56 protein-coding genes, 1 tRNA gene and 2 pseudogenes (1 of these 59 only partly in view) are annotated in these 56,067 nt (G+C 71.0%); 24 read left to right on the forward strand and 35 right to left on the reverse strand.

The features are described 5' to 3' along the window. Together B0I33_RS22570 and B0I33_RS22575 are read right to left on the reverse strand one after the other, a co-directional pair. Positions 1-600: DUF222 domain-containing protein (locus B0I33_RS22570; protein WP_181193419.1), on the reverse strand; the 600-nt coding region annotated here is incomplete at its 3' end. A gap of 285 nt (positions 601-885) precedes the next feature. Continuing rightward, positions 886-1,761, reverse strand: a complete 876-nt coding sequence (locus tag B0I33_RS22575; protein ID WP_106181138.1) for a polysaccharide deacetylase family protein — start codon at positions 1,759-1,761, stop codon at positions 886-888. A gap of 65 nt (positions 1,762-1,826) precedes the next feature. Here B0I33_RS22575 and B0I33_RS22580 point away from each other — a divergent pair, with 65 nt between their 5' ends. From B0I33_RS22580 to B0I33_RS22595, 4 genes are all read left to right on the forward strand, one after another. Next, entirely contained in the window at positions 1,827-2,195 is a 369-nt protein-coding gene (locus B0I33_RS22580) for a MerR family transcriptional regulator (RefSeq protein WP_106180873.1), read from the forward strand. A 131-nt stretch (positions 2,196-2,326) separates the two neighbouring features. Beyond that, on the forward strand, positions 2,327-3,646 hold the full coding sequence (locus B0I33_RS22585; protein ID WP_106180874.1) for an SGNH/GDSL hydrolase family protein: 1,320 nt from the start codon (positions 2,327-2,329) through the stop codon (positions 3,644-3,646). A 231-nt stretch (positions 3,647-3,877) separates the two neighbouring features. Continuing rightward, on the forward strand, positions 3,878-4,174 hold the full coding sequence (locus tag B0I33_RS22590) for a hypothetical protein (protein WP_106180875.1): 297 nt from the start codon (positions 3,878-3,880) through the stop codon (positions 4,172-4,174). Between the two features lie 56 nt (positions 4,175-4,230). After that, positions 4,231-4,797 (forward strand): hypothetical protein, encoded by a 567-nt coding sequence (locus tag B0I33_RS22595; protein ID WP_106180876.1) that lies wholly within the window; start codon positions 4,231-4,233, stop codon positions 4,795-4,797. Between the two features lie 62 nt (positions 4,798-4,859). Here B0I33_RS22595 and B0I33_RS22600 read toward each other — a convergent pair whose 3' ends face one another. Genes B0I33_RS22600 through B0I33_RS22610 form a run of 3 tightly spaced genes read right to left on the reverse strand, consistent with a single transcriptional unit; the run spans position 4,860 to position 6,510 of the window. Further along, positions 4,860-5,273, reverse strand: a complete 414-nt coding sequence (locus B0I33_RS22600; RefSeq protein ID WP_106180877.1) for a hypothetical protein — start codon at positions 5,271-5,273, stop codon at positions 4,860-4,862. Then, complete coding sequence (locus B0I33_RS22605) at positions 5,270-6,160, reverse strand: WXG100 family type VII secretion target (protein WP_106180878.1); 891 nt, start codon at positions 6,158-6,160, stop codon at positions 5,270-5,272. The genes B0I33_RS22600 and B0I33_RS22605 overlap by 4 nt, the downstream gene beginning before the upstream one ends. Further along, entirely contained in the window at positions 6,157-6,510 is a 354-nt protein-coding gene (locus B0I33_RS22610) for a hypothetical protein (RefSeq protein ID WP_106180879.1), read from the reverse strand. The genes B0I33_RS22605 and B0I33_RS22610 overlap by 4 nt, the downstream gene beginning before the upstream one ends. A 122-nt stretch (positions 6,511-6,632) precedes the next feature. On the opposite strand from B0I33_RS22610, the gene B0I33_RS22615 reads away from it, so the two are divergent. Beyond that, positions 6,633-7,562, forward strand: coding sequence for an intradiol ring-cleavage dioxygenase (locus B0I33_RS22615; RefSeq protein WP_106180880.1), 930 nt, complete (start codon positions 6,633-6,635; stop codon positions 7,560-7,562). Positions 7,563-7,735: 173 nt separating this feature from the next. Next, on the forward strand, positions 7,736-8,023 hold the full coding sequence (locus B0I33_RS22620) for a hypothetical protein (RefSeq protein WP_106180881.1): 288 nt from the start codon (positions 7,736-7,738) through the stop codon (positions 8,021-8,023). Positions 8,024-8,028: 5 nt separating this feature from the next. Here B0I33_RS22620 and B0I33_RS22625 read toward each other — a convergent pair whose 3' ends face one another. The 4 genes from B0I33_RS22625 to B0I33_RS22640 all read right to left on the reverse strand — a co-directional run bounded on the left by B0I33_RS22625 (position 8,029) and on the right by B0I33_RS22640 (position 11,737). Beyond that, positions 8,029-9,057, reverse strand: a complete 1,029-nt coding sequence (locus tag B0I33_RS22625) for a terpene synthase family protein (RefSeq protein WP_106180882.1) — start codon at positions 9,055-9,057, stop codon at positions 8,029-8,031. Positions 9,058-9,089: 32 nt separating this feature from the next. Then, on the reverse strand, positions 9,090-10,127 hold the full coding sequence (locus B0I33_RS22630) for a family 2 encapsulin nanocompartment cargo protein polyprenyl transferase (protein ID WP_106180883.1): 1,038 nt from the start codon (positions 10,125-10,127) through the stop codon (positions 9,090-9,092). A gap of 574 nt (positions 10,128-10,701) precedes the next feature. Continuing rightward, the gene (locus tag B0I33_RS22635) at positions 10,702-11,139 is read right to left on the reverse strand and encodes a VOC family protein (protein ID WP_106180884.1); all 438 of its coding nucleotides are present in this window, start codon (positions 11,137-11,139) and stop codon (positions 10,702-10,704) included. 1 nt (position 11,140) lies between these two features. Further along, the gene (locus B0I33_RS22640) at positions 11,141-11,737 is read right to left on the reverse strand and encodes a DinB family protein (protein WP_106180885.1); all 597 of its coding nucleotides are present in this window, start codon (positions 11,735-11,737) and stop codon (positions 11,141-11,143) included. A 61-nt stretch (positions 11,738-11,798) separates the two neighbouring features. Here B0I33_RS22640 and B0I33_RS22645 point away from each other — a divergent pair, with 61 nt between their 5' ends. The 3 genes from B0I33_RS22645 to B0I33_RS22655 are packed head-to-tail and all read left to right on the forward strand — an operon-like array spanning position 11,799 to position 13,646. Then, complete coding sequence (locus tag B0I33_RS22645; RefSeq protein WP_106180886.1) at positions 11,799-12,758, forward strand: helix-turn-helix transcriptional regulator; 960 nt, start codon at positions 11,799-11,801, stop codon at positions 12,756-12,758. Between the two features lie 31 nt (positions 12,759-12,789). After that, a complete protein-coding gene (locus B0I33_RS22650) occupies positions 12,790-13,170 on the forward strand; it encodes a hypothetical protein (RefSeq protein WP_106180887.1) in 381 nt (126 codons plus the stop codon). Beyond that, positions 13,167-13,646 (forward strand): MarR family winged helix-turn-helix transcriptional regulator, encoded by a 480-nt coding sequence (locus tag B0I33_RS22655; protein ID WP_106180888.1) that lies wholly within the window; start codon positions 13,167-13,169, stop codon positions 13,644-13,646. Before B0I33_RS22650 ends, B0I33_RS22655 begins: the two co-directional genes overlap by 4 nt. A 39-nt stretch (positions 13,647-13,685) precedes the next feature. Here the strand turns inward: B0I33_RS22655 and B0I33_RS22660 are convergent, their stop codons facing one another. The 4 genes and pseudogenes from B0I33_RS22660 to B0I33_RS22675 all read right to left on the reverse strand — a co-directional run bounded on the left by B0I33_RS22660 (position 13,686) and on the right by B0I33_RS22675 (position 16,116). Further along, a complete protein-coding gene (locus B0I33_RS22660) occupies positions 13,686-14,183 on the reverse strand; it encodes a DinB family protein (protein ID WP_106180889.1) in 498 nt (165 codons plus the stop codon). A 41-nt stretch (positions 14,184-14,224) separates the two neighbouring features. Then, positions 14,225-14,850 (reverse strand): annotated as a pseudogene (locus tag B0I33_RS22665) (class I SAM-dependent methyltransferase). 159 nt (positions 14,851-15,009) lie between these two features. Then, positions 15,010-15,687: a DNA alkylation repair protein gene (locus tag B0I33_RS22670; RefSeq protein ID WP_106180890.1), complete on the reverse strand. Its 678-nt coding sequence runs from the start codon at positions 15,685-15,687 to the stop codon at positions 15,010-15,012. A gap of 33 nt (positions 15,688-15,720) precedes the next feature. Beyond that, positions 15,721-16,116 (reverse strand): helix-turn-helix domain-containing protein, encoded by a 396-nt coding sequence (locus B0I33_RS22675; protein ID WP_219927243.1) that lies wholly within the window; start codon positions 16,114-16,116, stop codon positions 15,721-15,723. 536 nt (positions 16,117-16,652) lie between these two features. Here B0I33_RS22675 and B0I33_RS22680 point away from each other — a divergent pair. Continuing rightward, a complete protein-coding gene (locus tag B0I33_RS22680; RefSeq protein WP_106180891.1) occupies positions 16,653-16,892 on the forward strand; it encodes a hypothetical protein in 240 nt (79 codons plus the stop codon). 69 nt (positions 16,893-16,961) lie between these two features. On the opposite strand, the gene B0I33_RS22685 is transcribed toward B0I33_RS22680, so the two are convergent. The 3 genes from B0I33_RS22685 to B0I33_RS30745 form a co-directional block, all read right to left on the reverse strand. Further along, a complete protein-coding gene (locus tag B0I33_RS22685; RefSeq protein ID WP_245900946.1) occupies positions 16,962-19,355 on the reverse strand; it encodes a penicillin acylase family protein in 2,394 nt (797 codons plus the stop codon). Between the two features lie 229 nt (positions 19,356-19,584). After that, on the reverse strand, positions 19,585-19,971 hold the full coding sequence (locus B0I33_RS22690) for a VOC family protein (protein WP_106180893.1): 387 nt from the start codon (positions 19,969-19,971) through the stop codon (positions 19,585-19,587). Positions 19,972-19,975: 4 nt separating this feature from the next. Continuing rightward, positions 19,976-20,728, reverse strand: coding sequence for an arsenate reductase/protein-tyrosine-phosphatase family protein (locus tag B0I33_RS30745; protein ID WP_106180894.1), 753 nt, complete (start codon positions 20,726-20,728; stop codon positions 19,976-19,978). Between the two features lie 623 nt (positions 20,729-21,351). Between B0I33_RS30745 and B0I33_RS22700 the strand changes: the two genes are divergently transcribed. Continuing rightward, complete coding sequence (locus tag B0I33_RS22700) at positions 21,352-22,014, forward strand: lytic polysaccharide monooxygenase auxiliary activity family 9 protein (RefSeq protein ID WP_106180895.1); 663 nt, start codon at positions 21,352-21,354, stop codon at positions 22,012-22,014. 579 nt (positions 22,015-22,593) lie between these two features. Here B0I33_RS22700 and B0I33_RS22705 read toward each other — a convergent pair. The 8 genes from B0I33_RS22705 to B0I33_RS22740 form a co-directional block, all read right to left on the reverse strand. Then, a complete protein-coding gene (locus B0I33_RS22705; protein ID WP_106180896.1) occupies positions 22,594-22,983 on the reverse strand; it encodes a cytochrome P450 in 390 nt (129 codons plus the stop codon). Beyond that, on the reverse strand, positions 22,980-25,070 hold the full coding sequence (locus B0I33_RS22710; RefSeq protein ID WP_106180897.1) for a terpene synthase family protein: 2,091 nt from the start codon (positions 25,068-25,070) through the stop codon (positions 22,980-22,982). Before B0I33_RS22710 ends, B0I33_RS22705 begins: the two co-directional genes overlap by 4 nt. 534 nt (positions 25,071-25,604) lie before the next feature. Continuing rightward, positions 25,605-26,594 (reverse strand): twin-arginine translocation signal domain-containing protein, encoded by a 990-nt coding sequence (locus B0I33_RS22715; RefSeq protein WP_106180898.1) that lies wholly within the window; start codon positions 26,592-26,594, stop codon positions 25,605-25,607. A 36-nt stretch (positions 26,595-26,630) separates the two neighbouring features. Then, complete coding sequence (locus B0I33_RS22720) at positions 26,631-27,926, reverse strand: TRAP transporter large permease subunit (protein WP_106180899.1); 1,296 nt, start codon at positions 27,924-27,926, stop codon at positions 26,631-26,633. Between the two features lie 9 nt (positions 27,927-27,935). Further along, entirely contained in the window at positions 27,936-28,577 is a 642-nt protein-coding gene (locus tag B0I33_RS22725; protein WP_245900948.1) for a hypothetical protein, read from the reverse strand. Further along, on the reverse strand, positions 28,574-30,712 hold the full coding sequence (locus B0I33_RS22730; protein WP_245900950.1) for a hydantoinase/oxoprolinase family protein: 2,139 nt from the start codon (positions 30,710-30,712) through the stop codon (positions 28,574-28,576). Before B0I33_RS22730 ends, B0I33_RS22725 begins: the two co-directional genes overlap by 4 nt. A 25-nt stretch (positions 30,713-30,737) precedes the next feature. Continuing rightward, complete coding sequence (locus B0I33_RS22735) at positions 30,738-32,366, reverse strand: FAD-dependent oxidoreductase (RefSeq protein ID WP_106180901.1); 1,629 nt, start codon at positions 32,364-32,366, stop codon at positions 30,738-30,740. Positions 32,367-32,416: 50 nt separating this feature from the next. Then, complete coding sequence (locus B0I33_RS22740) at positions 32,417-33,484, reverse strand: LacI family DNA-binding transcriptional regulator (protein WP_245900952.1); 1,068 nt, start codon at positions 33,482-33,484, stop codon at positions 32,417-32,419. A gap of 758 nt (positions 33,485-34,242) precedes the next feature. On the opposite strand from B0I33_RS22740, the gene B0I33_RS22745 reads away from it, so the two are divergent. Next, entirely contained in the window at positions 34,243-34,806 is a 564-nt protein-coding gene (locus tag B0I33_RS22745) for an LppA family lipoprotein (protein WP_106181141.1), read from the forward strand. Between the two features lie 73 nt (positions 34,807-34,879). Here B0I33_RS22745 and B0I33_RS29760 read toward each other — a convergent pair whose 3' ends face one another. The 5 genes and pseudogenes from B0I33_RS29760 to B0I33_RS30535 form a co-directional block, all read right to left on the reverse strand. Beyond that, entirely contained in the window at positions 34,880-35,947 is a 1,068-nt protein-coding gene (locus tag B0I33_RS29760) for a terpene synthase family protein (RefSeq protein WP_146147548.1), read from the reverse strand. Positions 35,948-36,158: 211 nt separating this feature from the next. Beyond that, on the reverse strand, positions 36,159-36,911 hold the full coding sequence (locus B0I33_RS22750; protein WP_146147549.1) for a hypothetical protein: 753 nt from the start codon (positions 36,909-36,911) through the stop codon (positions 36,159-36,161). A 1,021-nt stretch (positions 36,912-37,932) separates the two neighbouring features. After that, a complete protein-coding gene (locus tag B0I33_RS30235) occupies positions 37,933-38,613 on the reverse strand; it encodes a VOC family protein (RefSeq protein WP_219927244.1) in 681 nt (226 codons plus the stop codon). A gap of 379 nt (positions 38,614-38,992) precedes the next feature. Continuing rightward, entirely contained in the window at positions 38,993-39,721 is a 729-nt protein-coding gene (locus B0I33_RS30530; RefSeq protein WP_245901002.1) for an amidohydrolase family protein, read from the reverse strand. A gap of 30 nt (positions 39,722-39,751) precedes the next feature. After that, positions 39,752-39,850: pseudogene (locus tag B0I33_RS30535) on the reverse strand (twin-arginine translocation signal domain-containing protein); the annotation flags it as partial. Positions 39,851-39,932: 82 nt separating this feature from the next. Here B0I33_RS30535 and B0I33_RS22765 point away from each other — a divergent pair. After that, positions 39,933-42,701 (forward strand): ATP-binding protein, encoded by a 2,769-nt coding sequence (locus B0I33_RS22765; protein ID WP_106180904.1) that lies wholly within the window; start codon positions 39,933-39,935, stop codon positions 42,699-42,701. Positions 42,702-42,913: 212 nt separating this feature from the next. Next, on the forward strand, positions 42,914-43,114 hold the full coding sequence (locus B0I33_RS22770; protein WP_106180905.1) for a hypothetical protein: 201 nt from the start codon (positions 42,914-42,916) through the stop codon (positions 43,112-43,114). Positions 43,115-43,322: 208 nt separating this feature from the next. On the opposite strand, the gene B0I33_RS22775 is transcribed toward B0I33_RS22770, so the two are convergent. Then, a complete protein-coding gene (locus tag B0I33_RS22775; RefSeq protein WP_181193420.1) occupies positions 43,323-43,931 on the reverse strand; it encodes a TetR/AcrR family transcriptional regulator in 609 nt (202 codons plus the stop codon). 199 nt (positions 43,932-44,130) lie between these two features. Between B0I33_RS22775 and B0I33_RS22780 the strand changes: the two genes are divergently transcribed. Then, positions 44,131-45,099 (forward strand): alpha/beta hydrolase family protein, encoded by a 969-nt coding sequence (locus B0I33_RS22780; RefSeq protein WP_106180907.1) that lies wholly within the window; start codon positions 44,131-44,133, stop codon positions 45,097-45,099. Positions 45,100-45,306: 207 nt separating this feature from the next. Here the strand turns inward: B0I33_RS22780 and B0I33_RS30060 are convergent, their stop codons facing one another. Further along, on the reverse strand, positions 45,307-45,765 hold the full coding sequence (locus B0I33_RS30060; protein WP_181193421.1) for a hypothetical protein: 459 nt from the start codon (positions 45,763-45,765) through the stop codon (positions 45,307-45,309). Between the two features lie 514 nt (positions 45,766-46,279). On the opposite strand from B0I33_RS30060, the gene B0I33_RS22790 reads away from it, so the two are divergent. The 3 genes from B0I33_RS22790 (at position 46,280) to B0I33_RS30545 (ending at position 48,156) form a co-directional block, all read left to right on the forward strand. Beyond that, positions 46,280-47,299, forward strand: coding sequence for an alcohol dehydrogenase catalytic domain-containing protein (locus B0I33_RS22790; RefSeq protein ID WP_219927245.1), 1,020 nt, complete (start codon positions 46,280-46,282; stop codon positions 47,297-47,299). Positions 47,300-47,502: 203 nt separating this feature from the next. Continuing rightward, the gene (locus B0I33_RS30540) at positions 47,503-47,664 is read left to right on the forward strand and encodes a hypothetical protein (protein WP_245900954.1); all 162 of its coding nucleotides are present in this window, start codon (positions 47,503-47,505) and stop codon (positions 47,662-47,664) included. 378 nt (positions 47,665-48,042) lie between these two features. Beyond that, positions 48,043-48,156: an Atu4866 domain-containing protein gene (locus B0I33_RS30545; RefSeq protein WP_245900986.1), complete on the forward strand. Its 114-nt coding sequence runs from the start codon at positions 48,043-48,045 to the stop codon at positions 48,154-48,156. 220 nt (positions 48,157-48,376) lie between these two features. Here B0I33_RS30545 and B0I33_RS22800 read toward each other — a convergent pair. Beyond that, positions 48,377-48,460: transfer RNA gene (locus tag B0I33_RS22800), tRNA-Leu, on the reverse strand. Positions 48,461-48,561: 101 nt separating this feature from the next. Here B0I33_RS22800 and B0I33_RS22805 point away from each other — a divergent pair. Then, the gene (locus tag B0I33_RS22805; RefSeq protein ID WP_106180909.1) at positions 48,562-49,884 is read left to right on the forward strand and encodes a M20/M25/M40 family metallo-hydrolase; all 1,323 of its coding nucleotides are present in this window, start codon (positions 48,562-48,564) and stop codon (positions 49,882-49,884) included. Between the two features lie 122 nt (positions 49,885-50,006). Then, on the forward strand, positions 50,007-50,969 hold the full coding sequence (locus tag B0I33_RS22810; RefSeq protein WP_219927246.1) for a helix-turn-helix transcriptional regulator: 963 nt from the start codon (positions 50,007-50,009) through the stop codon (positions 50,967-50,969). On the opposite strand, the gene B0I33_RS22815 is transcribed toward B0I33_RS22810, so the two are convergent. The 3 genes from B0I33_RS22815 to B0I33_RS22825 form a co-directional block, all read right to left on the reverse strand. Continuing rightward, positions 50,966-51,193, reverse strand: a complete 228-nt coding sequence (locus B0I33_RS22815) for a DUF5703 family protein (RefSeq protein ID WP_106180911.1) — start codon at positions 51,191-51,193, stop codon at positions 50,966-50,968. The genes B0I33_RS22810 and B0I33_RS22815 overlap by 4 nt on opposite strands. Then, complete coding sequence (locus B0I33_RS22820; protein ID WP_106180912.1) at positions 51,190-52,209, reverse strand: hypothetical protein; 1,020 nt, start codon at positions 52,207-52,209, stop codon at positions 51,190-51,192. Before B0I33_RS22820 ends, B0I33_RS22815 begins: the two co-directional genes overlap by 4 nt. Before the next feature lie 97 nt (positions 52,210-52,306). After that, entirely contained in the window at positions 52,307-53,272 is a 966-nt protein-coding gene (locus B0I33_RS22825) for an aldo/keto reductase (protein ID WP_106180913.1), read from the reverse strand. A gap of 85 nt (positions 53,273-53,357) precedes the next feature. On the opposite strand from B0I33_RS22825, the gene B0I33_RS22830 reads away from it, so the two are divergent. The 4 genes in view from B0I33_RS22830 to B0I33_RS22845 are tightly spaced (at most 11 nt apart) and all read left to right on the forward strand, a layout consistent with a single transcriptional unit that may run on beyond the window. Next, entirely contained in the window at positions 53,358-54,404 is a 1,047-nt protein-coding gene (locus B0I33_RS22830; RefSeq protein WP_106181143.1) for an LLM class F420-dependent oxidoreductase, read from the forward strand. 1 nt (position 54,405) lies between these two features. Then, complete coding sequence (locus B0I33_RS22835) at positions 54,406-55,245, forward strand: undecaprenyl-diphosphate phosphatase (protein ID WP_106180914.1); 840 nt, start codon at positions 54,406-54,408, stop codon at positions 55,243-55,245. Between the two features lie 11 nt (positions 55,246-55,256). Then, positions 55,257-55,982, forward strand: a complete 726-nt coding sequence (locus B0I33_RS22840) for a histidine phosphatase family protein (RefSeq protein ID WP_106180915.1) — start codon at positions 55,257-55,259, stop codon at positions 55,980-55,982. Next, positions 55,979-56,067, forward strand: partial view of a M3 family metallopeptidase gene (locus tag B0I33_RS22845; protein ID WP_106180916.1) — the beginning only. 1,963 nt of this gene lie beyond the right edge of the window; 89 of the gene's 2,052 nt are visible here — the first part of the coding sequence; its start codon is at positions 55,979-55,981; its stop codon lies off the right edge, out of view. The genes B0I33_RS22840 and B0I33_RS22845 overlap by 4 nt, the downstream gene beginning before the upstream one ends.

Raw genomic sequence — 56,067 nt, forward strand, 5'->3', positions numbered from 1 at the left:
GTCGAGTTCGAAGCTGCCGCGCACACCCCCGTCCCGGCGGGCGGCCAGGTGGAGTGCCCGCCGGGGCTGGGCGAGGTCTGCCTCGCGGGGCGCGGCGCCGTCGGGGTCGAGCCGGTCCCGGATCTCCCGCCCCAGTTTGGTCAGCAGCCGGGGCTCGGTCGACCGCGCCGCCTCGCACAGGATCTCCTCGGCCACCGCACGGTCCTCGCCAGTGGCCGTCCGGGGCAGCTCGGTCACCGCGGTACGGACCGCTTCCACATGCTCGGGCCCGATCTCGCCCTCCGCCAGCGCCGCGGCGACCCGCGGCAGCTCGGCGGCCACCACCGCACCGGACGGCGTCACCGACGGATGCAGCACCCGCGCCTGCGCGGCAATCCGCCGCGCCTGCCCGGACCCGATCCCGAACAGGTCCCGGACCAGCCCCGCCAGCGACCCGTAGCCCGCCGCGACCTCCAGCCCCCGCTGTTCCACCTCCGCCAGCAACGCCAGCTCCCGCGCGTAGTCCGCCCGCCGCCGCGCCTCCACCTCCCGCACCGCGGCCAGCAACTCCGCATCCCCCAGCGAGGTGGGTGCGACATCGGGCGGCACGGTCTCGATCACCAGTTCAGTGTAGCATGATACTCGAACACCTGTTCGACTCGTCATCCGGACGAGTGTCACCGACCAGGAGGGTGTGCCAATCGACCGACCTCACCGCGGCGCGGCCACGCGTACGGACGGACCGGACACGTGGAACTGCCCAGGTGTCCGCCCCGCTCGCGGGAGGCCTCGTACCCGACACTCTGGCCGCGCTGACTCGCCGCGCCCAGCCGCCGACCCCGGCCCCGGTCGCGAGCACGGCGAGCGGCAGTATCGCACCGCGACCGCCGGGCCCACCGCTCGCCGTCACCGCTGCCGGACGGTGCGCAGGTAGTGCTCGGCGATGTCGTCACTGGTGGTCACCCAGGCATCCGGCTGTGCGGCGAGGTACTCGAGTGCCTGATCGAGGTACTTGGCCCGGAAGGCCTGGCCGATGACGAACGGATGCAGGGCCAGTGCCATGACGCGGCCGCCGTGCGCGGAGTCGGCCCGCAGCTGCTCGTACTGGTCGCGCACCATCCGGACGAACTCGGGCCCGGTGATGCCCCTGCTGAACAGCAGCAGGTCGTTGAGCTCCACCGTGTACGGGACGCTGAGCATGCCGGGCACGGTGAGCCGGTAGGGTTGGTCGTCGTTGGTCCAGTCCAGGACGTAGTCAAGCCCGAGTTCGGCGAGCAGGGCCGGGGTGTCGAAGGTCTCCGTCAGGCCCGGTCCCATCCAGCCGCGCGGCGGCCTGCCGGTGGCCGCGGCGATGGTGTCGACGATGTCGGTGAGTTCGCGGCGTTCCTCGTCCCGGGTCAGGCCGGTGTGCAGGACCGAGTTGGTCCGCCCGTGCGCGAGCCAGGCCCAGTTCCGGTCGAGGCCGGCCTTGACGATCTGCGGGTAGTGTTCGGCGGCGGCCGAGTTCACCAGCGCGCTCGCGCGGAAGCCGTGCCGGTCCAGGCTCTCGATGGTGCGCCAGATGCCCACCCGCACCCCGTAGTCGCGCCAGCCGAAGTTGAGCGCGTCGGGGACGAGGTCGGCCGTCCCCGGCCAGATGCTCGTGGAGGGGCGGTCGGGGAGAAAGTACTCGATGTTGAGACCGAGGTAGACGGCCACCCTGGCGTCGCCGGGCCAGTGCAGCGCGGGCCGTTCGGTGATGGGGCTGTAGTCGAAGAGCGGGTTCTCCGCGGTGTTCGTCATGCCGTCCACGATAGAATCTGACATTGATGTCAGGTTCAACCTCGCGACGGGACCGGAGGCATGCCATGCGGATCGGCGAGCTTGCCCTGCGCACGGGCGTCAGTGAGCGGTCGCTGCGCTACTACGAGCAGCAGGGGCTGCTCGCAGCCGAGCGCACGGCCGGTGGGCACCGCGAATACCCCGAGGCGGCTGTCGACCGGGTGATCCGTATCCAGGAACTGTTCGCGGCGGGTTTGCGCAGCAAGACCATCGCGCGGCTGCTGCCCTGCCTGCGCGACACCGACGGCGGTCCTTCCGAGATCGCCACGCCGAAGCTGGTCGACGACCTGGTCGCCGAACGCGACCGGATCGACCGCATGATCATCGAGCTCACCAGCTCCCGCGAGGTGCTCGACGAGGTGATCGACGCGGCCTCGCGGCGCACCGGGTCCTGACCCGGGAAATCGTTCGAAACAATTTCGGCTGAATGCCCGGGAAATCGGATAATTGACCGGCAAAACCATTCCGCAGTACGGTCGGAAAACCAACCTGGTTTCGAAAACTTTCGAATTCTTGGGGGTCGTTGATGTCGACCGGAAGACGATTTCCCGGGCTGCTCGCCCTGGGTGCGCTCGTCGCGGCGGCGGTGCTGGGCGCGCAGGCGACCGCGCTGTCCGTCCGTGACTCGGGCACGGCAGGGCAGGAGACCGCCGCCGCCCCGGAGCGCGGACACTGGGTGCACACCTGGGTCGCGATGCCGCAGCTGACCGAGCCGCACAACATGCCGCCCGATCCGTTCACGGGGGACGACGTCGTCCTGGCGGACACGACGCTGCGGCAGACCGTCCGGGTCACGGTCGGCGCGCGGCAGCTGCGGCTGCGGTTCTCCAACGCCTTCGGCGGCGCCGCGCTGCCGATCACGGCGGTCAGTGTGGCCCTCCCGGCGGGCGGCGAGGCCGGGGCCGGCGCGATCCAGCCGGGAACCGCGCGCCCGGTGACGTTCAACGGCAAGGCCGGTGCGGAGATCCCCGTCGGGGCGCAGCTGGTCTCCGACCCGTTGCCGTTCCCGGTCGCGGCGGGCACGAACCTCTCGGTCACCACCTACCTGGCGGACGGGCAGGCCTCCACCGACATCACGTCCCACCCCGGCTCCAGGACGACCTCGCACCTGCTGGCGGGCAACCACGTCACCGACGCCGACCTGCCCGGCGCCACGCCCACGAACCACTGGTACTTCCTCAGCGGCGTCGAGGTGTGGACGGGCCGCGACGTGACCGGGACCGTGATCGTGGGCGACTCGCTGACCGACGGCCGGGGCTCCACGACCAACGGCAACGACCGCTGGCCCGACCAGCTCTTCGACCGCCTGCAAGCCGACCGCCGGACGAGCGACGCCGCGATCCTCAACCAGGCCGCCGGGGGCAACCGGGTGCTGCGGGACGGGCTCGGCCCGAACGTCCTCGCCCGGCTCGACCGCGACGTGCTCGCCGTCAGCGGCGCGCGGTCGCTGATCGTGTTCGAGGGGGTCAACGACATCGGCACGGCCGAGCCCACCGAGGCGGCACAGAAGGAGATCGCCGACGACCTGATCGCCGCCTACGAGCAGATCATCGACCGCGCCCACGCGCAGGGCATCCGGGTCTACGGCGCGACACTCCTGCCGTTCGGGGGCAATGCCTCCTACGACGACCCGGACGGTCACCGGAAGTTCGCCCGGCAGGCCGTCAACCGCTGGATCCGGACGAGCCACCGGTTCGACGCCGTGCTCGACTTCGACGCCGCCGTGCGCGACCCGGCCCGCCCCGAACGACTGCTGCCCGCCGCCGACGAGGGCGACCATCTGCACCTCAACCCCACGGGATACCGGATGCTCGCCGACGCGGTGCCCGCCCGGCTGTTCCGCTGACCCGGTCTCCTGGTCCGGTCCCGGACCAGGAGACCGACGACGGTGCCGTGCCGGGCAGTTCCCCACCCGGCGCGGCACCGTGTCCGACCGGACGAGACGGGACGTGTGGCCGATCCGGTGTGGACACTCGGAAGGCACGGTCGCCGCCGTCGCCCGATCGGGTCCGCCCGCCTGCGCCGGTCCGCCGCCGGAACTAGGGTGATGGTGCCTGGGGGTGGAAGGGAACCGAGCATGACCACCGCACACGTCCAGCACACCGGCCACACGCACGTCCACGGTGACGGCTGCGGGCACGTCGCCATCCCGCACGGCGACCACGTCGACTACGTGCACGACGGCCACCTGCACGTCAGCCATGACGGCCACTACGACGAATGCGAGCCGTCCGGCCACTCCGCGCACGACGGGCACGATCACGCGCACGGCGACGGCTGCGGGCACGTCGCGGTGCCGCACGGCGACCACGTGGACTACCTGCACGACGGTCACCGGCACGCGGTCCACGGCGACCACTACGACGAACACTGACGGCGCCGCGCCCGGTCGTGCCCGTACCGGAGCCGAGCGGTCGCTAGGCTGCCCCCGTGGACCTGTTCAGCGCGGCGACCCTGCACATCGAGCACCCCGGCGGTTTCCGGAACGCGCTGTGGCGCACGGAGTACCGGGTGGACGTGTACGACGAGCACGGCACCCCGCTGGCCGTGGTGCGGGAGCGGGAAGGGCCCGGCGCGCTGAAGCTGGTCCGCGCCACCGGGTTCTCCGGGCACACCCCGTTCGACCTGCGGGTCACCCTGCCGGACGGCCGGGACACGCTCGGCATCGAGAAGGGGTTCTCCGCACGTTCCACGCGAGTGGCCGTCACCGACGGGGCCGGGAAGCCGCTGGGATCGTTGCACGCGCGCGGCCCCCGGGACATCGCGGTCTCCGATGTGGACGGCCGGGAACTGGGCACCCTGAGCGAGCTCGCCGCGTTCCAGGCCGGGGCGCTTTCCAGGCGCGACGGCCGCAGGGTTCGCCGGGACCTGCTCCGGCTGCATCGCGAGCTCGCCGCACCCGCGCGGCAGTTGGCGATCGCGGCGGCCGTGGCGTTCGACATCGTGCACAACAAGGGAACGACCAAGCCGTCCGGGTGGTCCTGGCCAGCCGGGTGACCGCTCGTGAGTGTTCTCCGTGGTTCTAACCACGTTCTTCACTCACGAGCCGCAGTCGGCCCTCACCATCCCCGGCGCAGGATCGAGCCGCCTTCCTCGTCGTCGTCCGGCCGATCGGCGCCGATGATCTCCTCGGGATCGTGCCCTTCGCGGATCTCCTGGTGGGCACGGGCCAGTTCGGGCAGTGACGCCGCCATCGCCGCCTGGACGCCCTCGTCGTCGAGCGCGCGGCCGGACGCGATGTCGGCCCAGGACAGCTCTCCGGCCTTGACCCGCGCGACGAGCTCCTTGAGCTCCCGCGGGGCGCGGGGGCTCTCCGCGTGCCGTTCGATCGCGGCCAGGTCCTGCTCGGAAAGGCCGGGCGCGCGCGACTCCACCCGGCTCGCCTCGGCGGCCGCCTGGTCGACACCGGCCAGCCGGGAGTCGACCTCGGCGACGAGCTCGTCCAGCCTGGCCCGGTCGTAGGGAAAGGTCACTGTCCACCTCCGGTGTTGCCGCCGGTGCCCGGCGCGGGCGACGGCGAGGACGGCGCCGAGTAGCGGCCACCGGCGGCGCCCGCGCTCTTGTGCAGACCGTAGCCGCCCAGCGCGGTCCCGAGCGCCCCGGACTTGGCCGCCTTGGCCCCGTCGGAGTACTTCTCCTTGCCGTCCTGGTAGGAGTCGAGGACATCGAGCGCGTCGTTGACGTCGCGGATGTCCTTGATCTTCATCAGCGCGGTGCCCATGGCCATGATGCCGTCGACCATGCCCTGCACGCCCTCGATGAGGGTCTGGATCGAGATGATGATCTTGCGGATCGCGTCGACGATCTGGACCGCGTCGTAGACCATCCACACCGCCTTGCCCCAGCCCACCACGGGGATCCAGGCGGTCATCGCGGCCTCCATGAGCTTGGTGACCAGCTTGTCGAGCAGGGCGAGGGCCACGCTCGTCGCGGTGCGGCACGTGTTGGCCATGCTCTTGAACTTGTCGCCGATGATCCGGGCCACCTGCGAGTCGGCCTCGACGGCGACGGCCCACATGGTGTCCATCCGCCGGGCGAAGCTGTCCGCCGCGTCGCCCTGCCAGTGGTTGCCGAGCTGGTCGACGCCCGCGTCGAGGTTGTGCCGTACCGAGTCCAGCGCCTTGGAAACCTGGTTCCAGGCGTGGGCGTTCGCGTCGATCTTCTCGAAGTCGCCGAGCAGCGGGTTGATCAGCGCCTCGACCAGGTTCTCGCCGGTGACCTTCTCGTAGATCCAGTTGACGCCCTGGATCTTCCAGCCCGCCTTCTCGATGAGCTCCTTGGTGCTCTGCCTGCCGGGGCGGTCCCCGGCTCCGGCGGCGAGCACCGCCGCCGGGTCCTCGACATCGGCGTAGGCGGTCACTCGGCACCTCCCCGTACCGGAGCGCCGGGCACCGTGTTGAGGCCCTGCTCGATCAGGTCGAGCGTCTCCCGGTTGCCCTGGTCCATCTTGATGTAGGCGTCCGCGGCCCGCTCCAGGCCCGCGGCGTCCTTCAGCATCATCTGGTTCGCGAAGTCCAGGGTCCGGCCGTAGAGGCCTGCGACCCCGTCGACCACGGGGATCAGCAGTGACAGCAACCCCGTGAACCCCGAGGTGTCGCCCCCCTTGGTGACCGCATGCTCCTTGATGGTCAGAAAGTGCCCCGCATTGCGTTTCATCAGCTCCGCGTAGCCGTCGAGCTCCGCGGGCTCGACTTTGAACGCCCCAGCCACGTGTCCACCTCCGCTGCTCTGGAATCGCCAGGTGTGACGTGCTCCACGAGCCGCGGGTTCCGCCCAGTGTTCCCACAGGTGGCACACAGGCCGGACTCAGGAACAGGCTCCAAGCTGGATCCATGCGAAAGCCTGAACCGACCTACGAGGGCCGGCCACTGGCCCGCCCGCAGGACGACGTCGTCGACCAGGGGCTGGGCTTCGACCTGGCCACCCTGCTGAGCCGCCGTCGCGCGTTGCGCTTTCTCGGCCTCGGCGCCGCGGGTGTGGCGCTGACCGCCTGCGGCACCGGCTCCGGCGGCTCCTCCAGCCCCACCACCACGACCCCCACCGCGACCACCGCCACGTCGCCTGGCTCCCTGGCGGAGATCCCGGAGGAGACCGCGGGACCGTACCCCGGGGACGGCTCGAACGGGCCCGACGTGCTGGAACGGAGCGGGATCGTGCGCAGCGACATCCGGTCCAGCTTCGGTGAGGCCGACGGCACCGCGGAAGGCGTGCCGATGACGCTGGAGCTGGTGATCTCGGACCTCGCCCACGGCGGGGTGCCGTTCGAGGGCGTGGCCGTGTACGTCTGGCACTGTGATCGCTCCGGCGGGTACTCCCTGTACTCCGCGGGAGTGGAGGACCAGAACTACCTGCGGGGTGTGCAGGTCGCCGACGCGGCCGGCCGCGTGCGCTTCACCAGCGTCTTCCCCGCCTGCTACGCCGGTCGCTGGCCACACGTCCACTTCGAGGTGTACCCCGGCCAGGACAGCATCACCGACGCCGGCGACGTGATCGCCACCTCGCAGGTCGCCCTGCCGAAGAACGTCTGCGACGCGGTCTACGCCGAGCGCGGCTACGAGCGGTCCGTCACGAACCTCGCCCAGCTCAGCCTGCGGAGCGACACCGTGTTCGGCGACGACGGCGGCGCCTCACAGCTGGCGACCGTCACCGGTGACGTCCGGAACGGCTACACCGCGACCCTCGGGGTCGGAGTGGACACGTCGACCGAAGCGGGTGGTGGCGGTCAGCCCGGTGGGCCCGGCGGTACGCCGCCGTCCCGCTGACGCGTCTGCTACGCTCTGGCCCGTGCAGGCGCCCCTGACGTCCCAGCGAGACATAGTAGTGAGGCGCGTCGGCTGAACCCAGGTCGCCGGCGCGCAGCGCTGCCGACCGCGGACAGCGGACTCCACTCGGGACCTGGCCCGGATCCTGTCGATTCCCGAGCCGGAGACCCGCCATGTCCCTCGATGTCAGTGCCTCGTATCGCATGCCCACGGCCCGTTCGACCTTCCCGGTGCGCCGCCGGGTCGCCACCTATTTCACCGGCGGTGTGGAAGGGCTGCTCACGGTGTCCTCGACCCTGCACCAGGGCGGCTGCAAGGTGCACGATCTGGCCGTGGACATCCGGGACGGCGTGACCGAGAGCAGCATGGTCTGCACCGTGCTGACCACCGAGAGCGAGGTCGACCTCCTGCTCGACCGGCTCCGCCTGCTGCCCGCGGTCGTCTCGTCCGAGCTGCGGTAGCTCGCTCACCCGATGAGCGTCTTGTGCCGGTCGAGGACCACCGGTCCCGAGCGGTTTCCTGTCCAGACGTGGTGGGGTCCGTGGTAGCGGGGAGCCACGTAGGACCAGAGCTGGTTGCCCGCCATGAGCCGGGCGAGGGACGCGAGGTAGGTGCGGGTGCCGGGGGCCGCGGTGGCGTCCAGCCGGGCTCGCAGCGCCACGAACTCCCGGCCTCGGCGGATCACGCGGTCCGCGACGGTGTCCACCGCCTCCTGGAGTCCGCAGCCGGACTGCCGCATGACGACAAGGACCGAATTGACGCACGAGGATTCGGACAGTTCCTTGCGCAGCGAGAAGAGATCGTTGAAGAGGACCTCGTGCTCGGTGGCCAGATCGTGCAGGGCTGTCAGCGCGGGGTCGCGGGTCAGCTCGTCGGCGAGGTCCAGGCCGAGGCCGTACTCCAGCAGCGCGTAACAGTGCTTGGCGCCGGCGGAGCCGGAACCCAGGCTTCCCGGCGGACCGCAGCGCCGCCGGAGATAGTCCGACAGGTCGGCCTCCTCGGCGTGGTACTCGGCGACGTGGCCGTGGAACATGTCCTCGACGGCGGCGAGGAACCGACGGTGCAGCGCGGCGGGCATCTTCTCCCGGAACGACGTGCTCGACCGGAGAAGTGCCGAGGAGAACGGGAGATCCTGGGGCGGCGGGTCGCCGCGCAGCACACCCAGCACCCGGCGGAACAGGTCGCGTGCCGCGTCGGGCCGCACCGGCGCCGCCGTGGTGAACAGGTCGTCGACGAGGTACATCACGTGGTGGAACAGACAGATGTCGACCAGTTCGTCGTAGGCCGCGTCGGGGTAGGCCAGGGCGGCCCACAGCGCGGTGCGCTGACCGAGGAACTCGGTCAGGCGGACCTCCGTGCCGTCGTCCTGGAGCAGGGTCGTCAACAACTCGCCCGTGTGCTGCTCCAGCTCGGCCGCCTGGGGGTGCGCTCGCGCGGGAACGGGTTCGGGGATCTCCGGGAGATGGAAGCACGCGGGCAACGAGATGTCGGGCACCGTGGGTCTCCTGTCCAGGGCTGGTGCGGCGGTCAGTGATCGCGGCGGGTCGCCAGCCGTGCCAGGACGGCCAGTTCGGTGAGGGCCCGCGGGTTGAGGGCGGCGGAGTGCAGCCGTTCCACCGCACGCTCCAGCAGCGCGTCGGCCTGGGTGCGGCTCCATTCCCGCCCACCGGCGGCCTCCACCAGGTCCGCCGCCCGGACCAGCTCGTCGCCGGAGAGCGGTCGTCGCCGGTACAGCGCGGCGAGCTCGTCGCCTGCCGTGGTGGCCGAGTTCAACGCGGCCACCACGGGGAGGGACTTCTTGCCGGCCCGCAGATCCGCGTGCACCGGTTTCCCGGTGACCGCGGGATCGCCCCAGATGCCCAGCATGTCGTCGACGTGCTGGAACGCGATCCCGACCAGCCTGCCGAACTCACGCAACGCCGTCCTGTGGTGCGTGTCCGCGCCGCCGAACAGTCCGCCGAGGGCGCAGGCGGCACCGAGCAGCGCGGCGGTCTTGCCTTCCACCATGGCCAGGCACTCGGCAGGGGTGACGTCGTCACGGCGCTCGAACGCCAGGTCCGCGGACTGCCCTTCGAGCAGCTCCAGCATCCCCGCACCGAGTAGCCGCACCGCGTCGAGGGCGCCCGGGTGACCGCTGGAGGACAACATGTCGGAGGCGGCGATCAGCAGCGCGTCGCCGGTGAGGATCGCCGCGTTGGTGCCGAACACGGTCCACGCCGTCGGCCGGTGCCTGCGGGTCGCGTCACCGTCCATCACGTCGTCGTGCAGCAGGGAGAAGTTGTGCACCAGTTCCACCGCCGCGGCGGCGGGTGCGGCGGCGGCCGCGTCGCCGCCGACGGCCTCCGCTGCCAGCAGGGCGAACGCAGGCCGGATCGCCTTGCCACCCGGGGCGACGCGTGGTGCACCGTCCTCGTCGCACCAGCCGAAGTGGTACTGAGCGACGTCCTCCAGCGCACGGGGAAACCGGCCCACCGCGTTGCGCAGAACCGGATCGACGATGGCGCGGCTCCACCGCAGCAGTTCGTCACCGGCGCGAACGGCTTCCTGCTCGACCTCACGTGTCACGGCACCCTGCTTCCGTACGCCGACCTTGCCGTCTGTGCCCGGGGCACAGCGACGAGTAGACCGGGAAACGCGGACGCGAGACACCGTCGGGGCGCCCTGATGCGTCAAACTTCCGGCCTTGTCCAGCGCGCGCCGGGGCGTCCGGCTCGCGGGCGACCGCACCCCGATGCTCGGGCCGACGTGCCTGCACGATCCGGCGGCCTACCGTGCGCGGGACGCACCGGAACCGGACGAGCCCGGATCCGCCATGACCCGCCACATCCGCGGGACCGTGCTCGGCGGGCGGCCGCGTGTTCGTCGAGGAGACGCCCACGGGCGCGCCGATCACCGGCGTGTGCCGGCAGTCATCGCCACGGTGGCTGACGAGAGGTTCGCCACCGAGCGGCCGAAGGCAGCGTGCTCGTCGAAGTCGTCAACGGCCGCCGCGCGACACGGCCGGGGTGGCGACGGTCCGGGAGCCCGTGCAGCGCATCGGCGCGGAAGCGGACCAGCTGATCTCCGAGCGGCTGGCGGGCACCGGCGAAGCCCGCGGTGACGCTGCCGCACCGCGAGCCACACCGTATCCCGTGACCGGTCAGTCGAGGCAGAACTCGTTGCCCTCCGGGTCGGCGAGCACGATGAAACCGGCGACGAGCGGGGGAGCGGGCTCGTAGCGCTGGAGCCGGGTGGCGCCGAGGGAGACGAGTCGCTCGGCCTCGGTTTCCAGGGCCGCCATCCGCGCGTCGCCGTCGAGCCCGGGCGCGGCGCGCACGTCCAGGTGCACGCGGTTCTTGGCCTGCTTGCCCTCCGGGACCCGCTGGAAGAACAGCCGGGGCCCGGAGCCCTCCGGGTCGACCACCGCCGAGGCGTCGTTGCGGCGCTCGGGCGGCACCCCCATCGCGTCCAGAGCCTGCTCCCACGACTCGAACCCCGCGGGTGGGTCCTGCAGCCGGTAGCCGAGGGCGTCCGCCCAGAACGCCGCCAGCGCGGCCGGGTCGGCGCAGTCGAACGTGATCTGAACTTCGCGGGCCACGTCAGCTCGCCTCCTGTCGGTTCGGCCGGTGGGTGTGCAGGTGGAGGTCGCGGAGCAGGCACACCTCCGCCAGATGGTGGATCAGCTCGCGGTTGATGTGCAGCACCAGCTCCGCCAGCGGACGTTCCGCGTACGGTCCTTCCGCCTCGCCGCACGGCCGGGCGAGGCCGGCCTCACCGAGGGACTCGACCCCGGCCCGCCACATGGCGTACTCCGCGTCGAGCTGGGCCAGCGCCTGCTCCGCGGTCTCGGCGTAACCGAACGCGTGGTAGTCGGTGGGCGCGCGGCCGAAGTGCGCGGCGTTACGCATCGCGAGCACGCCGACGATCACGTGACCGAGCCGCCAGGCGATCGTCGTGAACGGGGGCGGATCGGGCGGCGGCATCGCGAAGTCGATGGTCATCGCGCCGGGTCCGCCCTGGAGGGGAGCGGAGCTGGTGCCACGCGGGCGCACGCTCCAGCAGCCGGGCACGGGCTCCCAGAAGTACTCGTCGTCGGTGAGCCCGACGAGGCGCTCCCGCAGCTGGTGGGTCCAGTGCCAGCCGAGCTGGTCGCGGAGCAGGGGATTCCAGGTCAGGTGAGTCGTCAGGTGAGTCATGGAGACAGCCTCTCGCGGATACCGGACAGGATCGTTCCGTGATTCGTGCGACGATGAGCGGGTGACCGTCGAGGCGACCATCGAGCGGGTGCTGCGGTTGCTGGCACTGCTGCAACGCCGGCCGTCCTGGACCGCCGGCGAACTCGCCGCGGAACTGGGGGTGACCGACCGTTCGGTGCGCCGTGACGTGGAGCGGCTGCGTGCGGTCGGCTACCCCGTGCACGCGACGGCGGGCGTCGGCGGTGGTTACCAGCTCGGCGCGGGCACCCGGCTGCCGCCGCTGCTCCTCGACGACGAGGAGGCGATCGCGACGGCGGTCTCCCTGCGCCTGGCTTCGGGCGGAACGGTCGCCGGGGCGGGCGAGGCGGCGCTGCGGGCGCTCGCGAAGCTGGACCAGGTGATGCCGCCCCGGCTGCGGGCCGAGGTGCGGGCGGTGCACAGCGCCACCGAGACCCTGGTCGGACCCGGCGTCGAGATCGACGCGGAGCTGCTGGTGACGCTCGCGCGGGCCTGCCGCGACGCCGTGCGCGTGCGGTTCGTCTACACGGACCGGGACGGCCGGGAACGGGAGCGGACCGTGGAACCGGTGCGGATGGTCGCCACCGGCCGCCGCTGGTACCTGATGGCCTGGGATGTCGACCGCGACGACTGGCGCACTTTCCGGCTGGATCGGATGACCGAGGTGAGGGCGACGACGTGGCGGTTTCGCGTGCGGAGACATCCCGACCCGGCCGCCTACGTGCAGCGGTCCGTCAGCGAGGCGCCGTACCGGTACCTCGCCCGGGTGCGGCTGCATGCCCGGCCCGAGCGGGTACGGGAGCTGGTGCCGCCCCAGATCGGGCGGGTCGAGGACGATCGCGACGGGTGGTGCGTGCTCGTCGTCGGCGGGGAGGACGTGGACTGGCTTGCCATGCACGTGGCCCGGCTGGGCTTCGACACGGAGGTCCTGGAGCCTCCGGAGCTGCGGGAGGCCGCCGCCCTGCTCGCCCGCCGCCTCACGGCGATGGCGGGGACCGGGTGACAAACGTATGCGTTTCGCATATGTTTGGGCCATGGGTTCAGCGCTGGAGGACGCGGTCAACCGGTGGCATGCGACGGTGAACGAGGGTGACCTGGCGCGGGCGAAGGAAGCGGTCAGTGATCCGGTTGTCGTACTGGGGCCGAAGGGTGCGGGTCCGATCTCCCCGGAGCAGTTCGCCGGCTGGGTGGACCGGTCCGGCATCACGCTCGTCCCGAGGGCGTGGCACCCGATCAGTGACCGGCTGATGGTCGTCGAGGAGGACGCCACCTGGCCAGGGAGCACCGGTCCGGCCTGCGTGGCCACGGTGTTCCGCGTGACCGGGCGGAAGGTGTCCGCCGTGCTCCGGCTGCCCGACCTGACGTCGGCGCTGGAGCTGGCCCACCTCTGCCGTGAGCTGGCGGCCACCGAATGACCGGCAACCGGCGGACCGGGACCGCCCGGTCGGCCAGCGGCGTGCGCGGGCCCGGCCAGGTGCTGTTCGAGTTCGTCCGGCACTGGTCGCGCCGGTCGCCGGACACGGGCGTTCCCGGCACGGAACGGGGCAGGCTCGTCCTCGTCACCGAGGCGGTCCACTCGCTGAACCGGCGCGGGACGGCGGCGACCGTCAACGCGGTCGCCGACGAGATCGGGATCGACCAGAGTGGAGCGTCACGGCTGGTGAAGAGCGCGGCGGAAGCAGGTTACCTGGAGCTGCGGGCGTCCCCCGAGGACGGTCGGCGCCGCCACGCGACGATCACACCGTCCGGCCGCACGATGCTCGACCAGGCACACGACTGGCAGGAGCGGGTGTTCGAGCGGCTGACCTACGGCTGGAGCGAACAGCAGCGCCGCGACTTCCAGCGGGCGATGGTCAGCCTGATCGAACGCTCCCACGAGCTGGATGGCTGAGGCGGAGCGGAGCCCTTCCGTCCTGGGAACGGCGTGGAGTCAGCGCCCGGTCGCGCCGTCGATCAGCTCGCGGAGGATGTCCGCGTGGCCCGCGTGGCGGCCGGTCTCCTCGATCATGTGGGTGAGTGCCCAGCGGATGCTGGGACCGGGGCGGCCCGGCCGTGGCCGGGGAACCGGTGCGCCGGGATCGGTGCATCCGTCGAGAACGTCGTTCGCGCGTTGGACCGTTTCCCGGTAGCGGGCGACGACATCGGCCACGCCGTCCGCCGGTGCGGCGTGGAACGTCGCCTGCCAGTCGGTGACGTGGTCGCCGAGGAACATCGCACGCTCGACGAACGTCAGGTGGTTGAGCAGGCCGAGCAGGTTCGTACCCGACGGCACCGCGGCTGTTCGCGCCTGCGGGTCGGGCGCTCCGTCGACCTTTCCGGCGATCGAGCCCCGGAGGTAGTCGAGGAATCCGCGCAGGACCGCGATCTCACTGTCCCCGGTGCGGGGCGGCGGGGTGTCGCGGTGGCCACGGTGCCTGGTGCGGGACATGGTGTTCTTCCTTCCCTGCCGGGAGCGGTGATGGGCGTCAGTCATGCGGTGCGGTGCAGGAGCAGGACATGGTCGGTGACCTCGGCGGTGCGCCCGTCCGGTCCTTCGGCGATCCGGCGAGGTGAGTCGGCGCGCTCGACCGTCCACGTCGTCTCGTCGAGGCCGAGGTCCGCGGCGACCTCCCGGGGGCCCGGGTACCGGAGGTCGCGATCCTGGTTCCAGGACCACGGTGCGGTCGAGCCGTGGTCGACGACCAGCAGCCGCCCGCCCTGGCGCAGGGCGTGCGCGGCCGAGCGCAGCACGGTCGCCCTGTCCAGGTGCGCGGGAGTGTGCAGGTAGTGCGCACAGATCAGATCGAACCGGCCGCGCGGGAACGACTCGTGCAGGTCGTGCCGCAGGGCGACGACGCGGTCGCCCACGTCAGTTGACCGGGCGAGGCTGGCGAGCCGCTCGACCGCCACGGCCGAGATGTCGACGGCGGTGACGTGCCAGCCCTGGCGGGCGAGCCACAGCGCGTCGCCACCGGCGCCGCATCCGAGGTCCAGCGCGTCGCCGGGGGCAGGCCCGCCACCGTCTCGGTGAGCCGGACGTTCGGCCGCGGGTCCACGGCTGCCGTTCGGGCCGCGTGGACACCGTCCCAGAACGCGAACGCATCGGTGGTGTTCATCAGTACTCCCTCCGCCGGTATGCGCCAAGCCTCGCCGGACTCGTCCCGGGCTGGCACGAAATCTTGCTGTTCCGGCAAGATCGTCGCGACGAAGGGCGGACGTCGGGCTCGACGTGCTCAACGGGGCCCGCTGCGAGCCGTGCCGCGCGGAGGGCGTGCCTACTCGCCGCGCCGGCGCACCATCTCGGCGATCCAGACCGGGGCGAACGGAGACGTACAGTTCGGGGGAGTCGGGTAATCCTTGAGCACCTCCAGGCGCTCACCGATGCCGACCGCCCGGGCGCGGTGCTCGGCGTGCTCGATCCCGATCTGAGCCAGGCAGTGGTTCATCGCCCACTGCAGGCGGTCCGGAGCGCCGGCCATCTCCGCCTCGATCACGTCGAGCAGCCCAGCCAGGTCGAGGCCCTCGGGCTTCTTGGCCACCCGCTCGGTGGTCAGCGCCCAGCCGGCACTCGCCACCACGGGATCCGGATCGGCGAACCAGGCCTGGCGCAGCGGTTCGGCGTGCGGGTTCTTCCTCACCACGTAGTTCACGAGCCAGTCGTGCACCTTGGGGGTGCGTGCCTCGCGCACCATGGCGTCCAGCTCGTCCCGCTCGAAGGCCTTCGGCCGGCAGATCAGCAGCGCCAGCAGTCTCGCCGCGGTGTCACCCGTCTCCCACAACCGGCGCGCGAGTTCCTGCTGCGTCTTCAGCCGCTTCGCGAGCGCGCGCAGCGTGCCGAGGTTCACCCCGTGATCGTCACCGTGCTTCTCGTTCACCGCACGGATCTTCGGGTCCTCGCGCGCGGCCAGCTCGGCCAGCACGTCGGACACCGTCGTCTCGGTCGTCTCGGTCATCCGCGGTCACCTTCCAGCACGGGTGGGACGAGCCTACGAGGTCGCTCCCGATCGGGGCGAGTTCTCGTCGCTGCGGACCGCGGGGAACACGGCGTTCACGAGGTGCAGCACGGTGCGCACCAGCCACTCCCGGGACGCGGCCTTGAGCATGATCTGGTCGATCTTCGGATCGTGTCCGAACGCTTCCAGCCCGATGGCGGACAGCCACATGTCGCGGTTCCGCTCCACCACGTCGAGGTGGACCTGCCGCTTGCTGCCGAAGTAGTGGTTGAGCAGTGCCCTGGCCACTCCGGCCTCGGCCGCGATATCCGATGTGGACACGGTGGAGTAGCTGCGGGCGCCGAACAGCCGCCGGGCGACACCGAGGATCTCGGCTCGCCGCGCGTCCGGCTCCATCCTGCGCCGTGGCGCCTGGTCCCGCATGCTCATGCCGACAACCCCCTCACCGAGCTGCCACGGTGTCAACAACGCATCCTCGACGCGGGGCGCGCCGGGCTACGCGTACATCGACTCGATCGTCTCCGCGTACCGCTCGCTGATGACCTTCCGCCGCAGGCTCAGCTTCGGGGGCGGCTCGCGGGACTCGGCCGTCCTGATGCCCGCTCGTCGATGTCCTCGCCGCCGGGTACGGTGGGCGCGGGTCGGCGAGGTGCCATTCCGGGGTGCGACGAGGGCATGTTCACGTGGACGTCCGGGGCGCGGAACGTGCCCGCGCCGTGCCGGTCTCTCGCCCCCGCGTTCACCGTGCTCGCCGCGGCCGGGTGCACACCGGACGGCACGTCCCGCGACCGGGATCGGCCTTCGCTCCAGGAAAGCGCCCCGTGTCCGGAGACCGAACCCACGGATGCCGGCGATCTCCCGGCAGCGCTTCACCAGTCGGACAACGACTGGTTCGGGAAACATGGTTTGTGGACGGCTCTGCCGGAGGTCGGGGATCCGCCTCGGCGACGGGGGACCGTTTCCCGGTGAAGTATCCCTGGGTGACCCTGCGGAACGGCGCGTTCACCTCCGCCTACGGTCCACCGTCGGTGCGCGCGCGCCGCCTCGACGGGCCCGGTGAGGCCGAGGGCACCCACGGCGGTTTCGCCACGGACACGGGCGGCTTGCGGTTCTGGCCGAGCGGGATCGAGTTCCCCGCACGCGGGTGCTGGCTGGTCACCGGCCGCCTGCGGGGAACGGTGGTGCGCTTCGTCCTCGAGCTGTGACGCCTCCCGCCCGGCCGGGCGGGAGGCGACCGTGCCGGGGCGCGGCGCGGCCCCGCGCCCCGGCACCGGTCAGCGGAGCCGCACCACCCGCAGACCGGGCGCTGAGCGGATCTCGTGCTCGCAGAACCTCGACCGCACCCACCGGCCCTGCGCGAACAGCTCCGTCTGATCCGCGTGGTGCGCCGAGGTCGGGTCGCTGGACTGCGAGTAGGTCAGCAGCGTCGACGCCTCGGGACACCGCCCGCGGGAGAACGAGACCACCTGGATGTGGCTTGACCCGTGCCTGACCTCGACGGCCCCGCGCGCCGGGTCCCATGTCGGGACGATCATGTTCAGCACGCCCTGTTCGCCCTGCCCACCGGGCACGGGAATCGTGCGCCCGTCGCGCACGACGTAGTGGTTCCGGCCGAGTGGGGAGTCCGGCTCGACCCCCGCCGCGCGCAACTCGGCGATCGCGTCGCCGAGGGCCTGCCGCACCGCCGGGTGCGTGGTGTCCAGCGTGTTCGGCGTACCGACCGGGTCAGCCGGGTCGAACGGAACCCGCCACACGTCGTCCCGCCCCGCGACGCGCAGCCAGTAACGTTCGAACAGCAGGCCCCCACGGCTGGTCGTGGCCATCCGCCGGTCCCAACCGGACAGTGCGGTACACGCGTCGCCGACCGCCACCGTGCCGCCGTCCGACGTCGGCGCGAGACCGTCGGGGAACGCCGCGCACATCGCCGCGGTCTCGTCCGCCGCCTCGGCGCCCAGGAAGCTGCGGTTGTCGAACAGCAGGTCCCGCATGCCCCGGTGGGTGAACGCGCCGAGCCGCCGCTCGACCTCGGTGATCGCCATGCGGGTCCGCGGGTTGCGTTCGGTGCCGATGTCGCCCATGATCCGCGGATAACCGGTGATCGGCCGGCGCGGGTTGGTCAGCCAGGCGCTGTCGTTGGCATTGGCCACGTAGTCCGACCGGGTCAGCACCGGCATCCGGCTCGGCCCGAAGATCCCCGGCACCAGCGCGTCCCGGTCCGTTCCCCAGGCGCAGTCCGCACGCGACCCGTCCAGAACGGGCAGGCCTGCCTCGGGGAAGAGCGCCCGGCCGAGCGGCGTGCTGCATCGTTCGGCCAGCTGGTCGGTCACGTGCGGCACCACCTGGATGTCGGCGTAGAGCGCGCGGCCGGACCGGTCGGCGGCCACCGTGTTGACCCACGGCACGCCCTGGGTCCTGGACAGGACGCGGACGACGTCCTTGGTGCCGCGGGCCCGACCGAGCTCGAACCACGTGTTGAGGCCGCGCATGTTGCCCTCGTTGGCGTCCCGGAGGGTGTACGCGCTGCCGGTGGTCCAGTTCAGCGGCAGTCCGAACACCGGCGAGAGCACCGGGCCGTACCGGGTCGAGTAGAGCGTCCGTTCGACGCGGCCCAGCGAGCCGTCCGGGTTGCGCACCGCCACGGCGACCTTCCGGCTGGTCATCCGCTCCACCTTGCCGTCGACCAGGTAGCTCGTGGGATCGCCGGGTACCAGGCTGACCTCGTAGAGGCCGAAGGTGGTGGGCGTGGCGACGGTGTGGCTCCAGGCGACGTCGCGGTTGAAACCGATCTGCACCAGCGGCATCCCGAGCAGGCTGCCGCCGCTGACGTCCAGCCGTCCCGGCACGGTCAGGTGTGACTGCCAGAACCGGCGGCCGCCGTGCCACGGATAGTGCGGATTGCCGAGCAGCAGACCGCGCGCGTCCGCCGTGCCCGCCGAGCCGACCGCGATCGCGTTGCTGCCCATGTCCTCTTCGCCGAGGGCCGCGCGCACCCGCTCCGCCGCGTCGGCCGGGACGGCGGTCGCCGCGGGCGCGTCCCCGGACGGCGGGGCGGCGGCGGTGATGCCGTCGATCACCTGACCCGAACCGCCCAACGTGGCGAGGGCGTGGAAATGGCGGTAGACATCCCGTTCGCCGATGGGCCGCACCCACGCGGCGCCGCGGCAGGCGGGGTCGGAGATGTTCCCGACGCCGGTGTCCCGCAGGTAGCGGTTGTAGCCGGCGACGTAGCCGCGGACGATGTCCCGCACCTCCGCCCTCGGCCCGTGCGGCGGCCGTGCGGCGATCGCCCGCTCGACCACTCCGGAGTCGTTGACCTGCTGGAAGTACAGGTCGCTGCTGAGGCTGGTGCGGGTGCCCCCGTAGGCGCTGTTGCCCGGCGCGTCCGGGCCGAGATAGCGGGACCGTTGCGCGGCGACCGTCAGGTAGGTGTCGGCCAGCACACAGATGTTGTCCTTCGCCGCGGCATACCCGTACCCGTAGCCGAGACCGGCGAAGTTCCTGGCGGTGATGTGCGGGATGCCGTACTCGGTGTAGCGGATGTCGGCCGCGAGCCCGCCACTCGGGCCGGGGGTCGCGGGATCGCCGGTGGCGACACCCGGAGCGGTCGTGAATACCGTCGCGGCGGCGGCGACCAGAGCCGCGGCTCGCCAGTGCATGCCTCTTCGCATGCCCAGATTCCTACCGGGTCCGGGCGGTGATCGGATCAGGGTTCGCCCTGATGCCGGAGGAGGAGGAGGAGGAGGAGCGCCCCGGGCTCACGTCAGCAGGGGGTATGCCGGGCGAACGATGGCCCGGCATACCCCCGGTCGGCCGCAGGGCCCGTGGGGCAAAGCGGGTAGCCGGGGTGGTCCGGTCCGGATCGCCGCGCCGGCGGCGTCCGCGCGGCGGGGATTCCCGTCAGGTGTTGGCCGCCGAGGCGGGCTGGAACAGTTCGACCAGGTTGCCTGCGGGGTCGGCGAGCAGGACCTGGCGCCCGCCGGGACCGCTGACGACCTCGCTGCGGAAGGGCAGCCCGGCTTCGCGGAGCCGGATGAGCTCGGTGTCGAGGTCGTCGACGACGAGGTGGACTCGGTTGTGACCGGGGGTGGTGGCATCGCCCGGGGTGGCGCGGGCGCCCGAGCTGGTGGGGCCGGAGAGCAGGAGGCGTAGCGGGCCGCGCACCACGTCGGCGAAGGCCGGGGCGGCGTTGGTGTTCAGGGTGAAGCCGAGGTGGCCGGTGTAGAAGTCGATGGCCGCCTGGACGTCGTCGACCAGGTAGCGGACGCTGGCGTGCTGACCGGTCATGGTGTCAAGCCTCCGTTGGCTCGTGGTGGGTGGTGTCCAGCACCGGCAGCAGGTGCCGGATGCGGGTGTCGATGTCCGCCGCGGTGCGGTGGAAGTGGTCCGTGCCGGGTTCGGGGACGCTCCAGTGCGCGCGCCTCGGCTCGTGCTCGAACTCCGGGAGAGCTTCGCGGGCCTTGTCGCACAGGGTGATCACATGGTCGAACCGGTGCTGTCGCATCGTGTCGACGGCGCGGGGGCGCTGACCGGCGATGTCGATGCCGAACGTGTCGCGCAGCACTCGCGCGGTGTCGGGATGGAGGTGGGGTTGGGGCCGGGTTCCGGCGCTGGTCGCGTGCACCCGGTCGCCGGTGCGGTGGCGCAGCAGGGCCTCGGCGACGGGGGAGCGGGCGCTGTTGCCGGTGCACACGAACAGCACGCTGATCCGGCTGCCCGACGGCGTCGCGGGTTCCGGGCGCGGGCCCGGCCGCAGGGCGGGATGCAGCGCGCTGCCGGTGGCGGCGAGCGCGTCCGCGCAGCGGTCCAGATCCAGGTGGTAATAGCTGTCGCGGCCGTCGAAGCTGCTGCGGGTCGCGGTGACCAGCCCGCCGTCGCGCAGCAGCCGCAGGTGGTAGGACACCAGGTTCTGCGGTTCGCCGACCAGAGCCACCAACTCGCGAACCCGGTGGTCGCCGGTGGCCAGCGTGGTCAGCAACCGCCAGCGCAGCGGGTGCGCGGCGAGCCGGACGAAAGCCGGTCGCTCCCGGTTCGATCCGTCCATGCCGCGCAGATTACATCAAACTGGTTTGATTGAATAGCTGGAACTGATGAGGGCCCGTGCCGCGGCCCCGCCGTCCATTCCGCCCACGGCCGTGGCGATCGAGTGCCGCACGGGGAGGACGGTCGGGAATGGACAGAGAACGGTCAGCCGCGCCACGACAAGGGGCCGATTCGCTGCGAAACCGGGCTGGGCGGCGATCGTCCTGACCGGTGTGGTGAGTTTCGGCGCGCTCAGAGCGAGCCGCTGGTGGCCGGGTTCCGGCGCTGGTCGCATGCACCCGGCCGCCGGCGCGGTGCTCGCCGATGCGGCACGAACTCGGCCCTGCACCGAGACCGGAACCTGGTCGCGCTCCTCCAGTGCGCCAAGGCCGCGCCCCGCACACACCGCGCGACGCGGGACTGAGCTCGACCTCCCGGTACGGCCGACGGTATCCCCGGTCAGCCCACCAATGGTCGGTCTGCATGTCCTGAGGGGCCATACGGAGATCATTTCCGGAAATACGGAAAAGCGGGAAAATCACTCAATGTTTCGTTGAAGTTTCGGGGAGTGATGTATAGGCTGATACTTGCTCTGGGAGCGCTCCCAAATCGATCACAAACATTCGACCGAATGGAGGCGTATCCATGCGTCAGCGCAGTAGCTCCTGGGCTGTTACCAGACGGCGGGGAATCATCGCACTGCTCGTCAGCACGCTGGCGTGCTTGTTCGTCTGGACGCCGACGGCCGCGGCGCACGGCACCATCGTCAGTCCCGCCACACGCGCCTACCAGTGCTGGCAAACCTGGGGCAGCCAGCACACCAACCCTGCGATGCAGGAGCAGGACCCCATGTGCTGGCAGGCTTTCCAGGCCAACCCCGACACCATGTGGAACTGGATGAGCGCACTGCGGGACGGACTTGGCGGGAACTTCGAGGCAAGAACCCCCAACGGGCAGCTCTGCAGCAACGCCCTGTCCCGCAACGACTCCCTGAACAACCCTGGCCCCTGGAAGACCACCAATGTCGGCAGCAACTTCTCGATGCGCCTGTACGACCAGGCCAGTCACGGTGCCGACTACTTCCGGGTCTACATCAGCAAGAACGGGTTCGACCCGACCACCCAGCGTCTCGGTTGGGATGACCTCGACTTCATCATGCAGACTGGAAGTTATGCTCCGGCCAGCGAAATCACGTTCAACGTCCAAACCTCCGGTGCCTACAGAGGACACCACGTCGTGTTCACGATCTGGCAGGCTTCGCACCTGGACCAGGCATACATGTGGTGCAGTGACGTGAACTTCGGTTAGCGATCGGGCTGACCGGCCGTCTCGGAGTGTCCGGCCCGGCGCCGAAGGGCAGTACCGATGCCGGGCCGGACACCCCGTTGTCCACGCGATTCTTCTGTCGACACCGGATTGTGGTTTGCCGCCTGATGAAATGGACGCACCGCGGACCGGCCGGGCGTGCTGGCGAGTGGACCTGTTCCGGTGGCGTGGGGTGACGTGCGGAAAGAGGACGTGGAATCCGGGTGGAAGAATCGTTTCACTGACGATGATCTGCACCCACGTGTCCTGCTCGACGGAATCCGCGGAACTGCTCCGGCTTTCGCGGGCGGGCCGGAGCCGTACGGCTTGCCCAGGCGCGCACAGGGGCGAGCCGCATGATCCCGTAGCCGGTGGCGAGTCCGGCCTGCCAGCGGTAGGTCCCGATGCCGCCGCCGAGCGAGATCGGACCGGCACGACGAGGACGGCCAGCGCAACCCCGCCGGGCAGGAACGCCACTCGGCCGAGTGGGGCATCCCCTCCGGTTCACCCGATCCCGCTGTGGCCGTCACTGTCCACTCAGTGGCGCCGCCTGGGCCGGCGTGTCGGCTGGATGGCGTGGTGTCACCAGGAGAACCGGATTACGGGGGTGCAGGGTGATGCCGCGATGCGCAGCGAAGGCTCAGTACCGGTCGTCAGGGTCAGCCGCCAGCGGTAAGCGATCGTGGCGACCAGGACAGCGACCTCGGTAAGCGCGTACCGCTCACCGGGACACTTCCGGGCGGCGACGCCGAACGGGATCATGGCGTGCTTCGGAATCGCGGACGCCCTGCCGGGGAGCCATCGGTCCGCACACCGCGTAGACCCGTCTCTGCCCAGCCGGACGGTGACGATCTCGCCGTGGCCAAGCAGCCGGCACAGGAAGCCGAGCGGATCACGCAGCAGCGCCCCGGCGTGCCCGAGGACCGGTAACGCGCCGGGCACGGTGGGCGGCGCGGCCCGGCCGGCGGTCATGATTCACTCCCGGCGACGTAGGGCGGCCGGGCCGGATCGGCCCACTCCCGCATCCGGTAGCGGCCGGATTCATGGTGGAACCAGTACGTCGACGAGATCCAGTTCCGCGCGTTGGCCAGGCACGAACGCACGGTGTCGGCGATCTCCGTGGACCAGTGTCCGGCGTCGAGCAGGGTGGTGAGCCGGGCTTCGGCGGCCAGGAACCGCTCGACGCGGCGGACGGCGTGGGCGCGCACGGCGCCGGTCGCCTGTTCGAGGCCAAGGCCGCGGTGGCGCATCAGGCTGATGCCGAGGTTGTGCAACTCGCCCGCGGCCAGTTCCTTGCGCAGTGAGCACAGATCGTTGTAAGTGGAACAGAACTGCTGACTGGCCGCGACCGCCCGCCGGTAGGCCTCGTGCTCGCGGATCTCGGCAGGCAGCTCCCGGCCGGACGCCGACTCCAGGAGGTCGATCCACACGTCGTGGCCGAACGTGTCCCGCCGCAACGCCAGCAGCTCGTCCACGTCCGGGACACGACCGGCGCGGCGGTTGCGGTACTCCTGGTCATAGGCGTCGAACACCGCGGCCATGTGCCGGGCGAACCGGGCCGCCCAATCGTCACTGAAGTCTCCGCGTATCCGGGGCACGACGTCGGCGAACGCGGCCACCAGTGGCGGGTCGTGCGCGCTGTTCCGCTCGCCGGGTCGGCGCAGTGCCCGCCGCAGGGCCGTCGAGAGCGCCTGCCATGCCTGGTCGTGACTGGCGGCGGCGAGCACGCCGTGCTGGTCGTCCCATACGAAGAACCACGCGGAGAACTCGGCGATCGCGCGCAGGACCGGATCCGGCGCGCCGACGTAGTAACCGGCGACCAGGTCGGTGTAGCAGAGCAGGTTGTCGGTGTAGGCGTCGGCGACGTCGTCGGGCAGCAACCCGTGCGCGGCCATCCACTGGCGGGTGGAGGTGCGCAGAGACCACCGGTGCTCGTGGAACCGCCGGGGAAAGCGGTCCGCTACCACCGCGATCCGGTACTCCGGCGGCACGATGACCGTCTCCGTCGCCACCGTGGTGCCGGTGGGCGGCATGTGCGCGGGCTGCCCACCGCGAGTGGACAGCGCTTCCAGTACCGACCAGGCGACGTCCTTCAGCGCGGCACGGTACGGCTCGGCCGCGTCCAGGCCGTCCACGATGCGTACCGCGTCGTGGACGTTGTGGCGGGCCTCGGTTTCGGCCCACTCCCGGCCACCGGCCTGCTCGACCAGTTCGGCCACGGCGGCGCTGTCCTCGCGGAGCAGGGCGGCGCCGTGGCGTCGCAACTCGTCGGCGGCCGGATGCGGGGCGCGCAGGGCGTGCACGACGGGCAGCGACCTCCTGCGGCGGGCCAGACCCGACCACACGGGACTCCCGGTCGAGGCCGGGCGTCCCCAGAGGCCCACGATGTCGTCGACGAGCTGGACCGCCATCCCCAGCGTGACACCGTAGCGATGGAACGCGAGGGCGCGCCGCCCACGCGGCGGGACGCCGGCGAGGACCGCCCCGATCCGGCACGCCGCGCCGATCAGTTCGGCGGTCCTGTCGGTGGCTGCCTGCCTGGCCCGCTCCTCGCTGATCTCCGTGACGCGCTCGTGGGCCAGGTCCGCGGCCTGGCCGCGCAAGAGCGCCATGACCGCGTCGATGAGCACGCGCAGTGCCGCCCCCGCACGTGGAGTCTCGACGCGCGCGAGCGTGCGGGTGGCCAGCGTGTGCAGCAGGTCCCCGGCCAGCACCGCCCGGCCGGGCCCGCATGGGTCGGAGCCGGAACGCCGCTCCCGGCGGGTGCTGTCGGCGTTCATGATGTCGTCGTGGACCAGGGAGAAGTCGTGGGCCAGCTGCACCGCCACGGCGCCGGGCACGGCGTCGGGGAGGCGTCCGCCGGCAGCCTGGGCGCACAACAGGGTCAGGGTGGGCCGCAGCAGTTTCCCGTTGGTGCCGGTGATCCGATGGCAGTCCGGGCCTGCGGCGCCGAGCGTATACGCGCTGGGCTGACCGAGCTCCGGCGGCAGGCCCTCGAATGCCGCGCGCATCCCGTCGTGCAGAGCGCCCGAGTAGGAATCCAGAATAGACAAGTTCATCGCAACATGGCCCCCAGCAGGTCGGGTCGCAGAACGCCTTTCGCGGCAACATGTTCCGTGAACTCATCGTGGCCGACCCGTGGCCGCGGGGCGACTGCTGAACGGGTGGCTTGCCGATCTTCCCCCGGCCCCCCAGTTGGTCACCTTCCGTGCTCACGCCCGCTGCCCGGCCGCCGAGCAACGCCACTTCCGAGGCTCCCGGCCGTACCGTCGCCGGCCGGGCACCACCACGGTCACCGTCCACCGGACGTACGGGCCGCGGTGCCGAACCGAGCACAGGCCCGGGCAGCGGGCACAGTGTCGGGCGGTTCGGCCACGGTCAGCGCGAACGGGTGACCGGCGGGGATCGTGCCGGTGGTGGCGTCGCCGGGGAGCCGTGATCCCGCGGCCGCCTGTCTCGATGGCGTCGGCCCGTCAGCCCGTCCGGCAGGCCACTGACCCGACCCACCGCGGCGGGTGGAAGCCACCGTGACCTCGCCGACCGCGGATACCGACGTTCCGTGGTCGGCGGGCCGCTCCCGCCGCGCTCCTGGGTCAGCCGCGGGCCATCGCGATCACGCCGCCGAGCCGGTCACCGGCCTCGTAGATCATGTACGGCACGCCGCGGTCGGTGCCGAACGCCGGCGCCGCGGCCCGGCCGTTCTCCGGCGCGGCCGAGCCGGAATCGTAGAAGACGCCGAGATGTTCACGACGTGTGAAGTCGGCACCGACCTCGGTGATGAGGATGTTGCCGCCGCTGTCCCGGTCGGTGTGGTAGACGACATACGCGCTGCCGCCGCGCTTCAGCAGGTGTGGCCCGGACAGGTTAACCGCACCGACTTCCGTGGGGTGGACGAGCGGCTCCGGGGCGAACTGCCAGTCACGCCCGTCGGCCGACCAGCCCCAGCAGATGTCGCGCCGGTTCGCGGTGGTGTTGCGCATGAACACCATGACGTACCTGGCGCCGCGGGCGGGGAGGTCGTGCCGGAAGACCCTGGCGTAGGAGGTCTCCGTCGCGCCGTGCGGCAGCATCGCGGTGTTCAGCACGATCTTGTCGTAGGTGAAGTGGATGCCGTCCTGCGAACGGGCGAGACGGGTGGTGTCGTTCTCCCCGTGGAAGTACAGCCACAGCTCGCGGTGCCCAGGGTGCCACAGCACGTGGGGCGACGAGACGTGGGTGACGTCGTAGTGCGGACTCCACCTGTTGCTGACGATCGGGTTGTGCGGGTACTCGGTGAACGGTCCTTCCAGTGAGTCGCCGTACGCCAGGCAGATCCCACCGGGCTTGTCGTGTGGGGCGTAGTAGAGATAGTAGCGGCCGAGTGGGTCGCTGAGCCTGTCGTACACCCCGCGCACACAGGGAAAGATGATCTCGCCGGTGGGGTTGTAGGCGAGCTGCTCCGGTCGCAGCAGCGTCCGGACGTAGCGGTAGTCGGGAAAGCCGCCCGGCGCGGCGAGGGCGGGGCCGCTCGCGAGCGCGCCGGAGGCCAGCATGGTGGCGCCCGCTGTGGTGGCCTGGAGGAACCGGCGGCGGTTGAACGTCATCGTCTTCAACTCCTTTGTGGAAGGACGGTGGGACTGTCAAAGCTGGGTCGCGGCCGTGACGATCAGTCCGCCGAGTGCGACGCACCACACGTACGGCAGCGTGCGCACCATCACCTGCTGCGGACTGATGCCGGAGTACTGCGCCGCCCACACGGTCTGCGTGCTCGTCGGATCGGCGACGCCGAACACCTGGTTGTACGAGGCGGTCAGGCCGAGCACAGCCACGGCCGGGTAGATGCCGGCGGAGATGAGTACGCCCGCGATGCCCGCGCCGAGGCCGAACACGTTGAGCGGGCCCCGGTAGAGACACAACGGGGTCAGCAGCGCGAAGACCACCACGAAGATCACCGGGTGTCCCGGGCTGATCGCGGTGACGAGCGGGTTGAGCGCCTCGACCGCACCGGGGAGCGTCACCGCGGCGAGCAGGATGCCGATCGCCACGAACAGCGCGATGGGCGGGGCGGCGATGTCGAAGGCGCCGTACAACGTGCGCAGCAGCCGCTTGCTCATCTCCCGTGGCCGCGTGGTGGTCACCAGGGCGTACAGCACCCCGGCGAGCATCGACGGGATGATCGCCAGTTCGAAGCCGAGCGCGAGCACCAGCGGCACGAGCGGAGCGAGCAGGGCGTACCACGGCGCGTCGCCCAGCTGCCGCGCCCGGTTGCGGCGCCGGTCGGCAGCGGAGCGTTCCCCCGGCGCCGCCAGCGACCAGGTGTGCTCGACGCCCTTGCGGCGGGTCTCGATGAGGACGAACAGCACGGCGAACACCACGGCGAACGGAAACAGCTTGAGCATGAAGCCGCGCACCGTGTCGACCGGCAGGTTCAGGGTGGTGGAGAAGAACTGCCAGATCGGCAGCTCGAACGGCATGCCGGCGGCGATTCCCATCAGGATGGTGCCCGCGGCCGTCGTCTTCGGCACGCCGACCGCGATCATCGCGGGGATGCCGATGATGCCCGCCATCATGGCCGCGGGCGCGGACCCGGTGACGGTGCCGACGAGCGCGGAGACGAGCAGCACGCCGAGTGCCACCACGGTGGGCCGGTCGCCGCCGAACTCGACGATCTTGCGGACGAGCGTGCTGGCGATGCCGGTCTCGGCCATCAGCTTGCCCATCCAGGATCCGATGAGGACGGCGAGCATGGTGGCGGCCTGCGCCACGGCGCCTTCCTGGAGCACCGTGTCGATGATGCTGTTCTCGCCGGTGAACGGGGCGCCCACGACCGCCGCGATGGCCACGGCCAACAGCACGAGGGTGAAGGCGGTCGGCAGCTTGCGCGTGAGCATCAGGCCGACCCCGGCCAGCATGAGCAGGAGGATGACGATTCCCATGGCGGTACCTCAGTTCCGTACGAGGGCCCGGATCGCGCTGGCGAGCGCGGCGGTGAGCAGAAGGGGGCTGCGGCCGAGACCTGTGCGGGCGGCGGCGTAGCCGTGCGCGGCGAGTTCCTCGGAACCGGCGACGTGACCGGTGATCCGGAACCTGCCGACGCGCAGGGCGGTGTGCCCGAGCCGCTCACGCAGCGCGCGTCGCAGGGCGGCGTCGCCGTGCAGCAGGCGGTGCGCGTCCTCGTGCGCGAGAGCCGTCGCGCGCAGGGCGCCCTCGGCGTACCAGTCGCGCCAGCCGAGCAGATCGACGAGCTCCTCGCCGAGGGCGAGAGTGTCGGTGAACAGCTCCACCGTGGGGGTGGGCCGGGACACGTACCGGGCGAGCAGGAGCCGGTCGATGCCGCCGGGGCGCTCGACGACACGCGGTTCCGCGGCCGCGCACCGGCTCCGGAGCCGGGTACCGAACCCCGTCGCCGTCTCCGCCCAGTGGCGCAGCAGCGCCGGGTCGCGATGCTCGTGCGTCGGGGTGTCCGCCAGCAGCCGGGCGCCGAGTTCCACGTCGTCCAGCTCCGCCAGCGGCGCGCACTCGGCACGCAGCGCGTCGCGGCGGACCCGGCCGAGGCGGCCGAGGGCGGCGGTGACCGTGCGGGTCATGACCGGGGCTCCAGCACCGCGATCACCGGTTCGTCGGCCGCGCGTGAGCCCAGTTCGCTGCGTGCCAGGGCCAGCAGCGGTCCCGCCTCCAGCACGCCGGAGAGATCCGCGATGCGGGAACCGAGCAGCAGGCGCAGGGCCGGTGCGCGAACGCCGCCGTCGCCATAGGAGGTGGACTCGTGGATCAGGCGGGTCAGCAGCTCCGGCGCCGCGCCGACCGTGGTGCTCGCGACCTGCGCGTCGGCGGCGTGCAGGCGGACCACCCCGTCGGCGTCGAGGACGCGGACCGGGCGGCGGGGTTTGCGGAAGCGGCGGCGGAGGGTGGTGCCGTAGACGGTGTGGGCGGGGGTGGCGGCGAGCACGTCCACCGCCGACGGGTCGGTCTTGAGACTGGCCGCCGCCGCGACGAGGCGCTCGCCATCGTCGGTACGGTGCGCCCGGTCCTGGGTGCGCAGCTCGGTGGCGCCGGTGGCGACAGCCCGCACGGTGTTGGTCTGTGGGTCGACCGTGACCTCGACCTCCACCGCGTCCGGTGTGGCGCCCTGCGCCACGACCGCGGTCTCCGCCTCGGCTCGCACGCCGAGGATCTGCTCCTGGGTCGCACCGGGGATGATCCGCTCGACCTGCTCCCGGACCAGGGCGAGTGCCACACCGATGGGGCTGATCACCTCGTTGTGCGCGGCGATCCGGCCCTCGAGGCCGGTGGCGGCGGCCAGCTGCGGGGTGACGGCGGCCGCGCCGCCCCCGCCGCCGACGAGCACGGTGGCGTCGCGGTCGAGGCGGTAGTCGCCGATCAGCGCGTCCACCACGTCACGCACCTGCCGCACGCCCGCGTCCAGCACCCGCGTCGCGGCGCCCTCGACGTCCGTGCCGAGCGCCCGCGCGAGCGGCGTGAGCGCCGCGACGGCCACCGTCGGGTCACCGGCGGCGAAGTCGCCGCGCGGGACCCGGCCGAGTGCGTTGGCCGCGCAGGTCATCGTGATGGCGAAGCGGCCGCCCGCGGCGTCGAGCACCACGTAGTCGCCCGGGTCGCCCGGCAGCGGGTTCACGGTGGCGAGCGTCGCGTCGCGCAGGTCCTCCGGTGCCGCGTAGCAGGCGTACGGCAGGCCCGCGATGTGCGCGCTGCGCGGCCCGACGGCGTGCACCCGGCCTCCGGCGAGCCGCACCATGGAACCACCGCCGACGCCGACCGTGCGTATGTCCAACGCGGACAGGTAGGACGACCGGCCGAGAATGGTGGCGTGCCTGACGGTGACCTTGCCGCGGCGGATGACGCTGATGTCCGTGGACGTGCCGCCGGTCTCCAGGAACACGCCCTCGCTCACCCGTTCCTGCATCAGCGCCCCGGCCACTCCGGCCGCGGGTCCGGACAGGACGGTCAGCAGCGGCCGCCGCCGCATCTCGGTGAGTGACATGACCCCGCCGTCGCAGCGCATCACCATCAGTGGTGCGCGCACCCCGGCCTTCCGGATGCTGCGGTCCACGAGATCGGCGGTGGCCAGCATCTTCGGCATGATCGCCGCGTTGACCACGGCGGTGCGGGTGCGCTTGCGCAGCCCGTAGAGCGAGGCGATCTCGTGCGCGGCGGTCATCGGCAGCCCGTACGGGCGGGCGGCTTCGAGCACCGCTTCCTCGCCGTCCGGCAGGTCGACGCTGAACGGCTCGCTGGCCACGAGGACTTCGGCGCCTGCCTTGGTGACCTCCTCGATCGCGGCGTGCACGGCCGCGGTGTCGCCGGGATCGGGCACGTGCGCGTAGTGCAGCGGAAGCCGCTTACCCTGGGCGAGCTCCAGGTTCGCCAGCCCGGCGAGCCGCCTGGTCGGCACGGCGCCGGGGCCGCTGCCGATGCCGATCAACCCGACGGGTGCCACGTCGCCTTCGAGCAGGGCGTTCGTGGCCTGGGTGGTGCCGTGGGCGAGGAACGCGACGTCCTCCGGCGTGCGGCCGACGTCCTTCAGCAGCCGGTTCAGCGCCTCGACGATCCCGTGTGCGACACCGTCGGGATGGTGGTGGCTGGTCGGGACCTTCACCTGAGCGACGAGCTCCAGCGTGGTGGAGTCGATCGCGACGGCGTCGGTGAAGGTCCCACCCACGTCGATGCCGACGCGGATGCGGTCCGGGGCCAATGTGGACACCTCCTTGTGTCGTGGGCCGTGGGGGCTAGTAGCCGCGGATGTCGGGCCAGTGGCGCTGCACGCCGGCCCGGTCGAGCACGCGGGCGAACTCGTCGAACCGCTTGTCCTCCTCCTGCACCTGATGCGGCTGCACGTTCTCGGCGAGGCAATGGGCGGCGAGCGCTCCCGCCACCTCGCCGACGTTCCACTCCACGGGGTGGAGGCGGTAGCAGCCGTTGGTGATGTGGGTGGTGCCGATGTTCTTGCCCGCAGGCAGCAGGTTGCGAACCCGGCGCGGCACGAGCGCACCGAGCGGGATCTCGAACGGCACGGAGCCGATGTCGACGTACTGGTCACCCCCGGTGGAGGGATGCAGGTCGATGCGGTAGCCACCGATCCCGACGGAGTCGCGGTGCCGGGTGCCGCCGTACGGGCCGACGAGGTCGATGGCGACGTCGTGTTCGGTGACGGTCGTGACGGCCTTGATGCGGCGGCTCTCGCGGACGTACGCGGACTTCGCGAGGCCATCGGCGGTGCCGGTGATGTCGGGGCGGAGCCGCAGACCGGGGAAGCCGGTGCCGCCGTCGGGGCGCGGGGCCTCGGTTTGCAGCCAGTACAGGACGGACAGCGACAGCTCCCTGGCCCCGGCGAGCGCCTCGCGGGCGGTCTGTTCACCAGCGCCGACGAGCGGCTTGAGCCAGTAGTCGTTGAGCGGCCAGTTGACGAGGGTGATGTCCGAGTCGAAGGCGCCGGGCCGGTGCAGCCTGCGGGCGAGGATACGGCGGAAGCCCCACAGTTCCTTGTCGCCCGCGTCGGCGCTCTGGTCGGCGTTGATGTCGAGCGGGTCGACGTCCGGGTTGGGGACGAAGGTGCGCTCGACCGGCGCGAGTGTGCGCGGATCGGGAGCCAGGAAGCCGAGCAGCGGGCCGGGCCAGAAGTCCGGGCGGTACGAGCGCCAGAAGTCGTAACCGGCGGGCCGGTCGATGGTGTGGTCCGCGCCCTCGTGGTGGGAGACGGCGAAGCAGACGGTGATGCCCTGCTGGTTCAGCGGGTCGGCGATCTCGGGGGCGTGGGGCTCGTCGAACTCGGCGCGGGACTCGGCGCCGAGCGCGTGCTCGACAGCCGCCAGGTCCAGCAGCTCCCCGGTTTCGGTGGCGTCGATGACATACGGGGCCGCGACCGTGTGCCGGGCGCCGTCGCGGACGTCCTCCAGCGTGACGGCGCGGACGGTGTCCCCGTCGGCCTGGGCGGAGACGGGCCGGTGTTCGGTGAGCACGGTGAGCCTGCCCGCCGTGCGGTGCGGGGCGAGCATCGACTCCAGTACGGCGAGCGCGACCCTCGGCTCGTGGCAGAGCTTGCTGACCCGCCCGGCGCCCGGGTTGAGCCGCGGCAGGTCGAGAGCGTCGGCGCGCAGCGGATACCAGCGGCGGTAGTGGTCGCGGATCGCCTCACGCAGTGCCCGGTAGGTGGCGGTGACGCCGAACTGCTCCACCCAGGGGTGTTCGTCCGGCGGCACGGCCTGCGCGGTGAGCTGGCCGCCGATCCAGTCGGTCTCCTCGGTCAGGACGGCGTTTCGCCCGGCCCGGCAGACGGCGAGCGCGGCGGCGACGCCGCCCAGCCCGCCGCCCACGATGAGGACGTCGGTCTCGGCCGGAGTGGTGGTGGGGGTAGGCATGCGGTGGGTGGCTCCTTGCTCGTGCTGGTTGTGCTGGTCGGGTCGTCGGGTCAGCGGGTGGGGGCCGCGCCCGCCGTGCTCCCGGGCCGGAAGGCGCAGGACACCAGAGGCGACTCGGTTTCGCCGGTGGTGAGCAGGGCGGTCAGCGCGCGCACGGCGGCGGCGCCCAGCTCGGTTCTGGGGATGTCGAAGCCGGTGGGCCGGGGCCGGTCGGCGAGGTCGGCAGGCGGGGAGCCGAGCAGGGCGAGGGAGACGTCGGAGGGGGCGTGCAGGCCCGCGCCCTCGACGGCTGCCAGCAGCGCCCGCCAGGCGGCTCCGGTGTCGGTCTCCTCGGCGACGAAAGCGGTGACGCCCTCGGCGCACCGGCCACGCAGCCAGTCCGCTGTGATCTCCGCGGCCGGGTCCGCGGCGCGGACCACGGCGGCCGCGTCGGCGAGCCCCGCGTCGGCCAGGGCCTCGCGGAAGCCGCGCTCGCGGTCGGTGGACGCGGGGGCGTCGTCGTCCTCGCGGACCAGGATCATCCGGCGGTGGCCGAGCGCCGCGAGGTGCCGCACCACTTCGGCACTGGCCTCGACGTAGTCGGCACCGACCCAGGCCAGGTTATCGAGCTCGTCGCGGCGGCCGATGTGCACGGCCGGGTAGCCGTGCTCGACGAGCCGGCGCAGCTCGCCGGCGGGGATGTGGCGGCCGAGGAACAGGCAGCCGTCGGCGAGCCGCACCCGCTCCAGCGCACCGGGCGAGGCGGCCTGGGCACCGCCGGAGCTGGAGCCGGTGAACAACACCAGGTCGTATCCGTGGCGTGCGGCCTCCTGCTCGACGCCGACGAGGAATGGGTAGTAGGAGTGCTCCACCGCGGTCGGGAAGGTCGCGGTGAAACTGAACACGCCCAGCAGGTTGTTGCGGGCGGCGGCCAGCCTGCGGGCGGCCGGATCGGGCACGTAACCCAGTTCCCTGGCCGCCGCCAGCACCCGGGCGCACGTGTCGGGATGCAGCGCGACGCCCTGCTTGTTGCCACCGAGCACGAGCGACACCGTCGTCTGCGAGACCCCGGCCAGCCGCGCGACCTCCGCCTGCCGCGGTCGCCCACGCCGGGACTTCGCGGACTGCTTCTCGGCCACGGTGTCCTCCTCCGAACTAATACGCATTAGTTCGCCGTTGCGAGCCGTTGGTGACTGTCTAATGCGGATTAGCCAGCAGTTTGTCGCCGTATCGGGTGAACCGTCAAGGGACGCCGGGGGCTAATACCTGACTAATATCCGGCGGCTCACGGCCTGGCTGCCAAGGAGGAGCCGGCGTGGGCCGTCCCGGCCCCGCGTCGCGCGGCCCGCGCTCGGCCTCGGTCGCGAGTCGTGGTGAAAGGCGCTCGCACCGCGCTGGTCTGCGATGATGCGTGCTGAGGTGACCTAGCGGAGGGGTGTGGTGGTGAGCGGGTATCGGGCGCACGTCCCGGGGCTGCGCGTCGGCCGGAACGGCGCGGTCGGCGAGCGAGCAGGCATCCGACGTGCGGCTGGTCGCGTCGTTCGAGGGTGCGGGGGAGGCGATGCCCGGCTCGTGCGGCGCGGGTGCGGTGGGTCGCGACGTAGCCGGCCGGGTGTCGCAGGCTGGGGGAGAAGGGGCGGTTTGATGGCTGGTCACGGCCGATGTGCGCCGACGTCGGCCAGACAGGAGCACGGTCGCGCCACCGACCGGGTGGAACGGATCCTGTGCCGCGCCACCGATGTCGGCATTGACGACGAACATATGAGTTCTATTTGGACGATCGCACGAGTCACAAGGACATGGTCGTGATCACCGGCGGAATATCCGAGCGTGTGCTTTCCGGTGCCGACCGAGGAATCGGCGATGCCGGATCGTGGCCCATTCCGGGGACGTAATGATGACCAAACCCCACCTGCTCACCGCGCTGACCGCCATGACGGCGCTTCTCGCTGGCGGATGTGACAGCGGTTCTTCGGCGGACGACGTGAACGAGATGTTCGGCAAGCTCATGCGGCGGCCCCACATCGAAGCGGTCCAAGCCGACTATCTCGCGCTGCTCGACCGGATCCGCGCCCGCCTCGTCGACCAACTCGGCATCAAACCGTTCGTCCCGGACAGGGAACCGTTCAGCGGCGCGGCGTGCCCCGGCGAGATGTCCGAGGTGAAGGAAGCCCAAGTGCGCTTCTATCCCTCAGCCCGGTCACCCGGCACCATCCCGGACGCCGACTGGCCGCGCGCCGTCGAGATCGTCACCGAGATCACCAGCGAGAACGGGTTCGGCGAGCCGAGGACGGTGGTCGACCGGCCAGGCGACCACGAGGTCGCCATCTACGACACCTACGATGCCGAACTGATCATCGGCACCGCCGAGAACACCATCGTCGGCCTGAGCACCGGCTGCCACCTCACCCGTGAAGCTCACCAGCGAGGCACACCGGAGCCCGAAGAGCCCCTCTACTGACTGCTGCCGTCGTTGAATATGTGCGCTGATCCGGGTTTCGACGAACCGTTTCGGCGCAGGCGAAGGCGGCTGATCATGTCACTGTGGGACTTCGAACACCGTAACTGTCAGGTGTTGGACGCCCTGCGCGCTGATGGTAGCGGCCAGTGAGCGCATGCCATTCCAGGCTACCGCGAATCCAGCTGCGCAGGTCGAGCAGGTATCTGGTCAGCCCGGGTGAGGCGTTCTTGGCGACCTCCGCTTCCAGGACTAGGTAATTGTCCATCTGCCTGTTGTGGAGACGAGCGACTTCCAGCATGCCTTGCTGGAGTGTTCCACCACGATCAGCAGCGAGGAGCTCTGGGAGATTGGTCCCCACCCCATGCGTCACCGATTCCTTGGCCGCGGAGTAGAGATCGTTGGCATGCAGGATCAGACTGGACGCGGCAAGAGTGAGAGCGCGGACCTGAGGGGTATCGTACTCGTTGGCGCTGACCTCGTAGCCACCAACGATATCGGCGACCGCCAGGCAGGCCATGGCCCCGTTGTACGGACGTTGAATCACATAGTCACTGGTAGTAGGGGTACGCCCAGCCAGTCGGAAGGCGCTCTCTCCGGCCATGGCGAGGCACATGGCGAGGTATTCACGCCTCAGTCGTCCGACTTGAGCGGTCGACCCCAGACGGGCTGCGTGCGCAACCGTCTCACGAATACCTGACGTCACGGGATCTGTCTGAGGAGCCTCCTGGACAAGCAGAGATCGGGACAGGGTCCGCGGGTTCTCCAAGGCAGGTAGCACGCCGGCCAGCCTGGCTGCGGTCAACTCCGGAACCGCTCCTTCGACTTCTTCGTCGCAGAAGTGATCGTCGATGGCGAAGAGGGTGGCGATGTTCTGAGCGGCAAAGAACAGGTGGTCACGGCTCGCGGACCTCGGGTGTACGAGCGCGGCGAAGGTGCCGAGTCTGAAGCCGTTCAACTCGTTCCGTTGGCCTTGCAGAATTCCGACCCCGTCGATCCACTTGGTGATTTTCTCGTCCGTCTCGGCCGCCGCTGCTTCGTCGACTTCGAGAGGGAACGGACAAGCCAGCGGCGGAACTCCTCCCGCGGCCTCTGGCCACGGCCGATCGACCTTGGGAGTTCGCGAAAGTGGGTGGTGGTTCATGGAAGCCGGTCCTCCTACTGTCCTGAAGAAGGCCCTACCTGCCTGACGTTGAGGTGAGTCGTGAACGCCGGTGCTGCTCGGAGGCACGCCGCCTCGGCCGGTCATCCACGATCTTGTTGCCAACCGGGCACCTCGTCGGTGGTGTGATCACCCCGGGCAACGTAGGCACGGTGGGTCTTCTACTGCCGGCGTGGCGGTTCCGCCGGACGGACTAGTGGGAGGTGGGGCTGAGCCACATGGTCATTTCCGCCACGGTGTCGTCGGCGGATCCGGCCGAGACGTGGAAGCCGTGTTCGACGGGTGATGGCCCGAGGGACCTCGCTCGCAGCCGCACGGTCTCGCCGGCCGGGACCAGCCGGCGCGCATCAAAGGTGAGGCCGCGTGGGAGCCAGCGCAGGCTCTGCGTGCGATTCTCGTTGTCGAGCAGGTGGGAGGTCAGGCGGGTCATGCTCTCGCCGAGGACCGCCACCGGCAGCGCCGGATAGTTGTCGAAGTGACCCGTACAGTCGCCGGGCGCTGCCCGCACTTCAGCGCACATGGTGTCGCCGTCGCGCTTCAGTCGATGGAGGGGCAAGCCAGTGGTGTAGGGATTGTTCGCCTGCGGGTCCGGGGTGAGGTCAGGTCGGTGCAGATGCGCGAAGACCTTGCTGAACGCCTCTTCGGTGAACGCGGCGTAGTCCACGTCGACGCGAGCGACGGGACGGCCTGTGGTAGTGGTGAGGGTCGTGCGGGCGTAGGCCTTGCGAGGGTCGCGGAATCCCCCGGTGGCGTAGCCGATGAAACCATCGTCATCGGCTGGCGGAGTGGTGGCCAGCCAGGTGATGTCGCAGTGGGTGGCGAGATAGTAGCGGCGACGGTCGTCCGGGGCCACCGACGCGGCGGCGCACGAGCCGAGGATGGCGGTGTGCCGAGCGGCCTCGGCAATGGTGATCGGCCCCAGTTCGTCAGTGGCGGGCAGCTCCACCGGGACCATGGCAGTGGTTTCCCCAGGGGCCATTTCCCGAAGGTTCCGCAGTGCGAAGTACGGCTCGCGAACACAGATACGGAAATACAGATCGCTGTGCTTCGTCGATGTAGTAGACACCCAGTTCAGGATTCCAGGAACAGCTGGCTGACGGTACCGGCAACCGACTTAGGCAGCCGGGCGGAATCATCACGCTGCGTCGCTTTTTCTTGGTCTGCGCAGGAAGGCAGCTTTCACTCCCGGGATCCCCTTGCGCATGTGCGATGCTCGCTTGAGCCGATCGTCCAGAACCGTAACAGCCGCCCTTTCCGCCATGTGCCAGTCATCTGGTTGCCAAGTGGGAGCTCCGTTCAGGCCAGTTGGGGCACCCGGTTGCGACGGATGTCGTACCTGCTGCATCGCACTCCTCAAGGAGCGGCGGTTCGGACGTCGAGGAGCTGGATGATGTTGCCGCGAATCAACCAGTAAATGAGTGGCCCCCAACCAGAGCTCGGGACTACTCAATGCAACTCCTCCGGCCTTTCCTTCGCCATCCATCACTGCACAAGCGTGAAGAGAACTGGGACTCCTTGCCGGAGAGGGGGCCGCCATGCGAGCTTGCGAAAGCTGGACGTGTTGAGGAGCGAGACGAACGATCTCGTGGCATTGGGACGCTATGCGGACGGCCGGATACCGGACCCTTAAGCGTGTACCGTTCCGGAGAGGGCCGCAGTCGCATCACCTCCACGCTGAAAGCGATCGGGCATCCCACGTAATCGCCGCAGCCTGGTTCGCCGTGGCGGAGGGGGAGGCGCGCGTGTCGGTAGCCACCACGTTCGGTTTCGAGCAGTAGGAGGTCCTAACTTAATGACCTTGGGGGTTTGCTGGTCCGTCGTGGACGACCTTCATGGTTTTGCTCTGTGCGCGGTCGGTGCCGTGGATTGTTCCGATGGGTCGTGGGGCGTACCGAGCCGCTGTTGCCGCAGCGCCCTCTCGGCCTGGCCACCTGCCTCATCTGACGCCGACACGGCGAACGACTTTGTTAAGACCTCGCAAGGTCCTGGATCCGGTTGGCGCTTTCCGGTCGATCCGTCCGGCACGTCGGAGAGAAGATCGGCGACAAGCGGGCGATCGACCCGACTCTGGGCACGTTGCTGAAGGACGTCAAACGGAGAACACGGGGGACCTGGCCTTCGTGGGCATGCAGATCGTCGGATCCGCTGATCGTCCAGATCACCGGCCGGGCGGCCAGGGACGAGGCGCGGCACAGGAAGTTCGGCTGCTGGCGCTGGAGGAGTTCGCCAGCGTGTGGTACGTGGTCAGCTCGATACGTCTGGGGACGGCTTCCCTCCAGTGTCGCCTCTCCTTCCAGTTCCATCCCGAGTTCGGTGAAGTACGCCCGGGCTGTCGCGAGGTCGTCGACGACGAGGGCGATGTTGTCCATTCGCTGGAGTGCACCGCGCTGCTCGGTGTGGGGCATGATGATCTCCTGTCGGGGTTCGGCCATCAACACCGCCACCCGAGGGGTTCCGCCGAGGCCGGCATCACCTCGGCGGCGGTGGACACCGTCCAGCAGATCGGCGGCTCCGTCGGACTCGCCGTCCTGTTCACGATCGCATGGCCGCCACACGCAGCGGCCTGCCGGCCGAGGAGGCCGGGGTTCATGGCTACGCACCGCGTTCGCCGTGGCCTCGGCGATCTTCCTCGGCTCCGCGATCCTCACCTGGGCGCTCGTCCCGGCTCGAACGGCCGGCGCCACCCCGCCCCGTTCCCAGCCATGGTCGGACAGCTGTGACCGCGAAACGGATAGGCTGTCTGAGTATCGTGCCGATGACCTCACGCTGGAGATCCGATGCTTCACGAGCCCCCGGCGCCGCCCAAGCGTGTCGACGCCGAGCGCGACCGCGAGAAGCTCCTCGCGGTCGCCCGGGCCGCGCTCGAGGGCTCCGAGCCGGACATCTCGATGCCCGAGATCTCCCGGCGCGCGGGAGTCGGCATGGCCACGCTGCACCGGGACTTCCCCGAACGGCTGGGGCTGCTGGCGTTGGTCCGGTCCATAAGGGACACCACAGCACCGGAAAAGGTGTTGAGTGGCGCAACGTTCAGCATGGTGGTGTTCGGCATAACGATGTCGGCCTCCTTGCCGGCGGTGAGAGGGCCGGTCTTGCCGTCGGGCCGCAGGTACTTGGCGCCGTTGCTGGTCGCGTGCCGCACGACGTCACGGAAGGTGAGCAGCGGTGGTGTCCCTCGGCCGGCGTGGGCCAGTGGCACGAAGGAGTGAAGTCGCCTTGTTCCAAGACCATCTGGTTGACGACCATTCGCTGCCTGGTCATCGCGGACCGCGTCTGGGTGAACGGGTCGGCGGCGATGGTGGTCTCAACGTCGGAGCTGAGCGAGATCTCCCCGCCCATCACCATGTTCGCCAGCTGGTCGGCGGAGGAGAGACACAGCTTCCGGATGCGGTAGGCGTCCTGCGGATACCGGGCCTCGGTGCGATCGTCGCCCTCGAAGTAACCGAACGCCGCCCGCCTGCCGGCGTCCACCAGCAGACCGTTCGCCAGGAACGCCCGCTGCGCCGTTTCGAACAGGTGGTGAGGGGTGCCGACGAAGCCGGGCATCATGATCCGGCCCCGCGCGTCGATCACCGCGGCGCCGGGAGCGTGGATGTCGGGCCGCACCGCGACGAACTTCTTGCCCTCGACCAACACGTCGGCGACCTCGAAGTTCCCTACGTTCGGGTTCGTCGACATCACCGCGCCACCCCGGATCACGTACCGGCGTCCCGGACGTCCGGTATCCTTCGGTCTGGCGTCACGACCGTGGGCCGCCACCGGGGGTGCTCCGAGCAGACCGGTCCCCGCGACCGTGACGGCCACCGCCGTCGAGGCCTTCAGGAAGTCCCGTCGCCCCGACCGTGGAACCGGGTTCTCGGGGGTCCTGTCGTCGCTCCCCTCGTGCATGGGTCCTCTTCGCTGTGTGCGGCTTCGTCAGAGCGCGACGATCGCAGCGCCCGCAGCACGTTCGCGTCGGCGGAAATCACCTATGTTCACGCGTAGGGTCGGCGACGCCGGGGAGCACGGCGCGCCCATGCTGGGCCGGCGGACCGAGTGCGAGGCCGTGGAACGGTTGCTCGCCCGCGCGCGGACCGGCAACAGCGGCGCGCTGGTCTTGCGCGGCGAGGCCGGCATCGGCAAGACCGCGCTGCTCGGACATGCGCGAGCGGCGGCGACCGGTTTCCGGGTGGAACACGCGACCGGCATCGAGTCGGAAGTGGAGTTCGCGTTCGCCGGCCTCCACCAGCTGTGTGCGCCGATGCTCGACCGCCTCGACGCGCTACCCGAACCGCAGCAGGTCGCGCTGGGGGTGGCGCTCGGGCTGCGGTCCGGTGAGCAGCCGAACCGGTTCCTCGTCGGGTTGGCCGTGCTCACCCTGATGGCCGAGGTCGCCGAGGAACGGCCGCTGCTGTGCCTGCTCGACGACGCGCAGTGGCTGGACGAGGCCTCCGCGCAGACCCTCGCTTTCGTGGCACGACGGGTGGCGGCCGAACGCGTGGCGCTGGTGTTCGCGGTGCGTGACCCGGACCGGGTGACCGCCCTAGACGGGCTGCCCGAGCTGCGCCTGGCGGGATTGGACACGGCCGACGCGCTGGCGTTGCTCGCCTCGCAGGTCCCGCTCACGCTCGACGAGCGGGTGCGCGACCAGATTGTCGCCGAGGCGCGGGGAAACCCACTGGCACTGCTGGAGCTGCCCCGACTCCTGGAACCGGAGAAACTCGCGGGCGGGTTCGGTCTGCCGGACGCGCTGAGCGTGCCGCACCGGATCGAGGAGAGCTTCCAGCGGCGGTCCGCCGACCTCCCCGCCGGGACGCGGTTGCTGCTGCTGGTCGCGGCGGCCGAGCCGGTCGGTGACGCGGCCTTGCTCTGGTCCGCGGCCGCCGAGCTGGGAATCGGCGCCGAAGCGGCCGCGCCCGCCGAGCAGGCGGGGTTGCTCGATGTCGGCCCGATGACCGTGCGGTTTCGCCACCCGTTGGTGCGTTCGGCGATCTACCGTGCCGCCTCGCCGTCCATCCGGCGACGCGTGCATGCCGCGCTCGCCGAGGTCACCGACGTGAGATCGGATCCCGACCGGCGTGCCTGGCACCGAGCCCACGCGGTGCTCGGGAGTGACGAGGAGGTAGCCGCCGAGCTGGAGCTTTCGGCCGGCCGGGCGCGGGCGCGGGGCGGGTTGGCCGCCGCTGCCGCGTTCCTGGAACGGGCGACCACCCTGACTCCCGACCCCGCGGCCAGAGCGCGCCGGGCGCTGGCCGCCGCGTATGCCAAGCACGAGGCCGGGGCCTCGCGCGCGGCACTGGAGTTGTTGACCGCCGCCACCGACGGTCCGCTCGACGAGCTGCGGCGCGCTCGGGCCCAACTGTTGCGGGCGCAGATCTCGTTCACCAGAACACGGGGGAGCGAGGCGGCCGGGATGCTGTTGGACGCGGCGAAGGTACTGGATCCGTTGGCTCCCGACTTGGCCCGCGAGACGTACCTGCAGGCGATCGAGGCGGCGATCCTCGCCGGGCCTTTCTGCCCCGAGCAGCGGGTGCTGGAGGTGGTCGCCGCCAACGTGACTGCTCGAGCGTCCGGGGCGCGAGGACCGGTCGAGGAGTTGTTCGACGGTCTCGTGACCACGTTCACGCACAGTTGGGAAACTGCCGTTCCCGTCCTGCGGCGGGTGCTGGAGTCGCTGCGCGGTCACGAGATGTCCGTGGGGGACGTCGACCGCCGCTGGCTCTGGCTGGCCGCCCGCATCGCGGTGGCGGTGTGGGACGACGAGACGCTCTCCGTGCTGGCCGACCGTAACGTCCGAATCGCTCGAGGTGCCGGTGCGCTCGGCACGCTCCCGTACTCGCTCGAGTTCCTCGCGACCGTGCTGATCCACACCGGCGAGCTCGTCCGAGGCGCCGAGCTCATCGCCCAGGTGGCCGCCCTCAGACACGCCACGGGGGACCCGCCGCTCAACCGGGCGCGGATCATGCTCGCCGCCTGGAGCGGCCAGCAGGACGAGGCCGCCGAGCTGTATACGGCCCTCACCGAGGACGCGACCGACCGAGGCGAGGGCGCGTCGCTCGCCCAGGCCGAGTACGCGCTGTCGGTGCTCCACAACGGTCTGGGCAACTACGACGCCGCGCTCGCCGCCGCGGAGCGGGCCTGCGAGTTCGACGAGCTCGTGCACACCAGCCTCGCCCTGCCCGAGCTGATCGAGGCGGCGGTCCGCGGCGCCCGACCGGCGCGGGCGGCCGACGCGCTCGGGCTGCTCAGTGCGCGGGCTCACGCGAGCGGCACCCCGTGGGCACTCGGGCTCGAGGCCCGCTCGCGGGCGCTGACCAGCACCGGTCCGGCAGCCGAAGCGCTCTACCGCGAGGCGGTCGATCGACTCGGCGGCTGCCGGATGGCGACCCACCTGGCCCGCGCGCACCTGGTCTACGGCGAATGGCTACGCCGCGAGGGCCGGCGCCACGTCGCACGTGACCAGCTGCGGATCGCCCATGACATGCTGACCGCCATGGGCGCGACGGCGTACGCGACGCGGGCCGCCAGGGAACTACGCGCCACCGGTGAGAATCCGCGCAGGCGGACCGCCCAGCCGGTGGACCAGCTCACCGCACAGGAGCTGCACATCGCGCGGCTGGTCGCCACCGGCGCCACGTCCAAGGAGGTGGGCGCCCAGCTGTTCCTGAGCCCGCGCACGATCGACGCCCACCTGCGCAGCATCTTCCGCAAGCTCGACATCACCTCCCGCCGGCAGCTCAGGAATATGCCGCTCCCGTGACCGCCCCCTCGGCGGTCACCGATCTCGCTGAGCCGGGTGGTCGGTGCCAGTGCGCGCCAGCTGACGATGTCGGGGGGGTGACGTTGTGGCGCGGGCGCGCTGTCCCCCGAGGACGCTGCGCGGGCAGGTGGTGGCCGGTCCGGCCTGGGGGAGCGGCTACGCCGTGATGAAGGGACCGAGCACGGTCCCACCTCGGGCCGCGTCGTCAACCCGTGTCCACCTACCTCGTCGCCGTCAACGGCAACGCGATCTTCCACGCGACGGGCCGCCGGCTGCGCGAGCTGCCGTTCACGCAGGACAAGGTGCTGTGCGCCGCCGCTCCTCAGCCCGCGTCGGGAACGGTCACGGTGTCGCAGTCGATCGTCACCTCGCCGACGGTCGGGTGGTGGACGGTCTGGACGACGCCGCGGTGAGCGGCGGCGCCGGGACCTGGGGTGGTATACGGCGCCGATCGATCTGTCGCCTGTCGTATGCGCGTCGGCCCTGGTCGCGGAGTGAGGCGACCGGACCTGGAGAACATCCGGCCCTGACCACAGCCCGGAACGTGGGGGAGGCCAGCGGGTGATGACGAGACAGCGCCTGCTCCTTCTCCTCAACCCCATCGCCCGGCGTCGGCACTGGCTATCGATCGAGCTGGAACGAGCCGTGGCCGATGTTGGTGTGGTCGGCGATGGTGCGGATCATGTGCAGCAGGGTCTGGTGAAGTTCGTCGGTCATGCGGTTCTCGGCGACGCCGCGGAGGAAAATCTGGTTGATGCCCTTGATGGCTGCCCGGCCGGCGGCTTGGAACAGGTCGTCACGATCAGGATCGTCGAGGGTGATGCTGGTTCCGGCGGTTCGCCGTGCGACCTCGACCTCCGCCATGGCGACCACGCCGGGGTTGGCCAGGGCCATGGCGCGAGTGAGCGCGGCTTCGTCGTGGTCGACATGGTCTCGCAGGTCGTGCCACCACATGTCCACCAGGTCGATGAACTCCACGTCGGGGTTCTCCCGGTACAGCTCGATGATCCGCTGCTCGCGAGATGCCGGCCATTCGGTGATGAAGTCGAGCTTCGACGGGAAGTATCCCGTCACGGTCCGAGGCGACACTTCCGCTGCTTCGGCGATGTCGGCGATCGTCGTCCGCTCGTACCCGCGCTCGGCGAACAGGCGCAAGGCCGTGTGCAGGATGCGCCGGCGCCGCCGTGCCTTGGACCGTTCCCGAAGCCCCGGACCGTCGTTCGTCACCATCGTCCTCCAGCATCCTTGGTCGATCGCTCGCTGCCTGTGCGAGCACTTGCACGCAGCGTACATGCAGACGATAGCATAGTTGCTTCCTTGTGTAAGTTTGCTATCTGTGGCAAGATTGCAGTCATAGTCAAAAATCCGATCGTCTCGCCGGGCCCTTCGAGGGAAGGGCTTCGCGGACGGACGGCATGGAAGGAACAAGGTGAGCACCTCATACGCGGACGCCGCCGGCCTCCCGGTCAGCGACCCGACCCCCGTCGTCAGCTACAGCCCCATCGTCCTCGATGTGCCGGGTAGGCCCGTACCACTGGAAATCAAGGTCTCGGCGCCCGTCACCGGGACCGACCTGCCGGTGATCCTGCTCTCGCACGGGCACGGCAGGACGAACTTCCTCTCATCGTTGCGCGGCTACGGTCCGCTCGCCGACTTCTGGACTGCTCATGGGTTTGTCGTCGTCCAGCCGACGCACTTGGACTCCACGGTGCTCGGACTGCGCGAACAGGATTTGCCCGACGCGCCGATCTTCTGGCGTGACCGCGCCCTCGACATGCACTTCATCCTCGATCACCTGGACGAGGTCCTCGCCCCGGTGCCGGGACTGGCGGGCCGTGTCGACACCGAGAAGGTGGCCGCAGCCGGGCACTCGCTAGGTGGCGGCACGGTCTCGCTCCTGCTGGGCATGCAGGTGCTCGACCCGAACGACCCGCGGGAGAAGGACCTCTCCGACTCCCGGATCAAGGCCGGTGTCGTGATCGGGGCTCCGGGCATCGGTGACGAACACCTCGCCACGTGGGCAGCCGAGAACTACCCGATGATGAAGTACATCGACTTCGGGCAGATGCAGGGCACCGCACTCGTCATCGCCGGCGACGAGGACCTGAACCCGAACTTCTCCGACCGACTCAGCTACCGGTGGGACGCCTACACGTACAGCCCGGGTGGGAACAAGACGCTCCTGACCTTCCACGGCGCACAGCACCTCTTCGGCGGGATCTCCGGGTACGACGCCGTGGAAACCTCGGACGAGAACCCCGAACGGGTGGCCGCGCTGCGCGCACTGGTGTGGGCGTACCTCCGTTCCCAGCTGTTTTCCGGCGACAAGTCCTGGGACACCGCTGTGAAAGCGCTGCATGCTCGCGAGAAGCCCCTGGCGACGGTCGAAACCAAGTAGCCGGTCGAGTGCGGCGGCGCCGGTGTGGTCGCCGCCGCACTCGCGTCGTCGTGCCTTCGCTGAAGCGTCACGTGGACGACATTCGCCCTGGTGTTGGGCGCGAACGGCGCGTGGATCCTCCTCACTCGAGCCGGTAAGGACCAGGCATCCGACAGACCCGCCGCAGCGGTGTAGTTCCCACCGGGCCCGCGCGGTACCGCCCGAGTGTCACCGCCACGAACCCTCGGTCATGGCATCGGCGTCGACATCGACCCGCGGGTTGGTCGAATACCGGTAGGTCCCCGACCGCTCTGCGACCCCTGTGGCCTCGGGTGGGCAACAGGGTGCGATCGACGACGTCTCGGTGACCGAGTCCGCCGCCGGCGGAGCCATCGTGCTCACCGTGGCATCGTCCGGAATTCCGACCGATCCGTGGCTCGGTGAGGAGCCGGCCGGATGAAGCCGGACCAGGTCGCCGCCCAGATCGTGGCGTGCCTGCGGCGGGTCCAAGCGAGGTTGGCCGAGCGGGTGGGCGCGGTCGTCGCCGACACGATGGGTGACGTGGCCGGCGCCGAGGCGGGTGTCGAGGAGTATCGGCACCGCTTCCCTTCGATGTCCGAAGTGGATGATGGGCTCCCTGGTGTCGTTGGCGGAGAACGCCGACTTCGGACTGTCCGATACGGTCACGGCGTTGCGGGCGTGCCGCAGCAGCGGTCTTGCCGATGCCGGCTTCGCCGCGGATCACGTGTGCGGCGGCGCTGCGCCCGTTCCGCGCCTGGCCGAGCACCTGCTCGACCGGCTCGCACTCGGCGCCTCGGCCGAGGAGCATCGCGTGGCTGGCCGGTGGGCGCCAACCACCGTCAGCCAGATCCGCTCCGTCCGAGTGCACCGAGCCCTCGACCCACGACCAAACTGGGCGATTGCCGCGGTTACGAACGCGGCCGGCACGAGCACCGGGTCGGGGCCTTCGCACCGCTCGGAGCACCTCCTCGCGCGGCAGATCCTCCCTGCTCAGCGGCACGGAGCGATCCGCTGCGGGTTCCGCTCGTCGGGTGCGGACGTAGGTGACGGGCGGCGACGGCATAGGCGACTTCCACCGACGCGAACGTGGCGCCGCCAGTGCGAGCGTGATCTCCACCGAAAGCACCCTGCGTCGTGCCCGATTTCAAGTCTCCACACAGACCGACAAGGAGTTCGAAAAATGACCGGACAGATGAAGGCCATCGTCGTCTCAGAGGTGAAGGGCCAGTGGGAACTGCAGGACCGGGACATGCCGGAGGTGGGGCCGGACGACGTCCTGGTGCGGATCCGGGCGTGCGGGATCTGCGGTACCGACCTGTGGATCACGGACGGCGTGCTCGCGTTCCGGGACTTTCCCCTCGTCCTCGGGCACGAGGCCGCCGGTGAGGTCGTCGCCGTCGGTGAGGGGGTCACGAAGCGCAAGGTCGGTGACCGGGTCGGGGTGTTCATGTCGGCGAAGATGTGCGGGAGGTGCGACTTCTGCCATGAGGAGCACCCGAACAGCTTTGTCACGGCGGCCAACTGCGCCAGCCCGACCCTGACCGGGGTGACCGTCGACGGCGGGCACGCCGAGTACGTCGCCGTCGACGCCGGTGGGACGGTGCTGATCCCCGACGGTTTGTCCTACGAGCAGGCCGCGCCGATCATCTGCGCCGGCTACACGGTGTGGGCCGGCCTGCGCCGGGCCGAGCCCAAGCCCGGCGCGCGGGTGGCGGTGTCGGGGATCGGTGGGCTGGGGCACCTGGCGATCCAGTACGCGAAGGCGGCGGGCTTCCACGTCATCGCGTTGACCCACAGTGCGGACAAGCATGACCTGGCGCGGCAGCTGGGGGCGGACGAGGTCGTGGCCGACGGTGCCGCGCTGAAGGCGGCCGGCGGAGCGGACGTGCTGCTGCACACCAACAGCTCGCACGGGGCTGTCGCGGACGCGATGGGGGGCCTGCGGCCGTGGGGCAAGGTGGTCCTGATGGGGATCGGGACGGACGAGCTGAACCTGCCGGCGCTCGCGCTGACCTCGAATAGCTACCAGGTGATCGGCTCGGCGCACAACACCATCGAGCACCTGGTCGAGGCCCTCGACCTCGCCGCCCGTGGCAAGGTCTCGACCATGATCGAGACGTTCCCGAAGGAGCGCGCCGAGGAGGCCCGCGCCAAGGCCGCCGCCGGCGACGTCCGCTTCAAGGCCGTCATCACCTACTGAGCAGGTGCTGAACACGCGCTGAAGTGCGGTTGTCGAGCCCAGGGTCCGGGCGTCTCGTGCCGAGTCATCGCCCGGCCCAGCTCGCGACGGACCGCGGTCCTCAACGCAGCTGGCAAGCCCCGAGATACGGACAAGGACCTGCCGCACGGCGTGCCCACTGCGCTTCCGAAGAGATGATGAGCCGAACTCCCCCGAGGAGCACCATGACCATCACCGACACCGTGAGTTGGAACTCGAAGGCCCTCGACGAGATCGGCGCGAACGACGGTGGCCGTCCCGCCCTGTTCACCAACGCCCGGATCACGACGATGGACCCGCTGACCGGAACCGTGACCGGCGCCGACATCCTGTTCGTCGGTTCCTGATCGTGGGGGTCGGTCCCGCCATCGTCACCGCTGCGGAGGACGACAACGCCATCGTCGTCGACTGCACGGGCATGACTATCGTCCCCGCCGTCGTGGACACCGTCGCGCTGGCCGGCGGACGCGGCCACCGGTCGGGACACGTCGCGACGCCGGCCCCGGGGAACACCACCGACTTCGTGGTGGTGCCCGACGAACTCGCCGCCGATGTGCCGAGCGCGGTAGCCACCCTCATGTCCCGGCCGGAGCCAGGTCCGCGCACTGGTCGCGGCCGGCAGGCCGGTCCTGTGGGCCGGCACCGACGCCCCGGCCGGGGCCACCGCCCGCCGGGGCGGGCATCCCGGCCGCACCGCACCTGACCGGCAACCCACGGGTCGACGTCTGGATCAACCGGAACGCTACGACGGGACGCCGGGCGGTCGCCCACATGCCTGTCAGGGCCGGTTCTGGATCGACGGCGACCGCATCGACTACCTGGACGACCTCGGCTTCTGAGCCTACGGAGAGTTCAAGGGCGACGAACTGCACCACGCTGGCCGTAGGGGCCGGTAACAAGACCGGCCCTCGAGCAGCGTTCTGCGGCACTCCGCACTGTCCCGGGCAGCGCTAAGCGCCTTCGACGACCAGCTGATCGACGATGACGGTTCTTGTCGTCACCGCCGACTCACACGGCGCATGAGATTTCGCGAATTTGGTGTAACACCACCGAGACCGGTGTCCGAGGGGGGACTTGAACCCCCACGCCCTTTACGGGCACTAGCACCTCAAGCTAGCGCGTCTGCCATTCCGCCACTCGGACTTGCTTGCTGAACAGAGTAGCCCATGCCTGACCGGAGCCGCATCGGGGGTCTGTCCCGGCAGCCTCGGGAGCCTCACCTGCATCAATGATAGGAAGTACGGGTGACCGAGCTGAACCTGATCGATGCAGCCGCCGACGAGGCAGTGACCCTGACCAGCGAGCTGATCCGCATCGACACCACCAACACCGGCGACCCCGAGACCCTGGTGGGGGAGCGGGATGCGGCCGAGTACGTCGCGGAGAAGCTTACCGACGTCGGGTACGAGATCGCCTACGTCGAGTCCGGCGGGAGGAACCGGCACAACGTGGTCGCCCGGCTGCCCGGCGCCGACCCGGGCCGGGGTGCGCTGCTCGTGCACGGGCACCTCGACGTGGTGCCGGCCGACGCCTCCGAGTGGTCGGTCCACCCGTTCTCCGGGGCGATCCAGGACGGCTACGTGTGGGGCCGCGGCGCGGTCGACATGAAGGACATGGTCGGCATGAGCCTGGCGCTGGCGCGGCACTACAAGCGCCACGGCATCGTGCCGCCGCGCGACATCATCTTCGCGTTCGTCGCCGACGAGGAGGCGGGCGGCAAGTACGGCGCCCAGTGGCTGGTCGACAACCGCCCCGACCTGTTCGAGGGCGCCACCGAGGCGGTCAGCGAGGTCGGCGGCTTCTCGATCACCCTGAAGGACGACGTCCGCGCCTACCTCATCGAGACCGCCGAGAAGGGCATCCGCTGGATGAAGCTGCGCGTGCGCGGCACGGCGGGCCACGGCTCGATGATCCACCGCGACAACGCGGTCACCAAGCTCTCCGAGGCCGTCGCGCGCCTGGGTAACCACCGCTTCCCGCTGGTGCTCACCGACTCGGTCCGGGAGTTCCTCGCCGGGATCACCGAGATCACCGGCTGGGACTTCCCCGAGGACGACCTCGACGGCGCCGTCGCCAAGCTCGGCAACATCTCCCGCATGATCGGCGCCACCCTGCGCGACACCGCCAACCCCACCATGCTCACCGCGGGCTACAAGGCCAACGTCATCCCCTCGACCGCCGAGGCGTCCGTCGACTGCCGCATCCTGCCCGGCCGCATCGAGGCCTTCGACCGTGAGCTGGACGAGATCCTGGGCCCGGACATCGAGAAGGAGTGGATGGAGCTCCCACCGGTGGAGACCACGTTCGACGGCGCCCTGGTGGACGCGATGACCGCCTCGGTGCTGGCCGAGGACCCCGGCGCCCGCACGCTGCCGTACATGCTCTCCGGTGGCACCGACGCCAAGGCGTTCCAGAAGCTGGGCATCCGCAACTTCGGCTTCGCGCCGCTGAAGCTGCCCGCCGACCTGGACTTCTCCGCCCTGTTCCACGGCGTGGACGAGCGGGTGCCGGTGGACGCCCTGCGCTTCGGCACCCGCGTGCTCGACCGCTTCCTGCGCTCCTGCTGACCCCGGCAGTGAATGGCACATGCCCTGCGCCCAACGCAGGCGATGTGCCATTCACTGCCGCGCGCTAGGGTTGCCCTCCATTCCGGTCACTTTCCGGCCGTTGGAGGGGCGACGCTGGCACCATGGCGAACACGAGCGCGCGGATGCTGCGGCTGCTGTCCCTGCTGCAGACGCACCGGTTCTGGCCGGGCGGCGACCTGGCGGCACGGCTGGAGGTCAGCGAGCGCACCCTGCGGCGGGACATCGACCGGCTCCGCGAGCTCGGCTACCCGGTGAACGCCACCCGCGGCGTCGCGGGCGGCTACCAGCTCCAGTCGGGCGCCGCGATGCCCCCGCTGCTGGTCGACGACGAGGAGGCGGTGGCCATCGCGGTCGGCCTCCGGACGGCGGCCGGGGGAGCGGTGGAGGGTATCGAGGAGACCTCCGTGCGGGCGCTCACCAAGGTGGTCCAGGTGATGCCGCCGCGACTGCGCCGCAGGCTGGACGCCCTGCGAACGCACACCGTGCCCGTCCCGCTCGGCGACGGGCCCAGGGTCGACGCCCTCACGCTCACCGTGCTCGCCCAGGCCTGCCGGGACGACGAACGCCTCCGCTTCCGCTACACCGCACGCGACGGGACCGCGACCGCGCGCCTGGTGGAACCGCACCGCCTGGTGCCGCTCGGCCGGCGGTGGTACCTGGTCGCCTGGGACGCCGAGCGGCACGGCTGGCGCACGTTCCGCGTCGACCGGCTGAGCCAACCGACCGCCACCGGCGCGCGGTTCCGGCAGCGTGAGCTGCCCGGCGGCGACGCGGCGCGGTTCGTCCGCGACCAGCTCGCGTCGGTTCCGACGCGCTACCAGGTGGAGATCCGGATCGAGGCACCGGCCGAGCACGTCGCGCGCGTGGTGGACCGGTGGGGGCAGGCGGAGCCGCTGGACGAGCGGTCGACCCTGCTGCGGATGAACGTGGACGAGTTCGACTGGCTGCTGCTGCTCGTGGCCGCGGTGGACGCGGAGTTCGAGGTCGTCCGGCCTGCCGAGCTGCGCGCCTACCTGCGCGCACAGGGCAGCCGGTTCCTGCGCGCGGCGGAGAGCGGGTTCTAAGTCATGAGGCCGGGCAGCGCCGCGCTCGCCGGTGTGCGGCGCCTGCGTACCCAGACCCGCCGCGTGCCGTCCGAGTACAGCCGCACGTTGGACAGTTCCCAGCCGGAGAATTCGGCCTGGATCGAAAGCTGGATCGCGGCGGAGATCCGGGACACGCCGGGCGGCAGCCGCAGCCGGCGGTACTCCCAGTCCTCGTCGATCACCACTTCCGCGTCGGTCGTCATGGCGTGATCACCTGGATCCCTTCTCCTGCCGCGGAACCGACGACGACCCGTGAGCTCCGTTCGTCGACGGTCACCGAGTTCGGCTGGCGGACGGTCGGAAAGCGGTACTTCTCCGCGGGCTCACCCCCGCGCACGTCGAAACCCACGACCTCGTTCCGCTCGGTCAGCGTCACCCACGCCAGGTGCCGCCGCGCGTCGTAGGCGATCCCGTACGCCCCGCCCGGCACCGGAAAGCGCTGCCGCAGCAGCAGTGGGTCGGTGGAGAACGCGAGGAGCGCGCCCGTCCGCGTGTCGACCACCAGCACGCGCCCGAACCCGTCGACCACCGCGTTCGTGGCGCCCTGGCCCGCGCGCAGCCCTTCCTCGACCTGGCCCGCCGCCAGGTCCAGCTCGAACAGGGCGGTGCGCAGGCGGTCGAGCACCACGGGCTTGCCGCCCGCGACCAGGACGTCGTCGGCGCTGTAGAGGTCGCCGCCGACGGTGCCGGCCACGCGGCCGCCGTCCAGCCGGGCGACCGCCTTGCGGTCCCGCAGCGCCACGAGCGTCCCGCCGTCGTCGGTCGCGACGCCCGCGGGACCGCCCTGGACGGGCACCGTCTCCACGGCACCACCGGGCAGTGCGATCCGGGCGAACGCGTCGGCGTCCGGCATCGTGGCGACGAGCTGCCCTCCGGTGACCTCCAGCCGCTCCGCCGGAGCGGGCAGCGCGACCTCGCGGGGTGCGGCGCCGAGCCGGTCGAGGTCGTACAGCAGCACGGTCGGCGTCCCGGCGGGTGCGGCGGCCAGGGTCCGGCTCGCCGCGTCGGCGGCCACCGCGGTGAGCTCCGCCCGCTGCGGGAGGACCGTGCCCGCCGGCGCGGCCTCCGGCACGGGCGAGGCCGCGGGGGTCGCCGCCACCGGGTTCTCCACCACCTGCAGCGGATCGCTGGGCTGGTCGCCCTCGGCGGCGCAACCGCTGAGCATCAGGGCGGCCACCAGGGCGGGCACAGCCAGTCGGGCGGCGGCGAGCCTGTGCACAGGCGAATCCTCCAGCGGACGTGTTCGAACGGTCCGTTCCAGCATCCCGCAGGATCGCCTCGGCGTCACGTGCTCGTCACCACAGCGTCACCCGGGTTCAGCGGGGCCACCGTTCCGGGTAGCCGAAGTCGATCGCGCTCACGTCGTCGAGCGCGGCGCGGATCGCGGGAGGCAGGGTGAGCTCCTCGGCCGCCAGCGAACCGGCGAGCTGCCCGGTGTCACGAGCGCCCACCACCGGCGCCACCACGCCCGGCCGGTCCCGCACCCACGCCAGCGCGACCGCCAGCGGCGACTGGCCGAGCCCGTCGGCGGCGGTGGCGACCGCCTCCACGATGCGGCCCGCCCGCTCGGTGCGGTGCTGCTCGACGTACCCGGCGTAGGTCGGCGAGGCCCCGCGCGAGTCGGCGGGGGTGCCGCTGCGGTACTTGCCGGTCAGCACGCCCCGCCCGAGCGGCGCCCACGCGAGCAGGCCGACGCCGTGGTGCGCGGCCGACGGCACCACCTCGCGCTCGACCCCGCGTTCCAGCAGCGAGTACTCGACCTGCGAGGACACGATCCGGTGCTCACGCAGGCCCATCGCGGCGGTCGCGAGCTGCCAGCCGGTGTAGTTGGCCACGCCGACGTACCGGGTCCGGCCGCTGCTCACCGCGAACTCCAACGTCCGCAGGGTCTCCTCGATCGGGACCGCGCCGTCCCACGCGTGCAGCTGCCACAGGTCGACGTGGTCGACCCCCAGCCTGCGCAGCGAACCGTCGAGCGCGGCCAGCAGCGCACCGCGCGAAGCGCCGCCGCCGAACGGGCCGTCGCCGCGGCGCGCCACCGCCTTCGTCGCCAGCACGACGTCCTCCCGGGGGACCACGTCGGCCAGCAACGAGCCGAGGATGCGCTCGCCCTCGCCCTCGGCGTAGATGTCGGCGGTGTCGACCAGCGTTCCGCCCGCGTCGACGAACGCGACGAGCTGGTTGGCTGCCTCGTCGGCGTCGGTCTCGGTGCCCCACGACATCGTGCCGAGACCCATGCGGGACACCCTCAGGCCGGAGGTGCCGAGCTGGCGGTACTCCATGGCCGATCACCCTAACCTTCGGCGGGCCGAGGTCTTGACCAAGGCGAGTGAGCGCGCGATCAACCGCCCGATAGTGTCGGCGCTCGTGCGATTGGGTTTGAATCTCGGATACTGGGGCGCGGGCAACGACGCGTCCAACCTGGAACTCGCCAGGCAGGCGGACACACTGGGGTACTCCGTCGTGTGGGTCGCGGAGGCCTACGGCTCCGACGCGCCGACCGTGCTCGCGTGGATCGCGGCGCAGACGTCGGCCATCGACGTCGGCAGCGCCGTGTTCCAGATTCCCGCGCGGACGCCCGCCACCACGGCGATGACCGCGGCCACGCTCGACACGCTGTCGGGCGGCCGGTTCCGGCTCGGCCTCGGGGTGTCGGGGCCGCAGGTGTCCGAAGGCTGGCACGGTGTCCGGTTCGCCGACCCGCTCGGCCGCACCCGCGAGTACGTCGATATCGTGCGCACCGCGCTGCGCCGGGAGCGCGTCCGTTACTCGGGAAAGCACTTCCAGCTGCCGCTACCGGACGGTCCCGGCAAGGCGCTGCGGCTGACCGTGCATCCCGTGCGGGACCGGATCCCCACCTACCTGGCCGCGATCGGCCCCCGCAACCTCGAGCTCACCGGCGAGATCGCCGACGGCTGGCTGCCCGTGTTCTTCTCCCCGGAACACGCGGGCGTCCTCGTCGAGCACGTCCGCGCCGGCGCCGCGAAGGCCGGCCGCGCGCAGGCCGACCTGGACATCTCGCCGACCGTCCCGCTGGTGCCCGGCGACGACTGGCGCACGTGTGCCGACGCCGTCCGCGGTTACGCGGCGCTCTACCTCGGCGGCATGGGCAGCAGGGAGCAGAACTTCTACAACCGGCTGGCCTGCCGGATGGGCTTCGAGGCCGAGGCCACGCGAGTCCAGGAGCACTACCTGGCCAAGGACTACGAGGCCGCGCTGGCCGCGGTGCCCGCCGAGTTCATCGACGCCACGTCGCTGCTCGGGCCGAAGGAGCGCATCGCCGAGCGGATGACCGCGTTCGCCGAGGCCGGGGTGACGACGCTCACCGTGGCGCCCTACCTGCCGGACCCCGGCAGCGCCGCCGAGGCCCTGCGCACCGCGGTCGCCGCCCTCGAGCTGTCCGGAGCCGCGTGACATGGGATGGTTCGAAGCCCTGGTGCTCGGCCTCGTCCAGGGACTCACCGAGTTCCTGCCGATCTCGTCGAGCGCGCACATCCGGATCACCGCGGCGTTCGCGGGCTGGGAGGACCCCGGCGCGGCGTTCACGGCGGTCACCCAGATCGGCACCGAGCTGGCGGTGCTGCTGTACTTCAGCCGCAAGATCGGCCGGGTCATCAGTCACTGGTTCCGCTCGCTCACCAGGCCCGAGTACCGGGGCGACCCCGACGCGCGCATGGGCTGGCTCATCATCGTCGGCTCGCTGCCCATCGTGGTGCTCGGTCTGCTGTTCCAGGAGCAGATCGAGCACGTGTTCCGCGACCTGCGGCTGACCGCCACCACGCTGATCGTCTTCGGCCTGCTCCTGCTCGTGGCCGACCGCATGGGGCGCAAGGAACGCGACCTCGACCACCTCACCGTGCCGCACGGCCTCGGGTTCGGGATCGCCCAGGCGTTCGCCCTCATCCCCGGAGTGTCCCGGTCGGGCGGCACGATCACGGGTGGCCTGCTGCTCGGGTACAAGCGTGCCGACGCCGCCGAGTACTCGTTCCTGCTCGCGGTGCCCGCGGTGCTGGGCTCGGGCATCTACAAGCTGACCGACATCGGTCCCGGCGAACGGGCGGGCTGGGGCCCGACGCTGCTGGCCACCATCGTCGCGTTCGGCGTCGGGTACCTCGTGATCGCCTGGCTGATGTCCTACATCAAGCGGCGCTCGTTCGTGCCCTTCGTCATCTACCGGCTGGCGCTGGGTACCCTGCTGCTGGTTCTGGTGTTCACCGGGGTCCTCGATCCGGAGGCTGGCCCGGTGGGTCCGTAGGGTGGGTCGACGTGGCTACCGTCATTCTGCTGCGGCACGGCCGTTCGACCGCGAACGGCTCCGGCATCCTGGCCGGGCGCACCCCCAGGATCGGGCTCGACGACCGCGGCCACGAGCAGGCGCGGGCGCTCGTCGAGCGGCTGGAGGGGATCCCGCTGGCCGCGCTGGTGAGCTCGCCGCTGCTGCGCTGCAAGCAGACGCTGGCGCCGCTGGCGAAGGCGCGCGGCCTGACGCGGGTCACCGAGGCCCGTCTGTCCGAAGTGGACTACGGCGAGTGGACAGGGCGGGAGCTGAAGACGCTGGTGAAGGAGCCGCTGTGGCGGGTGGTCCAGTCCCACCCGTCCGCGGCGGTCTTCCCCGGCGGCGAGGGCCTGGCCGGCATGCAGGCCCGCGCGGTCGCGGCGGTACGGGAGCACGACGCCCGGATCAGCGCCGAGCACGGCGACCACGCGGTCTGGCTGCTGTGCAGCCACGGTGACGTGCTCAAGTCGCTGCTGGCCGACGCCCTCGGCCAGCACCTCGACGGCTTCCAGCGCATCGTGGTGGACCCCGGCTCGCTGTCCGTGGTGCGCTACACCGACACGCGGCCGTTCGTGCTCCGCGTCAACGACCACGGCGGCGACCTGTCCGGGATCGTGCCGCCGCCACCGAAGGGGCGCAGGGGGAAGACCCGCGCGCGGACGCTGTCCTCCGACGCCGAGGTCGGAGGCTCGACGGGAGGAAAGGAACGCCGATGACGGGCGAGGACAACCCGCTGCTGCACCCGAGCGAGCTGCCCCACGGCCTGCCGCCGTTCGACCGGATCGCCGACGAGCACTTCGC

The sequence above is a fragment of the Prauserella shujinwangii genome, assembly GCF_003001955.1.
GTDB lineage: Bacteria > Actinomycetota > Actinomycetes > Mycobacteriales > Pseudonocardiaceae > Qaidamihabitans > Qaidamihabitans shujinwangii.

Coding starts and splice junctions, on each gene's coding strand:
- B0I33_RS22615 (WP_106180880.1), top strand. CDS start 6,633: ATGCGAAAGCCTGAACCGACCTACGAGGGCCGGCCACTGGCCCGCCCG.
- B0I33_RS22590 (WP_106180875.1), top strand. CDS start 3,878: ATGACCACCGCACACGTCCAGCACACCGGCCACACGCACGTCCACGGT.
- B0I33_RS22705 (WP_106180896.1), bottom strand. CDS start 22,983: ATGACCGCCGGCCGGGCCGCGCCGCCCACCGTGCCCGGCGCGTTACCG.
- B0I33_RS22765 (WP_106180904.1), top strand. CDS start 39,933: ATGTTCACGCGTAGGGTCGGCGACGCCGGGGAGCACGGCGCGCCCATG.
- B0I33_RS22775 (WP_181193420.1), bottom strand. CDS start 43,931: ATGGTGACGAACGACGGTCCGGGGCTTCGGGAACGGTCCAAGGCACGG.
- B0I33_RS22690 (WP_106180893.1), bottom strand. CDS start 19,971: ATGACCGGTCAGCACGCCAGCGTCCGCTACCTGGTCGACGACGTCCAG.
- B0I33_RS29760 (WP_146147548.1), bottom strand. CDS start 35,947: ATGAACCACCACCCACTTTCGCGAACTCCCAAGGTCGATCGGCCGTGG.
- B0I33_RS22700 (WP_106180895.1), top strand. CDS start 21,352: ATGCGTCAGCGCAGTAGCTCCTGGGCTGTTACCAGACGGCGGGGAATC.
- B0I33_RS22720 (WP_106180899.1), bottom strand. CDS start 27,926: ATGGGAATCGTCATCCTCCTGCTCATGCTGGCCGGGGTCGGCCTGATG.
- B0I33_RS22685 (WP_245900946.1), bottom strand. CDS start 19,355: ATGCGAAGAGGCATGCACTGGCGAGCCGCGGCTCTGGTCGCCGCCGCC.
- B0I33_RS22715 (WP_106180898.1), bottom strand. CDS start 26,594: ATGACGTTCAACCGCCGCCGGTTCCTCCAGGCCACCACAGCGGGCGCC.
- B0I33_RS22620 (WP_106180881.1), top strand. CDS start 7,736: ATGTCCCTCGATGTCAGTGCCTCGTATCGCATGCCCACGGCCCGTTCG.
- B0I33_RS22835 (WP_106180914.1), top strand. CDS start 54,406: ATGGGATGGTTCGAAGCCCTGGTGCTCGGCCTCGTCCAGGGACTCACC.
- B0I33_RS22810 (WP_219927246.1), top strand. CDS start 50,007: ATGGCGAACACGAGCGCGCGGATGCTGCGGCTGCTGTCCCTGCTGCAG.
- B0I33_RS22670 (WP_106180890.1), bottom strand. CDS start 15,687: ATGACCGAGACGACCGAGACGACGGTGTCCGACGTGCTGGCCGAGCTG.
- B0I33_RS30540 (WP_245900954.1), top strand. CDS start 47,503: ATGACCATCACCGACACCGTGAGTTGGAACTCGAAGGCCCTCGACGAG.
- B0I33_RS22725 (WP_245900948.1), bottom strand. CDS start 28,577: ATGACCCGCACGGTCACCGCCGCCCTCGGCCGCCTCGGCCGGGTCCGC.
- B0I33_RS22650 (WP_106180887.1), top strand. CDS start 12,790: ATGGGTTCAGCGCTGGAGGACGCGGTCAACCGGTGGCATGCGACGGTG.
- B0I33_RS22585 (WP_106180874.1), top strand. CDS start 2,327: ATGTCGACCGGAAGACGATTTCCCGGGCTGCTCGCCCTGGGTGCGCTC.
- B0I33_RS22675 (WP_219927243.1), bottom strand. CDS start 16,116: ATGAGCATGCGGGACCAGGCGCCACGGCGCAGGATGGAGCCGGACGCG.
- B0I33_RS22640 (WP_106180885.1), bottom strand. CDS start 11,737: ATGACTCACCTGACGACTCACCTGACCTGGAATCCCCTGCTCCGCGAC.
- B0I33_RS22815 (WP_106180911.1), bottom strand. CDS start 51,193: ATGACGACCGACGCGGAAGTGGTGATCGACGAGGACTGGGAGTACCGC.
- B0I33_RS22655 (WP_106180888.1), top strand. CDS start 13,167: ATGACCGGCAACCGGCGGACCGGGACCGCCCGGTCGGCCAGCGGCGTG.
- B0I33_RS22790 (WP_219927245.1), top strand. CDS start 46,280: ATGACCGGACAGATGAAGGCCATCGTCGTCTCAGAGGTGAAGGGCCAG.
- B0I33_RS22825 (WP_106180913.1), bottom strand. CDS start 53,272: ATGGAGTACCGCCAGCTCGGCACCTCCGGCCTGAGGGTGTCCCGCATG.
- B0I33_RS22745 (WP_106181141.1), top strand. CDS start 34,243: ATGACCAAACCCCACCTGCTCACCGCGCTGACCGCCATGACGGCGCTT.
- B0I33_RS22580 (WP_106180873.1), top strand. CDS start 1,827: ATGCGGATCGGCGAGCTTGCCCTGCGCACGGGCGTCAGTGAGCGGTCG.
- B0I33_RS30745 (WP_106180894.1), bottom strand. CDS start 20,728: ATGGACGGATCGAACCGGGAGCGACCGGCTTTCGTCCGGCTCGCCGCG.
- B0I33_RS22575 (WP_106181138.1), bottom strand. CDS start 1,761: ATGACGAACACCGCGGAGAACCCGCTCTTCGACTACAGCCCCATCACC.
- B0I33_RS22660 (WP_106180889.1), bottom strand. CDS start 14,183: ATGTCCCGCACCAGGCACCGTGGCCACCGCGACACCCCGCCGCCCCGC.
- B0I33_RS22710 (WP_106180897.1), bottom strand. CDS start 25,070: ATGAACTTGTCTATTCTGGATTCCTACTCGGGCGCTCTGCACGACGGG.
- B0I33_RS22735 (WP_106180901.1), bottom strand. CDS start 32,366: ATGCCTACCCCCACCACCACTCCGGCCGAGACCGACGTCCTCATCGTG.